The following is a 55572-nucleotide window of genomic DNA, read 5'->3' as shown; positions in this document are numbered from 1 at the left end:
GCTCAAAGAGGTCGGCAGCGGTGTGGACTTCGTCGATCAATGCGCCAAGGAACTGCCGATCCGGACGTTGTCGGACATGGTCGGGATCCCCGAGGCCGAGCGTCAGCGGGTGGCCCATGCTGCCGACGCGCTGGTGTCCTGGGCCGACCCGGTCTACTTGGCCGGGCGCCACCCGCTCGAGGTGCTGATGCAGAACCAGATGTACCTGCATCAGGTGGCGAATGCGCTTGCCGCGGAACGCCGGGAGAACCCGGGCAACGATCTGATCAGCGCACTGGTTCACGCCGAGGTCGACGGGGACCGGCTCACCGATGCCGAGGTCGCGGCGTTCTTCGTGCTACTGGCGGTGGCGGGCAACGACACCACCCGCCAGACCACCAGTCACGCACTCAAAGCGCTGACCGACCATCCCGACCAACGGGCCTGGCTCATGGCCGATTTCGACGACCGGATCGGCGGAGCGGTCGAGGAGTTCGTGCGGTGGGCGACTCCGGTGATGACGTTCCGCCGCACCGCGGCCGTCGACGTCGAACTCGGTGGGCAGCAGATCCTGGCGGGGGAGAAGGTGGTGATGTTCTACGCCTCGGGCAACCAGGATGGCGAGGTGTTCGACCGGCCCGAGGTCTTCGATCTGAGCCGTAAGCCCAACCCGCACCTGGGATTCGGAGGCGGCGGCCGTCACTTCTGCCTGGGTGCACATGTCGCCCGGACCCAGTTGCGGGCGCTCTTCGGTGAGCTGCTGCACCAGCTGCCCGACATCGCCGCGGGCGAGCCGGCCTATCTGGCCGGCAACTTCGTGCACGCTATCCGGGCGATGCCGTGCACGTTCTGAGCTCACCGGCCAACAGGGTCAGCATCTCCGAACAGCCCGCTTCGACCTTGACCGTGGCCAGGTCGTCGCCGCGGGTGGGGCCGCGGTTGATGATCCCCACCGGGATGTCGTGCGCGGCCGCGTGCCGGACGAATCGATAGCCGGAGTACACCGTCAGCGAGGAGCCCGCGACCAACAGTGCTTCGGCGTCCTCCACCATCGAATACGCCTGCTCGACACGGTCTTTCGGGACATTCTCACCGAAGTAGACGATGTCGGGTTTGAGCATGCCCGCACAGGCCGGGCAGTCCACGATGGTGAATGAATCGGTGTCGCTGACCACGGCATCGGCGTCGGGTGCCACCGCGATGCCGCCGACCGCCTCGGCGCGTTCGATGAAGCCGGGATTGGCCGTCTCCAGTGCGCCGGCCAGCTCGTCGCGACCCATCGTCGCGCCGCAGTCCAGGCAGATCACCTGCGCGTAGGTGCCGTGCAGGTTGACCACCGACCGGCTGCCGGCCTTGCTGTGCAGCAGATCGACGTTCTGGGTGATAAGTCCACTCACCACCCCGGCGGATTCCAGTGCGGCCAAGGCGCGATGCCCGGCATTGGGCAGTGTTTCGTCCATGTGGCGCCACCCGACGTGGTTGCGGGCCCAGTACCGCTGGCGGAACTCCGGATCAGAGGTGAACTGCCGGATGGTCATCGGATTGCTGGGCGGAGAATCCGGGCCGCGGTAATCGGGGATACCGGAATCGGTCGACATCCCGGCTCCCGTCAATACCGCGACGCGGCGGCCCTGCAGAAGGGCGACGAGTTCGGGAGCATCCACGCTCGCCAGGATAGGCCGCCCGTCAGTCCAGGCATTTGGCGGCGGGAACGATCTCGGCGCTCATGTTGCGGCGCATCATCTGCAGTGCGGCCTCACCCAGACCGGCGTCGATGTGCGCGACCGCGTCGGACGGGATCACGACGTCGAAATGTCGCACATAGGCGTCCAAAGCGCTGTAGAGGATGCACTGCTCGGTGACCTGGCCCGTGAGTATGAGCCGCCGGGTGCCCAAGCGGCCCAGCAGGTAATCCAGCGCGGTCGCATAGAACACACTGTGGCGCACCTTCGTCAGGAGCAGGCAGTCGTCCGCCGGGAAGATCGGCCGCACCAGATCCGGGTGCTCACCGGCCAGCGCGGCCTCGACGATGTCGCTGAACTGGGCGGTGAAATCGCCGTAGTTGTCGTTGACGTAGATCAGATCGATGTCGTCGCGGTCGCGAGCGCTCTCGATCAGCCCGACCAGCGGATCGATGATCGGCGCCACGTTGGGGGCAAGCAGTTCGGCATCCTCGTGCCGGTAGTGGTTGAGCATGTCCACAACCACCAGGGCGGTATCGCTCATGCGTCATTTGGTACCCAGTGGCCCGATCTTGACACTTTTCGGGTGACAATGGGCTCGATGGACTTCTACAGCGCCTATCACCACGGTTTCGCGCGGGTTGCCGCCTGCACCCACCACACGGCGTTGGCGGATCCGCCGGCGAACGCCGAATCGGTGCTCCGGTTGGCGCAGGCCTGCCACGACGACGGCGTGGCCGTCGCGGTGTTCCCCGAGCTGACGCTCTCGGGTTATTCGATCGACGACATCCTGATGCAGGATGCCTTGCTGGAGTCGGTGGAGCAGGCGCTCATCGAAATCGTCGCGGCATCGGTGGTGCTGACACCGGTGCTGGTGGTCGGCGCACCACTGCGGTACCGGCATCGGGTCTACAACACGGCGGTCGTCATCCACCGCGGCGCGGTGCTCGGTGTGGCACCGAAGTCCTATCTGCCGACGTACCGGGAGTTCTACGAGCGCAGGCAGATGGCGTCCGGCGCCGACGTGCGTGGCACCATCCGGGTGGCCGGCGCCGAGGTGCCGTTCGGTCCGGACCTGCTGTTCGTGGCCTCCGACGTCCCGGGGCTGGTCCTGCACGTCGAGATCTGTGAGGACATGTTCGTTCCGGTTCCTCCCAGTGCCCAGGCGGCATTGGCCGGCGCCACGGTGTTGGCGAATCTCTCGGGCAGTCCGATCACTGTCGGCCGCGCCGAAGATCGTGCGCTGCTGGCGCGTTCGGCCTCATCGCGGTGCCTGGCCGCCTATGTGTATGCCGCGGCCGGCGAGGGGGAGTCGACGACCGACCTGGCGTGGGACGGCCAGACCATGGTCTGGGAGAACGGGCTGCTGCTGGCCGAGAGTGAGCGTTTCCCGCGGGGTGAACGACGCTCGGTGGCCGACGTGGATCTGGAGCTGTTGCGTTCCGAGCGGCTGCGGATGGGCACGTTCGACGACAACGCGAGAAACCATGGCCCCCAGGTAGATACGTTCCGTCGCATCGAGTTTCAGCTCGACCCGCCGACAGGCGACATCGGGCTGTTGCGCGAGATCGAGCGGTTTCCGTTCGTGCCTGCGGATCCGGCACGGCTGCAACAGGATTGCTATGAGGCCTACAACATTCAGGTCTCCGGGCTGGAGCAGCGGCTGCGGGCACTGAAATACCCCAAGGTGGTGATCGGGGTGTCCGGCGGCCTGGATTCCACCCATGCCCTGATCGTGGCGGCCCGGGCGATGGACCGGGAGAACCGCCCGCGCAGTGACATTCTCGCGTTCACCCTGCCCGGCTTCGCCACCGGCGACCGCACCAAGAACAACGCGATCCGGTTGAGTCGGGCGCTGGGGGTGACGTTCGAAGAGATCGACATCAAGCAGACCGCCGAGCTGATGCTCACCGAGATGGACCATCCGTTCGGACGCGGTGAGAAGGTCTACGACGTCACTTTCGAGAACGTCCAGGCCGGCCTTCGCACCGATTACCTGTTCCGGCTGGCCAATCAGCGCGGCGGCATCGTGCTCGGCACCGGGGACCTGTCGGAGCTGGCACTGGGCTGGTCGACTTACGGTGTCGGCGACCAGATGTCGCACTACAACGTCAACGGAGGGGTGCCGAAAACCCTGATCCAGCATCTGATCCGGTGGGTGATCTCGTCCGGTCAGTTCGGCGACGAGGACTCCGAGGTCAATGAAGTCCTCCAATCGGTACTCGACACCGAGATCACCCCGGAGTTGGTGCCCACCGGCGAGGACGAGGAGATCCAGAGCAGCGAGGCCAAGGTGGGCCCCTATGTGCTGCAGGACTTTTCGTTGTTCCAGGTGCTGCGCTACGGCTTCCGTCCGTCGAAGGTGGCGTTCCTGGCCTGGCATGCGTGGCATGACGCGGCCCACGGTGATTGGCCGGCCGGGTTCCCCGAGGACAAGCGCCCGGTGTATTCGCTCGGCGAGATCCGGCACTGGCTTCAGGTCTTCGCCCAGCGGTTCTATTCGTTCTCACAGTTCAAGCGGTCGGCGCTGCCCAACGGGCCCAAGGTGTCGCACGGCGGCTCGCTGTCGCCGCGTGGGGACTGGCGGGCGCCGTCGGACATGTCGGCACGGATCTGGCTCGACGAGATCGAGCGAAACGTCCCTGAACAGTAGTTTTCTTCAGCCCATGCGGCTGCTCCCAATTGACGACGCAAAAAATTGACAAGCTAACCTTCTGGGTCACAGCGACGCGCTAATGTGCGTCGGGTCACAGTTCGGTCATTGCCGAATGTCTGGGTCTAGGAGGTCGCGTTGGGTGCTGCAAGGTACGTCGGTCGGGTAGGCGGATTGGCGGTTGCGCTCGGGGTCGGGTCGGCCGTCGTTCTGGGTGGGCAGGCCCTCGGTACCCCGGTGGCCTCGGCATCGCCCGGTTCCAGCGACACGTCGTCCGATTCTCCGTCTGCCCCCGCGGCCAAGAAGGGTCCGGCCAAGGACCGGCAGAGCACCCGCACGCCGCGACCGGCGACGGTGCGTTCGGCGATCAAGGACCGGCCGACCAAGCTCGGTGAGTCCGGTCGCCACCGCGTGAGCTCGACGACGCCGAAGTCCGATGTCGTGCAATCGATCACCGACCGGCTGTCGGAGGCCCAGGCCAAGATCGAAGCCGGACTGACCCGGCACGGCGGCAGCGACAACGGGCAGGACGCCCCGGCGATCGAAAAACCCAAGGTCGCCGTGCCCGCTGAAACACCGGCGCGGGGCCTGTCGTTCGTCAAGCCGAACCTGCCCCGGCCTCTGCGTGATCACGCCAAGACCCCGGCGCCCGTCGAGTCGACGAACGAGAGCATCGACACCGGTGTGGCCGACGAGCCCACAGCGACCCCGCCCGTCACGGTCAAGGCCGAGCCACCCGCCGCTGAGGTGGCTCCGGTGCGGGGCCTGATCGAGACCGTGGTCAACGACATCGCCAGGACACTGGCCGGGAACTCGCCGACCGCGCCGTCGACTGATTCGCCCGCCGGATGGGTTCTGCTTGCGGCCGCGCGCCGGGAGTTCTCCGCGGCCGCCGTGTCACCGTCGGTGAGCGCCACCGGTGGCATCACGGCCAGTCCATCGGTCGGCATCACCGACGGCATCATCCACGGCTCCACGGGGGCCACGAGTTCCACCGGTCTGCCGCTCACCTACACCGTGATCGGCGACCCGAGTGCGGGCGGCAAGGTCCGGCTCAACTCGGCCAACGGCACCTTCACGTTCCTGCCCTACGCCACTGTCGTCGACAGCGGCGGCACGGAGAAGTTCACCGTCCTGGTCGCCGAGACCACCGCGTTCGATGCTGCGTTGCAACAGATTCCGATCGTGGGATCGTTCGTGCCGCAGGTACTGGTGATCGTGCATCAGGTACCGATCGTCAACGATCTGTTGGCGCCGCTCATCGGCAAGTCGGAGATGGTGGACGTCAACGTGGACGTCGGTGCGCTGGCGCCGGCGGGCACCCCGGTGGCCTACACGGTCAAGGTGACGTCCTTCGACGGCACTCCGATCAGCATGAACTATTTCCCGGCGTCGGGCCTTCAGGCGGGGGAGGAGGCGCCGACCATCTTCAGTGGCGCGGGCCTGTCGAGTGCGGGCGACACGAACCCGTACTCGGGCGGAGCCACCGGCGTCGGCACGTTCCGCGACGCGGGTTACAACGTCGTCACCTGGGATTCGCGCGGCGAGCACGACTCGGGCGGGATCCTGCAGCTGGACAATCCGTTCTTCGAGGGTCGCGACGTGTCAGCCATGATCGACTACGTCGCCAAGCGGCCCGGCACGCAACTCGACGCCGCCAATGATCCGCGGATGGGCATGGTGGGCCCGTCATACGGCGGAGGCATCCAGTGGGTGGCCGCGGGCACCGACAACCGGATCGACGCGATCGTCCCGACGATCTCGTGGAACTCGCTGAACAGTTCGCTCTACCCGAACGAGGCGTTCAAGACGTCGTATGCGGCGCTGCTGCTCCTGTCGTTGGTGACCTCGGGCGCGAACATCAACAGCCAGCTGTACAGCGGCATCCTCACCGGTGGACTGCTGGGCATCCTGACCCCAGAGCAGCAAGCCCTGCTGGCCAGCAGTGGCCCCACCGCGCTGGTCAACAAGGTCACCGCGCCGACGCTGATCATCCAGGGCACCGTCGACGTGTTGTTCCCGCTGCAGCAGGCGATGGACAACGCGCAGATCCTCGACGCCAACGGCGTGCCGGTGAAGATGGTGTGGTTCTGTGGCGGCCACGGCAACTGCGAAACCCCGGCCGGCGACAGCACCGAGATGGTCGAATCCGCGACGATGAGCTGGCTGGACACCTACGTCAAGCACAAGGGCGAGAACGTCGATGGCGGCCTCGCGGACAGTCTTCCTACGTTCCAGTGGATCGACCAGAACGGCGACCACTACACGTCCGACCTCCTGCCGACCGACCCGAATTTCACCGGGGCCCCGGTCACCGCGTCGGGCAGCGGCGGGCTGCTCGGAATCGTCCCGATCCTCGGCGGTTCCGGACCGGGCGCGGCGGGGATCCCGTTCGGCCTCGGGGACGGCACCAAGGCCGCCAACGCGGTGAACGTCAAGGTGACGGCGCCGTCGGAAACCGCCACCCAGATCGTCGGTGCGCCCGAGCTGACGATGACCTACTCCGGAATCGGCACCAGCCGCCACGTCTACGCCCAGGTCGTCGACGATCAGACCGGCCAGGTGATCGGCAACGTGGTCACGCCGATTCCGGTCACGCTCGACGGCAAGGAGCACACCGTCACCATTCCGATGGAGGCCGTGGCCTACACACTGGAGCCCGGACACACCGCGACGGTGCAGATCACCACCTCGGCGACGCCGTTCCTCAACTTCACCCAGTTCGGCGTCATCGACATCTCCGGTGTGGAGGTGTCGCTGCCGACCGCTGGGCCCGGAGCCAATGTGCAGCCCGCGACGGCTGCCAGGGAGGACCTGGTCAGCGTCTAGAGCCGGCCCTCGGCGCGCAGGTCCGGGTGGACCCACTCCGGGGAGCGTCGCGCCTTGAAGGCGCGGAATCCCTCGGCGGCCTCGTCGCCGCTGTAGCTGGCCTTCATGCCGATCCGGTCGTAGAGACCCAGGTAACTGTCCAGACTGGACTTGACCACCCCGCGGGCGCGGGGCGCCGTCCGGCAGCATTGGGCGATCACTTCTGTTGCGGCAGAGAGTAATTCGTCGTGCGGTACCACTCGGGCGACCATGCCCCAGTCGACGGCTTCCTGTGCGGTGAGCGTGCGCCCGGTGAACATGAGGTCACGGGTCCGGACGGGGCCGATCAGCCGGGCCAGCATCTGGCTGTAGTACGTGTCGGCGATACCGCGGTACAGCTCGGGCACCCGGAATGTGGCGCGGTCGCTGACCACGGCCATGTCGCTGCAGATCGCGATCTGCAGCCCGCCGCCCTGACACAAGCCGTTGACGGCGCTCACCACCGGTTTGACCGATTGGCGCAGGGTTTCGAACGGGGTGACGTCCATCGACAGGGCTGCGCCGAAGCTCATCCAGTCGTCGACGCCGTTGCCGCCGCCGAGGTCGCCGCCGGGGGCGAACACGTCCCCGGTTCCGGTGATCAGCAGGCCGGCCAGATCAGGGTCCGCCTCGACGTGGGTGACCGCGTACCGGATGCCGAAGTACATCGCCGGCGTCATCGCGTTGCGGGCCTCGGGCCGGTCTAGGGTCACCACGCCGAACGGTCCCTGCCGCTCGAACCTGAGGTACGGGGTGCCGAGCCAGTCGCCTTCGGGCGGTCGCGGAGTGTTTCCCTGGGTCATGTCGGCGACTATAACGTCAACGGTATCGGCTTCAGTTGGCCGTCTCAGTGGGTCAGGACAGCGTCGATGTCGGATGCCGACGGGGCGCAGTCGCCGGCCCCGCGCACCAGGGTGGCCAACGCTCCGGCCGCGCACGCGCGGCGAAGGGCATGTTCGTGGCCCGCGGTCCAGCTCGCGGCCAGCACCCCGGCGAACACGTCGCCGGCGCCGGCGGTGTCCAGCGCCCGCACTGCGGGCGCCGGTACGTCGAAGCGCTCGTCGGTGCCCACGTAGCTGGCCCCTCGAGCGCCCCGGGTGATCACCAGATGCCGCACCGGCCAGTGCCACTCGGCCGCCTCGGTCTCGTTCACCACCACCACGTCGACCAGTTCCGACAATGCGAGCAATTGATGGGCGGCGGTACCTCCTGGTGAGGCGTTGAGCATCACGGCCGCCCCGGCAGCCTTGGCCAACCGGGCCGCTGCGATCGCCGTCGTCACCGGGATCTCCAACTGGATCAGCACGACCTCGCTCCAGACGATGGCCGTGCGCGCCGCGTCGGAGTCCACCTCGAGGCGGGCATTGGCGCCCGGCGCCACCACGATGCAGTTCTCGCCGACTCCGTCGACCAGGATCGCCGCCGATCCGCTCGGACCGGGCACGCATGTCACGGAGTCGGTCGCCACCCCATTGGCCCGGAGATGCTCGCGCAGGTTCGTGGCGGCGGCGTCGTCGCCGAGCGCGGCCACCAGGGCAACCTCGGCGCCGGCCCGCGCGGCCGCCACCGCCTGGTTGCCGCCCTTGCCGCCGGGCGCAGACGCCAGGGACGACGCGAGCACGGTCTGTCCGGGGCGCGGCAGTGCGCCGACGGTGAACGTGAGGTCGGCGTTGATGCTCCCGACGACGCAAACCCGCGCAGCGACCATGTTCGACAACGCTAGCCGCAGAGCGCGCCTGACACCTGTCGAAGGGCGTCAACAGGTCCGATACGCTGGCTAGATGAGCGTTCAGACACAGTCGCCGACGGTGCCGCAAGCAGACCTGCGCGAGCAGGTGCACGAGGCCGCGCGTCGTGCTCGCATCGCCGCTCGCACCTTGGGCACTCTGAGCGCCGAGACCAAGAACCGCGCGCTGCACGCCGCCGCCGACAGCGTGCTGGCCCATGTCCACGAGATCCTGGCCGCCAATGCGGCCGACGTCGAGGCCGCCCGCGAGTCGGGTACCCCCGAGGCGATGCTGGACCGCCTGGCACTCAACCCGCAGCGGGTCGACGGCATTGCGGCCGGGCTGCGCCAGGTCGCCGGGTTGCCCGATCCGGTCGGGGAGGTATTGCAGGGCCGCACCCTGCCCAACGGCCTGCAGCTGCGTCAGCAGCGGGTGCCGCTCGGGGTGGTCGGCATGGTCTATGAGGGCCGTCCCAACGTCACGGTGGACGCGTTCGGGCTCACCCTGAAGTCGGGCAATGCCGCTCTGCTGCGCGGCAGTTCGTCGGCGGCCCGGTCCAACGAGGCGCTGGTGGCCGCGCTGCGGTCGGCCCTGGCTTCGGTCGGTCTGCCCTTGGACGCCGTGCAACTGCTGCCCAGCCACGACCGCGCCAGCGTCACCCACCTGATCCAGGCCCGCGGCCTGGTCGACGTGGTGATCCCGCGCGGGGGAGCCGGCCTGATCGAGGCCGTGGTGCGCGACGCGCAGGTTCCCACCATCGAGACCGGTGTGGGCAATTGCCATGTCTACGTTCACTCCTCGGCCGACGTCGACCTGGCCGAGAAGATCCTGCTGAACTCCAAGACGCGCCGTCCCAGTGTCTGCAATGCCGCCGAGACCCTGCTGGTGGACAAGGCGCTGCAGGAGACCGCACTGCCGCGGCTCACCGCCGCGCTGCGGGAGGCCGGAGTGACCGTGCACGCCGATCCCACCGAAGAGGAGTTGCACACCGAGTTCCTCTCGATGGACATCGCCGTCGCAGTGGTCGACGGGCTCGACGGGGCGATCACCCACATCAACGAGTACGGCACCGGACACACCGAGGCCATCGTGACAATGGATCTTGCTGCGGCCCAGCGTTTCACCGAACAGGTGGACGCGGCTGCGGTGATGGTCAACGCGTCCACCGCGTTCACCGACGGAGAGCAGTTCGGTTTCGGCGCCGAGATCGGCATCTCCACCCAGAAACTGCATGCCCGCGGACCGATGGGCCTGCCCGAACTGACCTCGACCAAATGGATCGTGTGGGGAGACGGTCAGACCCGCCCGGCGTAGCCGCCGACCCGATAGAGACCAGGAGACCACATGAGCGTGCCCGCTCGCCCCGCTCCGTTGTTCGCCGACATCGACGATGTCGCGCGGCGCCTGGCGGAGACCGGCTACCTGCCCGATACCGCCACCGCGACAGCGGTTTTCCTCGCCGACCGGCTGGGTAAACCGTTGCTTGTCGAGGGGCCCGCAGGCGTCGGAAAGACCGAGCTCGCTCGCGCGGTGGCCCAGTCGACGGGTTCGGAGCTGGTGCGGTTGCAGTGCTACGAGGGCGTCGATGAGGCTCGCGCGCTCTACGAGTGGAACCACGCCAAGCAGATCCTGCGGATCCAAGCCGGGCAGAACGCGAACGGCGGCGACTGGGACCAGACCAAGATGGACGTGTTCAGCGAGGAGTTCCTGCTGACCCGTCCGCTGCTGACCGCGATCAAGCGCACCGATCCGACCGTGCTGCTGGTCGACGAGACCGACAAGGCCGACATCGAGATCGAGGGCCTGCTGCTGGAGGTGCTCTCCGATTTCGCGGTCACCGTCCCGGAACTCGGCACGATCATCGCCGAGCGTCCGCCGTTCGTGGTGCTCACCTCGAATGCCACCCGTGAGCTCTCCGAGGCGCTCAAGCGTCGCTGCCTGTTCCTGCACATCGACTTCCCGGATCCGGATCTGGAGCGGCGCATCCTGCTGTCGCGGGTCCCCGAACTGCCCGAGCACATCGCATCGGAGCTCGTGAAGATCATCGGCGTGATGCGCGGCATGCAACTCAAGAAGGTGCCGTCGGTGGCCGAGACCATCGACTGGGGCCGCACCGTGCTGGCCCTGGGTCTGGACACCATCGACGACGAGATGATCGCTGCCACCCTCGGCGTGGTGCTCAAACACCAGTCCGACCAGGTCAGGGCGGCCGGCGAGCTGAAGCTGAACTGATGGTGCCCCGCCGGGTTCGACCGCCGCAGCCGCTGGCCCCGCACGGCCTGCCGGGGCACCTTGTCGAGTTCGTCGAAGCGCTTCGCGGGCAAGGCATCTCGGTCGGACCATCGGAGACGGTGGATGCCGGCCGGGTGATCACCGTGCTGGGGTTGGGTGATCGTGAGGCGCTGCGTGAGGGCATCGCCTGCGCGGTGCTGCGCCGCCCAGACCACCGCGACACCTATGACGCGATGTTCGACCTGTTCTTCCCGGCCGCTCTGGGTGACCGCACCGCGCTCTCGGAGGACGACGAGGGCGATGCCGGTGACGAGAACCGCCCCCAATTGCCGCCCGAGGACATCGAGGCGATGCGTGAGGCGTTGGTGCAGATGCTGGCCGACAACGAGGAACTGGCCAACCTCGACGACCGGATGGCGGCGATGATCGCGCGGATCGTCGAGGCCTACGGCCGGTACAACTCGAGCCGCGGCCCGTCCTACTCGTCGTATCAGGCACTCAAGGCCATGAGCCTGGACGATCTGGAGGGCCGGCTGCTGGCCGGGCTGCTCGCCCCCTATGGCGACGAACCCACGCCGACCCAGGAGGAGATCGCCAAGGCCCTGGCCGCACAGCGCATCGCCCAGCTCCGCAAGATGGTCGAGTCCGAGACCAAGCGGCGCACCGCCGAGCAACTGGGCCGTGACCACGTGCAGATGTACGGGGTGCCGCAGCTGGCCGAGAACGTCGAGTTCCTGCGGGCGTCCGGTGAGCAGCTGCGTCAGATGCGCAAGACCGTACAGCCGTTGGCCCGCACGTTGGCGACGCGCCTGGCGGCCCGGCGCCGCCGGTCCCGTTCCGGGGAGATCGACCTGCGCAAGACGCTGCGCAAATCGATGTCCACCGGTGGGGTGCCCATCGACGTCGTGCTCAAGAAGCCGCATCCGGCCCGTCCCGAGCTCGTCGTGCTCTGCGATGTCTCCGGGTCGGTCGCCGGATTCAGCCACTTCACCCTGATGCTGGTCTCGGCGCTGCGTCAGCAGTTCTCCCGGGTACGGGTGTTCGCCTTCATCGACACCACCGACGAGGTGACCGAGATGTTCGGGCCGGAGTCCGACCTGGCGGTCGCGGTGCAGCGCATCACCCGAGAGGCCGGCGTCTACACCCGTGACGGGCACTCCGACTACGGGCACGCGTTCGTGTCCTTCCTGGACAAGTACCCCAACGTGCTGTCCCCGCGCAGCTCGCTGCTGGTGCTGGGCGACGGCCGCAACAACTACCGCAACCCGGAGACCGGCCTGCTCGCGCACATGGTGTCGTCCAGCAGGCACGCCCACTGGCTCAACCCGGAGCCCAGGCATCTGTGGGGCAGCGGCGATTCTGCGGCGCCGAAATACGCCGACACCATCCCGATGCACGAGTGCCGCTCGGCCAAACAACTGGCCGCGGTGATCGACGGGTTGCTGCCGGTCTGAGCACGGCCCACCGTGGCGCCGCCGTGCCGCAGCCTGCGCACCGCTGGTGAACGCTGCCGTAAGCTGCCTGTTCGTGGCTAGACGGCGCAGGATGGGTGTGATGGGTGGGACGTTCGATCCCATCCACAACGGGCACCTGGTCGCCGCCAGTGAGGTGGCCGACCTGTTCGATCTCGACGAGGTGGTATTCGTCCCGACGGGTCAGCCCTGGCAGAAACACGACCGGCGGGTCAGCGCGCCGGAGGACCGGTATCTGATGACGGTGATCGCGACCGCGTCCAACCCGAGGTTCTCGGTCAGCCGCGTCGACATCGATCGGGGTGGGGCGACCTACACCAAGGACACCCTGCGTGATCTGCGTGACCTCAACGCCGACGCCGACCTGTACTTCATCACCGGAGCCGACGCCCTGGCCTCCATTCTGTCCTGGCAGAACTGGGAGGACCTGTTCTCCATGGCGAGGTTCGTCGGCGTCAGCCGGCCGGGCTACGAGTTGGACGGTGAACACATCGAGGCGGCGCTGCGTGAGCTGCCGCCGGACACATTGACATTGGTCGAGGTGCCCGCGCTGGCCATCTCGTCCAGCGACTGCCGCAAGCGGGCCGAAGAAGACCGGCCGATCTGGTACCTGGTGCCCGACGGCGTGGTGCAGTACGTGGCCAAACGCGGGTTGTATTCCGCAGACGGAAAGGGTGAACACATCATGGAGCCGGTTCGATGAGCGCCACCGCTGAGGCCGTGGCGATGGCGACGGTGGCCGCCCAGGCTGCTGCGGCCAAGCTGGCCGACGATGTGGTGGTCATCGACGTGTCGGGTCAGTTGGTGATCACCGACTGCTTCGTGATCGCGTCGGCCTCCAACGAGCGCCAGGTCAATGCGATCGTCGACGAGGTCGAGGACAAGATGCGGCTGGCCGGTTACAAACCCGCCCGCCGCGAGGGCACCCGCGAGGGGCGCTGGACGCTGCTCGACTACGTGGACATCGTCGTGCACATCCAGCATCAGGACGAGCGGGAGTTCTATGCCCTGGAACGGTTGTGGCGGGACTGCCCGACCGTTCCGGTCGAGCTTGGTGGTCCCGAGGACCCGGAGTCCACGGAATGAGGGCGCGATGAGGGTCCGTCGGCTGGTGCTGTTGCGCCACGGTCAGACCGAGTACAACGCGGGCAGCCGGATGCAGGGGCAGCTCGACACCGAGTTGTCCGATCTGGGCCGCGACCAGGCCGCTGCGGCGGCCGAGGTGCTGGCCAAGCGTCAACCGCTGCTGATCGTGTCCTCGGATCTCAAGCGTGCCCTGGACACTGCGATGACCCTCGGCGATCGCGCCGGGATCGCGGTGGCCGTGGACAAGCGGTTGCGGGAGACGCATCTCGGGGACTGGCAGGGTCTGACGCACCAGGAGGTGGACACCGCCGCTCCGGGCGCCCGCGCGGCGTGGCGTGAGGACGCGAGGTGGGCACCGCACGGTGGCGAGAGCCGCGTCGACGTGGCCGGCCGCAGTGTTCCGGTTGTTGCTGAACTTGTTGCCGGGCAACCTGATTGGGGTCTGGATCAGGTCGGGGGAGGAGCAGACCGTCCGGTCGTGCTCGTCGCTCACGGCGGGCTGATCGCGGCGCTGACCGCCGGCCTGCTCGGCCTGCCGGTGGACAACTGGCCGGTGCTGGGCGGTATGGGTAATGCCAGCTGGGTTCAGTTGTCGGGGCACTCCGAGGACGACGCGGACGATCGTGACGCGTCCGACGTCGTCAAATGGCGGCTGGATGTCTGGAACGCCTCGGCGCAGGTGGCCAACGATGTCCTCTGATCGCTCGCCCGACCGCAGGCCGGTGCTGCTGGTCTTCGCCGACTCCCTGTCCTATTTCGGCCCGACCGGTGGTCTGCCGTCCGACGATCCACGGATCTGGCCCAACATCGTGGCCGAGCAGCTGGGCTGGGACGTAGAACTCATCGGCCGGATCGGCTGGACCACCCGCGACGTCTGGTGGGCCTCGACCCAGGACCCGCGGGCGTGGGCGGCGTTGCCGCGCGCCGGCGCCGTGGTCTTCGCCACCAGCGGCATGGATTCGCTGCCCTCTCCGCTGCCGACGGCCCTGCGCGAGCTGATCCGGTATGTGCGTCCGGCCTGGCTGCGGCGCTGGGCGCGGGACGGCTACGGCTGGATTCAGCCGCGGTTGTCGCCGATCGCCCGGGCCGCGCTGCCACCGCATGTGACGGTGGAGTACCTGGAGATGACGCGCAACGCCATCGATTTCAACCGGCCGGGAATTCCGGTGGTGGCCTCGCTGCCGTCGGTGCACATCGCCGATACGTACGGCAAGGCCCATCACGGACGTGAGCCCACGGTCAGGGCGATCACGGACTGGGCGGCCGAGCATGACGTGCCGTTGGTGGATCTCAAGGCCGCGGTGGCCGAAGAGGTGCTCAACGGGCGCGGCAATCCCGACGGCATCCACTGGAATTTCGAAGCCCACCGGGCGGTGGCCGAGCTGATGCTCAAGGGTCTTGCCGATGCCGGTGTGCCACAACTGGATTCCACCGACTGACGATGGCGGTCATGGTGGTGACCGACTCGACGGCGCGGCTGCGGCCCGAGTTGTGCGAACAGTGGGGGATCCGGCAGGTGCCGTTGCACATCCTCGACGACGGCAGCGACTGGCGCGATGGTGTTGATCCGATACCTGCGGCCATTCACGACCGGCCGCGGGTCACCACGTCCGGGGCATCGCCGGCCGACCTCGCAGAGACCTATCGGCAGGCACTGGCCGACAGCGGTGGCGACGGTGTTGTCGCAGTGCATATTTCGGCGGCGCTGTCGGGCACCTACAGCACTGCCGCGGCGGTGGCCCGCGAGATCGGGCAGGCCGTACGGGTGGTGAACTCCCGGGCCGCCGCCATGGGGGTGGGGTTCGTCGCCCTGGCGGCCGCCGAATCAGCCCGTGCCGGTGGATCACTCGACACGGTTGAGGCGGCGGCGCGCGCCGCGATCCCGCGCGGGCAGGCGTTCATCGTGGTGCACCGGCTCGACAATCTGCGGCGCAGTGGCCGGATCGGTGCGGCGGCATCGTGGTTGGGCACCGCTCTGTCACTCAAGCCGCTGCTGCACCTCGACGTGGACGGCCGGCTGGTGCTCTCCCAGCGGATCCGGACGATATCGAAAGCACATGCGGCACTTGTCGATCAGATCGCCGAAGCCGCGGGGGACCGGGCCGTGCGCGTGGTCGTGCACCATGTCGACAACCCGGACGGCGCCGAGGAGATCGCAGCGGCACTCACCGACCGGCTACCGAATCTGCAGTCGCTGTCGGTGACGGACATGGGCGCGGTGCTGGCCGTACACGTCGGTGGCGGTGCGGTGGGCGCCTGCATCACCGTGGAGGATGCGTAGCCCGCCCGACGCTTGGCCCCTCCTACGCCGCTTTCTACCTCAGGGCTGTGGATCGACGAAGCGCACAACCGTGCGGTAGAAAGCGGCGCAGCAGAACGGGTGCTAGCCGGCGAACCGTCCGGTGACCGGTGGCAGATCCTTAAGGGTGAGGATGCCGGGTGCGGCGGCCACCACGGCGGGCACCGCGTTGGTGACCGGCAGCGCGGTGTAGATCATGCCGAGTCCGTTGAGGCTGACCTCGCTCCAGTCCTTCGACGGCAGGCAGTACACGACCGTGCGCATGTTGGGCACGCCGAACACTTGGATCACGTGACCGTGCGCCACCGGCTTCGGCGGGGTGACGTGTTCGCCCATGATCCAGTTGAATCCGACGCTGACGACGTTCTTGTCGCCGACCCAGCCGCGGTGATACCCGTAGACACTGGCCACGGTGCCCTTGGGGATCTGCATGAACCCCAGGTCGGAGTCCTCGCTGGCCGGGGTGAACGTCACGTCGAAGGTGATCCGGTCCAACTTGGCGCCGATCGCGTCCGCCATCATCGCCGCCGACTCGGCGAACACTTCGCTTTCCAGGCGCACGCTCTCGGCCAGCCCGGGCGTCTCCGGGTCCTTACCGAAGCCCATCGCTGCCATGGTTCCGGCCGATTCGTAGACCCCACAGTCGACGGACTCGGTGATCCGGATCTCGTCGACGCTCTCGCACGCGCTGGACAGCACCATGCCCATCATGTTGGTCAGGCCCGGATGCGCCCCGCTGCCGAAGATCGTGGAATTGCCGGTCTGGCAAGCCTTCTCGATGCGCTCCCGGTCTTCGGCGGTCTGTTTGCCGCCGGTGATCCAGGCGGCGCTGGAACAGACGTTGACGCCGGCCTCCAACAGGCGGACGAGTTCATCCACGCTGGGCCAGATCGGGTTGTAGCAGCAGGCATCGGGCTTCAGGGCGATCAGCTCGTCGATGGAGTTGGTGGCCTTGATGCCGGTGGGCTCGGGCCAGCCGGCCAGCTCGGCGGCATCGACGCCGACCTTGTCGGCGCCGTAGGCGTACACGCCGACCAGTTCCATGTCGTCGCGGCCGATGATCGCGTGAAGCGAGCGTCGTCCGATGTTGCCGGTGGTCCACTGGATGACCCGGATCGGCTTACCCGCTGCGGTCATGATCGTCTCCTCGCTGAGCCCTGCGCTGGACTCTAGACACTATCGGTGACTTGTTCACTCGCGGTAGGCACACCACCGTCGCACAATCGAACTGTGGGGCGGGCTCGCCCCGCGACGCCATGAATCGAGGTCAGATCATGGACATCCTCTATGCCCTGTCTGCGGCCGGGGCCGGCGCGGTCGCCCTGCTCTGGCTCGGCGCGAACAACATTCGTGTGGTCAGGCAGTACGAGCGCGGCGTGGTCTTCCGGTTCGGCCGGGTCCAGGACAACGTCCGGCAACCAGGGTTGACGATGCTCGTTCCGGTGGCCGACCGGCTGCAGAAGGTCAACATGCAGATCATCACGATGCCGGTTCCCGCGCAGGACGGCATCACCCGCGACAACGTCACCGTGCGGGTCGATGCGGTCATCTACTTCAACGTGATCGACCCGGTTCGCGCGGTGGTCGACGTCCAGGACTACATGTCGGCGATCGGCCAGGTGGCGCAGACCTCCCTGCGGTCGATCATCGGCAAGAGCAACCTGGACGACCTGCTGTCCAACCGGGAACGACTCAATCAGGGGCTGGAACTGCTGATCGACAACCCGGCGGTGGGCTGGGGGATCCACATCGACCGGGTCGAGATCAAAGACGTCGTGCTGCCGGATTCGATGAAGCGCTCGATCGCGCGTCAGGCCGAGGCGGAACGGGAACGACGGGCCCGCGTCATCACCGCCGACGGCGAACTGCAGGCGTCCGAGAAGCTCGCTGCGGCCGCCGATGTGATGGCGGCTGACCCGGCGGCCCTGCAGCTGCGGCTGCTGGAGACCGTCGTCGAAGTGGCTGCGGAGAAGAACTCCACCGTGGTCCTGCCGTTCCCGGTGGAACTACTGCGGTACCTGGAGCGGGCGACGCCCCAGCCGCCTTCCCCCAGAGTGGTGGGGTGACCAGCCGGTAATCCCCAGCGCACGATTCATCCACAGGAGGTGCGCGCCGGCGCCCCGGGCGCCTGGGATCGTCGTCGCCCGCACTTACCGTCGCGGGCATGGGAACCGATTTGTCGGTGGAGCGGCTCCGTCGTCTGGGCGGTGGTCGTCGGGGTAGCGGAGATGAGGCCGACGCCGAGGGCGTCAGCGGCGAACAAGACACCGCCTCCGAGAGCGCGCTGTCGAGATGGCTGCCCGATACGGCGCCGGGGGACGGCCCGGGCTGGTTGACGAGGGTCCGGGCCGACCCCGGCCGCGCCGGGGCCGTGGTGCTGGCCGGCGTCGGGGTCCTCGCGATCCTGGTCACCGTTTTCACCTTGATCCGTCAGCAGGCACCGCCGGTCGCCTCGGCCAATCTGCCACCGGTGCAAATGGTTTCGTCGGCGGGCCCGACACCGGATGCGAACGCCCCGCCAGGACCGGTGGTGGTCAGCGTCGTCGGGCTGGTGCACAAGCCCGGTCTGGTGACCCTGCAACCCGGGGCGAGGATCGCCGATGCGCTGGAAGCCGCCGGTGGCCCACTCGACGGTGCCGACCTGATCGGGCTGAACATGGCCCGCCGGGTCGGCGACGGCGAGCAGATCGTGGTCGGCATCGACCCGCCGCCGGGGCAACCGGCGACCATGGGCAGTTCGGTCGCCGGCGACGCGCCGCCGTCGAGGCAACCCGGTGCGCCGCAGAAAGGGGCTGCGAAAGCCACCGCCGGCGCGCAGTCGGGGCCGGTGGACCTCAACACGGCGACGGTCGAGGACCTCGACGCGTTGCCCGGTGTCGGTCCGGTGACCGCCGAGGCGATCGTGGCCTGGCGGGCGGCCCACGGCCGGTTCGACAGTGTCGATCAACTCGGCGACGTGGACGGGATCGGTCCGGCGCGCTTGGAGAAACTGCGTGAGCTGGTCCGGGCGTGATGCCTCCGACCGGGACGGGCACGCCGACGACGGGTGGGCCGCGGGGCAACCACTGGATCTGCGCCTCGTCCCGGCCGCCCTGACCGCGTGGTCGGTGTCGGCGGCGGCCATCGTCTGGGGTGCGGGCGCCGCGGTGATGGTGGGCCTCGGCGCAGTGGGGTTGACCTGGCTGGCCGCCCGCTGGGGAGACGGCCAGGGCGCGGGTGTTGCTGCTGCCGTTCTGGCGGTGGCGGCCGTCGCGGCCGGATTCGGCGTCGCCGTCGGGCTGCGCGTACATCAGGTCGACCATCACCCGATCGGTCGTCTCTACGGCGCAACCGCGACGGTCGAGGTCGTTCCCGCCGAGACTCCGCGGACGATCAAGGGCGGTCGGGTGATGTTCCGGGCCGCGCTGCGTCGGGTGGATCAGTCCTCGATGTCGGGGCACGTCCTGGTGTTCGCACCACCTGGCTTCGGGGCGGTCGATCCGGGGCGTCCGGCGACATTCCGGGCATCCGTGCGGCGTCCGGGCCGCAGGGATCTGAGTGTGGCCGTGCTGTCGGCGTCGGGTCAGCCGTCGCTGGGTGAGGCATCGGCGGTGCAGCGCGCCGCCCAACGGATCCGGGCCGGCTTCGCCGAGGCGGCCCGGGCGGTGCTGCCCGCCGATCAGGCGGCCATGCTTCCCGCGTTGGTGCTGGGGGACACCTCGACGGTCACCGGCACGACGACCGCACAGTTCCGCACTGCGGGTCTGACCCATCTGACTGCGGTGTCGGGCGCCAACGTGACCATCGTGTGCGGTGCGCTGCTGCTCGGCGCGGCATTGATCGGGCCGCGAGCGGCCGTGCTGCTCGCGGGCGCCGGGCTGGTCGGGTTCGTCATCGTCGTGCAGCCCTCGGCCAGCGTGTTGCGGGCCGCGGTGATGGGGGCGGTGACCCTGCTCGCGGTGTTGACCCACCGGCGTCGGCAGGCGGTACCCGCATTGGCCGCCAGCGTGATCGCGCTGATGATCGCCACCCCCGAACTCGCGGTCGACGTCGGGTTCGCGTTGTCGGTGTGTGCGACGGCGGGCATCGTCGTGCTGGCGCCGGTATGGTCGGGCCGGCTGCAGGCCCGCGGCTGGCCGCGCCCGGTGGCGGCGGCGGTCAGCGTCGCGGTCGTGGCCCAACTGGTGACCGCGCCGCTGGTGGCCGGGATCTCAGGGACGGTCAGCCTGGTGGCGGTCGCCGCCAATCTCGCAGTGGCGTGGGTGATTCCGCCGATCACCATCCTCGGCACCGCGGCGGCGGTGTGCTCGACGGTCTGGCCGGGTGCAGCCCAACTGTTGATCCGGTTCACCGGACCGGAGCTGTGGTGGCTGCTGTCGGTGGCCCGCTGGGCTTCGGCACTGCCGGCAGCCGCCGTGCCGTCGCCCTCGGGGTTGGCCGGCGTGGTGTCGGTGGCACTGGGCGGGTTGGCGTTGACGGTGTTGTGGCGGCTGCGCTGGATGCGTCGCGGGTTGGCCGCGCTGGTGTTCGGGTTGCTGGCCTGGGCGCTGGCGGGCCAGGTGGTCGGGGCTGTCGGGTCGGCGTGACACGATCATCGGTGTGAGCGAACAGATCGACGGTCTGCACCTGGTTCTGGGCGATGAGGAACTGCTGGTCGAGCGTGCGGTGGGGTCGGTGCTGCGGGCGCTGCGCCGGCAGGCCGGGTCCGATGACGTTCCGGTGGACCGGATGCGGGCCGGTGAGGTCAGCACCAGCGAGCTCGCTGAGTTGCTGAGCCCATCGCTGTTCGCCGAGGAACGCCTGGTGGTGCTCGAGGCGGCCGCCGAGGCAGGCAAGGATGCCGTGGCCCTGATCGCCTCGGCCGCAGCCGATCTGCCGCCCGGTACGGTGCTGTGTGTCATCCACTCCGGTGGAGGGCGGGCCAAGGCGCTGGCCGATCAATTGAAAAAGCTTGGCGCACAGGTGCATCCGTGCGCGAAGATCAGCAAGCCGGCCGAGCGTGCAGATTTTGTGCGGGGCGAGTTCCGCACACTGCGGGTCAAGGTGTCCGACGACACGGTCACCGCGGTACTTGACGCGGTCGGCTCGAACATCCGTGAGCTCGCCGCGGTGTGCTCACAGCTGGTGGCCGACACCGCAGGGCAGGTCGACGCGGTCGCGGTGCGCCGCTATCACAGCGGCAAAGCGGAGGTGAAGGGCTTCGACATCGCCGACAAGGCGGTGACCGGAGATGTCGCGGGGGCCGCTGAGGCGTTGCGGTGGGCGATGCTGGCCGGCGAGCCGCAGGTGGTCCTAGCCGATGCGCTGGCCGAGGCGGTGCACACGATCGCGCGGGTGGGTCCGCTCTCGGGAGATCCGTACCGGCTGGCCGGTGAACTGGGGATGCCGCCCTGGCGGGTGCAGAAGGCGCAGAAGCAGGCGCGCCGATGGTCGCGCGACTCGGTGGCCGAGGCCATGCGGGTGGTCGCCGCACTCAACGCAGACGTAAAGGGCGCAGCGGCAGATGCCGACTACGCCCTTGAAACAGCGGTACGCCGGGTGGCGGAACTCGCCACCCGGTGAACCGGGAAAACTATTTCGGGTTGAACCGAAGGATCAGAGCTTGTTCAGCGCCAGGGCCAGGGCCGACTTCTTGTTGGCAGCCTGGTTGGCGTGGATGACGCCCTTGCTGGCGGCCTTGTCGAGCTTGCGGCTGGTCGACACCAGCAACTCGGCGGCCTTGTCCTTCTCGCCCGCGTCGATGGCCTCGCGGAAGCCGCGCACGGCGGTACGCAGCGACGACTTCACCGACTGGTTACGCAGCCGACGACGCTCGTTGGTGAGGATGCGCTTTTCCTGCGACTTGATGTTGGCCACGTAAAAATTCCTTCGTAATTCTCTAGCTGGGGTTACCGAAGTCTGGGTGCGCACACCCGCACTGCGGGCAGCGACTGTTCAGGGTACCAGCGAGGCGTCCGAACTCCCAAAGCGGCGCCGGCCGAACGTGGGCTGCCCGCGCCCCGGTTCCAGACACTTGTACCACGTCAATCGGCCTTTGGCCTGCCGAAACGGGCTGCGCCGTTGACCCGGCGAAACGGCGTCAGGTGCGGCAGCATGGCAAGGGTGAGCCTGAGAACAGTCCGTAGCCAAGGGCCAGGGTCGAACGGGTCCGGCCCAGCCGGACAGCGTGCCGCTTCGGCGCGCCGCGTCAGACATCAGGGCGTCTTCGACGGCTACAACCGGTTGGGCCGCTACTCGGAGGCTTTCGACGAGATGTTCGACGGCTCTGGCAACGTGCGCGGACCGTACAAGGGGATCTTCGCCGAGCTTGCTCCGTCGGACGCCTCCGAGCTGCGGTCGCGGTCGGACGCGCTGGGCCGGGCGTTCATCGATCAGGGCATCACATTCTCGTTGTCGGGCCAGGAGCGGCCGTTCCCGCTCGACCTGGTGCCGCGGGTGATCTCGGCGGCCGAATGGTCTCGGCTGGAACGCGGCATCACCCAGCGGGTGAAAGCGCTGGAGATGTATCTCGACGACGTCTACGGCGAGCAGGAGATTCTGCGGGACGGCGTGATCCCGCGTCGGCTGGTCACGTCATGTGAGCACTTCCACCGGGAAGCCGCGGGCATCGTTCCGCCCAACGGGGTGCGTATCCACGTCGCGGGCATCGATCTGATCCGTGACGACAAGGGCGTCTTCCGGGTGCTCGAGGACAACCTGCGGTCGCCGTCCGGGGTGTCCTATGTGATGGAGAACCGGCGCACGATGGCGCGCGTTTTCCCGAACCTGTTCGCCACCCACCGGGTGCGTGCCGTCGGCGACTACTCGTCGCACCTGCTGCGGGCGCTGCTCAACGCCGCACCCACCAATGTCGCGGACCCGACCGTCGTGGTGCTCACCCCAGGCGTCTACAACTCGGCCTACTTCGAGCACTCGCTGCTGGCCCGGCAGATGGGGGTCGAGTTGGTCGAGGGGCGCGACCTGTTCTGCCGCGACAACGCCGTCTACATGCGCACCACCGAGGGCGAGCGTCAGGTCGACGTCATCTACCGACGCATCGACGACGCGTTCCTGGACCCGATGCAGTTCCGGCCCGACTCGGTGCTGGGGGTGGCCGGCCTGCTCAACGCGGCCCGGGCCGGCAACGTCGTGATCTCCAGTGCGGTGGGCAATGGGGTCGGTGACGACAAGCTCGTCTACACCTACGTCCCGACGATCATCGAGTACTACCTGGGCGAGAAGCCGGTGCTGGCCAATGTCGACACCTACCGCTGCTGGGTGGACGCCGAACGGGAAGAGGTGCTCGACCGGATCGACGAACTCGTCATCAAGCCGGTGGAAGGTTCGGGCGGGTACGGGATCGTGTTCGGTCCGGACGCCTCGGCCAAGGAACTGACCGCGATCGCCAAGAAGATCCGCAACGACCCGCGCGGCTGGATCGCCCAGCCGGTGGTGCAACTGTCCACCGTGCCCACCCAGATCGGCGACAAGCTGGCGCCCCGGCACGTGGATCTGCGCCCGTTCGCGGTCAACGACGGCAACGACGTCTGGGTCCTGCCGGGCGGGCTGACCCGGGTGGCGCTGCCGGAAGGGTCTCTGGTGGTCAACTCCAGCCAGGGCGGTGGGTCGAAGGACACCTGGGTGCTGGCATCGCGGACGTCTGCGGCCGATCGCGAACTCGCCGCGGCCGAGGTGGTGCGGTCACTGCCGGAAACCGCCAACGGGCCCAAAAGTGATGGCGCAGCTGATGGTTCGTCGTCTCAACAACAGCAGTAGCAGGGGGTGGGGGTAGATGCTGGCGCGCAATGCCGAGTCGTTGTACTGGATCGGACGCTATGTGGAACGGGCCGACGACACCGCACGCATCCTCGATGTCACGGTGCACCAGTTGTTGGAGGACTCCAGCGTCGACCCCGACGTGGCCTCACGCACGCTGCTGCGGGTGCTCGGGATCGAGCCGCCCACCCGCCGCCTGGACGTGTGGTCCTTGACCGACATCGTGGCGTTCAGCCGCGACAGCGGGGGTAACTCGATCGTCGACTCGATCTCGGCTGCCCGCGAGAATGCCCGCGGTGCCCGCGAAGTCACCTCGACCGAGATCTGGGAGTGTCTCAACACCACCTACAACGCGCTCGCCGAGCGGGAGCGCGCGGCCAAACGCCTTGGCCCCCACGAGTTCCTGTCCTATGTCGAGGGGCGCGCGGCGATGTTCGCGGGCCTGGCCGATTCGACGTTGAGCCGCGACGACGGCTACCGGTTCATGTTGTTGGGGCGCGCGATCGAGCGCGTCGACATGACCGTCCGGTTGCTGCTGTCGCGGGTCGGGGACAGTGGGTCGTCGCCGGCCTGGGTCACGTTGCTGCGCTCGGCCGGGGCCCATGACACCTACCTGCGTACCTACCGCGGCGTGCTCGACGCCGGTCGGGTGGTCGAGTTCATGCTCCTGGATCGGCTGTTCCCCCGGTCGATCTTCTATTCGCTGCGGTTGGCCGAACACAGTCTCGACGAGTTGCTCAACCGGCCGCACAGCCGGCTGGGGGCCACCGCCGAGGCTCAGCGGCTGCTGGGCCGGGCGCGCAGTGAGCTCGAGTTCCTGCAGCCGGGGGCGCTGCTGGAATCGTTGGATGCCCGACTGGCCGGCTTGCAGAAGACCTGCCGCGACGTCGGAGAAGCGTTGGCACTGCAGTACTTCCACTCCGCACCCTGGGTGGCCTGGACCGACGCCGGTCACGGGGATGTGGTTGTGATCGAGGAGGGCGAGGTTTAGATGTGGCGGCTACGGGTGGTGCACTCGACCGGATATGCGTACAAGTCGGCGGTGACGGCGTCGTTCAACGAGGCCCGATTGACCCCGCGGTCGGATTCGCGTCAGAACGTCATCCTCAACCGCGTCGAGACCATCCCGGCGACCAGGTCCTACCGGTACGTCGACTATTGGGGTACGGCGGTGACAGCTTTCGACCTGCACGCTCCGCACACCGAGTTGGAGGTCTCGGGGTCCTCGGTGGTCGAGACCGACGTCGCGGAGAAACCCGATGAGCTGGCCGGGTGGGATGACCTGGATACCGAGGCCGTGATCGACCGGTTCGACGAGGTGCTCAGTCCGACCCACTACACACCGCACAGCAAGCGGATCGCGCGCGTGGGACAGCGGATTGCCAAGGAGCACGATCCGTTCGAGGCGGTCGGGGCGGTGGCGCAGTGGGTGCGTAGCGAACTCGACTATGTGTCGGGTACCACCGGGGTGCACTCCTCGGGTCTGGATGCCCTGCGGGAGGGCAAGGGCGTGTGTCAGGATTTCGCCCATCTGTCGTTGATCATGTTGCGGTCCATGGGAATTCCGGCCCGGTATGTGTCGGGTTACCTGCATCCGTCGCGGGAGGCGGTGGTGGGCGACACCATCGACGGTCAGAGCCACGCCTGGATCCAGGCGTGGACCGGCGGCTGGTGGCACTACGACCCGACCAACGACTCCGAGATCAACGAGCAGTACGTCAGTGTCGGTGTGGGCCGGGACTATTCGGATGTGGCCCCGCTCAAGGGGATCTATTCGGGTGAGGGCTCGACGGATCTCGATGTGGTCGTGGAGGTCACTCGGCTGGCTTGAGCCGGCCCGCACCGGCGCGGCCCAGGTTGCGAAAGCCGGGGTGCACGTGCGGTGCCAGCTCGTGGTGCACGGCGAGGGTCTGCAGCAGTACGTGGAGGTTGTCCCGTTGGGCGGCGTCGAGGCCGGCGGTCATGCGCTCATCGTGCCGGCGCGCCAGCTCTCCGATGCGGCGCAGCGTCTTCTTTCCCGCGGTGCTGAGGTACAGCGCGTGTAGTCGGCGGTCGTCGGGATTGCGGCGTCGTTCGACGTAACCGCGGTCCTCGAGGTCGTCGACGTAGCTCACCACCCGGCTGGGCAACAGGCTCAGTTGGGTGCTCAGGGCCTGCTGGCTGAGGCCGGGCTGACCGCCGATGGCGCGCAGGATGCCGGCGTGCGGAGGGGTGAGCTCGAGGGTCTCCATCTGCTCGGCGAACAGTGTCGCCGCCCGGTGGCCGAGTTGCGCCAGCAGGAATGCCACGGTGTCCGGCCCAGTTTCCACGTCGAAACCGTATCACTGACAAATGGTTCAAAACTGAAAACATTCACACGGTTGCCGCGGGGGTGACTACGGGCATATCGTTCAACCCATGAACGATTCAACAGCTGATCGAATCCGGCCGCCGCGATCGGGGGGTCCTCAAGGCGGACCACCCTTGGCCCCGCTGGCAGCGGTCTCGCTCGCGTTGGTGCTGGTGGGGCTGGGCGTCGGCGTCGCGCTCGGCGGGGTGATGCCGTTGCCGTACGGCGCGGCCGTAGATGTCCTCCGATATGTCCACGACCATCACGGGGCGGTGCAGGCCAGTGCGGTGGGCACGTTCGCGGCGTCGGTACCGCTGGCGATCTATGCCGCGACGGTGAGCACCCGGTTACGGCAACTCGGCGTGACGGCGCCGGGTGCGACCATCGCCCTGGCGGGCGGGGTTCTCGCCTCCGGTGCACTCGCCTTGGCTGGGCTGATCTGCTGGACGATGTCGCGACCCGAGGTGGTGGTCGACGACGGTCTGATCCACGCGCTGTACTACCTGGTGTTCCTCACGGGCGGGGTTGGGCACATTGTCGCGCTCGGTCTGCTGCTGGCCGGGATCGCGGTGCCCGGCCTCATCCTCGGGCTGTTGCCGCGGGCGCTGGCCTGGACCGGTCTGGGCATCGCCGCGCTGGCCGAGGTGGCCACGCTGGTACTGATCTGGCCAGAAGCCGCGGTGATCCTGCCGATCGCCCGGTTCACGGGCCTGATCTGGCTCATCGTCGCCGGTGCCCTCCTGCCGACGCGCCGGGCCCACGTGCGGCACGGATGAAGCTCAGCGTGAGTGTCACGAACTATTCGTGGCCGGAACCGATTCACGAGCGACTCGCCGATCTGGCGACGTTCCTCGACCGCACCGCCGTCGACACCCTGTGGGTGGCCGATCATCTCGTGCAGGCCGACCCCTCCTGTCGGAGCGACGCCCCGATGCTCGAGGCGTACACCGTGCTCGGTTACCTCAGTGCGGCGACGCGGCACATCCGGTTGGGCACGATGGTGACCGCGGCGACCTTCCGCGCGCCCGCCCTGTTGATCAAGACGGTGACGACGCTCGACGTGCTGTCGAACGGGCGGGCGTGGCTCGGGCTCGGTGCGGGCTACAACGCTGCCGAGGCCACCGCGATGGGACTGTTCCTACCTGACACCGAGGAACGGTTCGAGCGGATGACCGAACTGCTGCAGTTGGCCGGTCAGATGTGGCGCGGCGACCAAACAGCGTTCCTCGGTGAGCATCTGACTGCGCAACAGCCGATCGGCAGTCCGCTACCCGTCACCGCACCGCATCCGCCCGTGCTGATCGGCGGAACGGGTGAGCGTCGCACACTGCGGCTCGTCGCACAGTACGGCGACGCGTGCAACCTGTTCGACATACCCGACGGCGGCGCCACGATCCGCAGGCAGCTCGAGGTTCTCGATCGGCATTGCGCCGACGTCGGACGGCGGGCCGACGCGATCGAGCGAACGGTGACCACGGCGCTTGACGACGATGCGCGGCCTGAGGCGCTCGTCGAGCGCTGCCACGCGTTGGCGGACTCGGGAATCCAGCATGTTGTGGTCATCGCCCGCGGCCGGCCGCTGACCGGTGCCGACCTCAATTGTGTTGCGGGCGCAGCGGATCGGCTCGCCACCTAATCTGACAACCCCAGGTGCCAGCGCAGGAGATGGGCCTCGTGGACGCCGATGGTCGGCTCGGCGGCATCGATGAGCGAACCCAGGCGATCGAGGGTGGACGGGTGCGGCAGCTGGTATGCGGTCGAGGCCTCGCGGTCCAACCATCCGCTGAGATCTGTGCTGGCATGGGCGCGCAGCTTGTCGTCGACGTCGACGACACCCTGCAGGTCGGCCTCGATCCGTGCCCAGGTATCCCTGCTGACCAGCAGGCTGAACGCCGCTTGCCGAACGTGTGGTGGCTGGTCCGCCCGCAGCAATTTCCACAACCGATCCGTCGGCGGACGGTCTGGCTGACCGCGTAGCGCGGCCAGGACCGCACGCACGACAATCGGGGCGGGGTCGGTGAGCATGCCCGAGATCCTGTCGAGGGGGCCACCCAGCCGGCGCACTGTCCGTACCGCCTCGGCTCGCACCCGCGGCCGGTCATGCTCGAGATAGCAGCAGACCAGCTCCACGTCATCGTTGGTGCCGCACTCGCCGAGCCCGGCGACCACACCGCGCAGGTGTGCGTCGTCAACCGAGAAGAGCAACTCCCGGTAACGTGCAGCCGCGTCCCGGCCGGCACGGCGCATGGCCCACTGGGCAGTTGCCCGCACAGTCGCCGACCGATCAGCCAGGACTGGTTCCCCTGCCTCTGGGCGCCCGATCTGGACCAGGCCGGCAAGTGCCTCGGCGCGCACCCGCGTGAAGCGGGCGCCGAGCAGATGCTCCAACGTGTCCGATTGCCCGCGGCGTATGGCGGAACGGACGACAGCCTCGACACACAAACTCTGGCAGACGTTGTCCCGCTCGGTCAGGGCCGCCTCGACGACTGCCGTCGAGTCGGGCTGAGCCTGCTCGAGCCACACGCGGTAAGCCAGCCGGCGGACGTGGACATCGCCGCTCATGCGTGCCGCGTCGAGCGTTCCGTCCGTCCGTGTCCGCAACGCCTCGGTGACCGCTGCGACGGCGTGCTCGCCGCGACGCCAGTCCCGCATTGCCATCGCGACGCCCGTCGCCGCGATCAACGCATCCGCATCTGCGTCGGCGAGCATCGCGGGCAGCGCCGCGGCGGCGTCGACCCGAACCGGTTCCGCCCAATCCGCGGTACGGATCAACAACAGGGGAAGCAGCCGCTGACCATCCCGCATCGACCGGGAATTCACAGCACGCTGCCGCTGCCGACCGTCTCCGGAGCAGGCGGTCAGCAGCAGGGCCACGGAATCGGACCTGTGCCTGGCGGCCTCGATGATCTGTCGCCATCGGTAACTCGGATGCCGCACCTTCCGCAATGCGGTGTCCAGCCGCAGCCAGGTGCGTGGGCGTACGGACGACAACACCGACATCACCTTGTCGAGCTCAACCCCGTCGGCGGCCAGTTGAGCGAGGATGTTCGCCGCCGCGTAGAGGCTGCCTCCGCCGTCCGCCTCAGCCATCGCCGTGGCCAAATCGTCCAGAGGGTCATTTCCGGGTTGCCCCGACCCCTGCATCGCGATCACCCCTTCCCGCTCGGTGCGGTTCAGTGTGAGCGCAGCGCCCGGGTCGATGCCAACGGATTTCGTGGCGCACGCCGCAGATCAGCTGCGCGCCTTGGTACACACTCCGGGATGAACCTGGACACGGTGCAGATCGTCACCCAATTCGATCTGTCGGTCGAATTCCGATGCGGCCAACGCCCGCCAGTCGTCCTCGGTGCCCGCAGCGATCGCCGGAACGTAGTGGGTCAGGATCAGGATGCCCACGCCGGCCCGGGTGGCGGTGGCAGCCGCTTCTTCCACCGACGAGTGGTAGTCGCAGATGTCGCGGATCCGTTGCATCGGAAGCTGATTCACCAGGTCTTTGCGAATCACGGTGTGCACCAGGGCTCCTGCGCCGGCGGCCAAGGCATCGAGACTCTCGCATGGCACGGTGTCGCCGGCCAGCACCACGGACGCGCCGGCATGCTCGACCCGGAACCCGATGGTCGGTGTCACCGGCCGGTGATCGGTGGGGGCGGCCTGGATGCGCACGCCGTCGTGATCCCAGACCACACCCGTGGTGTGTTCATGTACCTCCACGGGTGGCGGAGCCGTCAGGTCCGCGTGATGGGCGATGCGGTAACCGATGTCATGCCCGAAGGCCCGCAGTGTCGCCTCGACCACCTCGGCGGTGCCCGGGGGACCGATGATCGGCAGGGGAGCGGCATCCGCGGTGAACGTGCTCACCCAACGGGTGATGATCACGTCGCCGAGGTCGGCGATGTGATCGCTGTGCAGATGAGTCAGCAGCAGCGCGCTGAGCTGGTTGGCGCCCGATCCGGCGGCAGCCAGGCGCTGCAGCACGCCGCGCCCGCAGTCGATCAGGAACGTCTGGCCGCCGGCGCGGACCAGGGTTGACGGCCCGGCCCGCTCCGGATCGGGAATCGGGCTACCGGTGCCGAGCAGCGTGACCTCGATCATGGGGTCATTCCTACTCGTCCCGAACCAAACAGGCGTGGCTTCTTCCTAACTGACGAACACCGCTTTAGCCTGGTGTGAGGTGGATCACGATGGAGGCTGCCGATGCGAATCGCGGACGTGCTGAAAAACAAGGGCACGGCGGTGGTGACGATCTCGCCCGAGACCACAGTGACCGAGCTGCTGGCGGGGCTGACCGAGTTGAACATCGGTGCCATGGTCGTGATGGGACCCGACGGTTTGGCCGGCATCGTCTCGGAACGCGATGTGGTGCGCAAACTGCACGAACGCGGCAGCAGCCTGTTGGCGCAGCCGGTGTCGGAGATCATGACCACGGTGGTGGCGACGTGCACGCCCCGCGACACCGTCGATCACCTCAGCGCCTTGATGACCGAGAACCGGGTACGCCATATCCCGGTCCTCGACCGCGGCAGGCTCGCCGGCATCGTCAGCATCGGGGACATCGTCAAGACCCGCATGGAAGAACTCGAGGCCGAGCAGGAACAGCTGCAGGCCTACATCACCCAGAGCCGTTGACCTGAGTGCTCATCGCGGCGCCGCGAACTCGGTCGGCCACGCGATGATCGATGCGGCTATGAACCAACGTGCTCCGCACATCAGGCATTCCGCGCACGTCCGCAGGTATGCGATGGTGGGCACATGGCCGCCGTCGACGTCCGTCCCGCCCACAAATCAGACATCAAACAGCTCGCCGCTGTCCTGGGCCGGGCGTTCCACCACGACCCGGTGATGACGTGGATGTTGCCGGACGACACGCACCGGAAGCGGGCGCTGGCCCGGATGTTCGCCACCATGACCCGCCACCATTTCCTCGCCGGAGGAGGTAGTGAGGTGGCGGTGCAGGACGGTGTCATCGGCGCGGCAGCACTGTGGGATCCACCCGGCTGCTGGCGGCACACCCAACTGCAGGAGCTGCTGATGATGCCCGGCTTCGCCGTGGCTTTCGGGCGCCGGGCCGGTCGGGGCCAGCAGATCGCCGGGTTGATGAAAAAGCATCACCCCGAGGACCCGCACTGGTATCTGGCGGTGATCGGCAGCGATCCCACCGTGCGCGGTGGCGGTTTCGGGCACGCTCTCATGCAGTCCCGGCTGGACCGGGTCGACGCCGAACACGCTCCGGCGTATCTGGAATCGAGCAACCCCGACAATGTTCCCTACTACCTGCGTTTCGGGTTCGAGGTCACCGGCGAGATCGTGCTGCCCGACGGCGGACCGGTGATGACTGCGATGTGGCGCCGACCGCGGTAGGACAGATCGGCCGGCGGCCGGCTATCCGAATACGCCGGTCATCTTCATGATCAGCAACACACCGACCGCGACGAACACCGCGATGAGCAGCACCACCCCGATGATCGCTGCCACGGATGTGGGCGTGTACCGATGCCTGGGCCGCGGTGCGGGTTCGCCCAGGCCCGAGGTTTGCGCCGAGTCGGGCGGGGTGGCGCCGGGAGCGACACCGCCGCCGGGTTCCAGATCGGGAATCTCGGCCGGATCGGGATCGGGTGGTAGCGCGGTCATGGCCTAGGAATGCCCGCTGACGCCGATTTAATGCGTCGGAACGCCCGTCGCGGGCAGGCAATCACGCCACATCGTGGCTGTTACAGTGCGAAGACCGACCAACAGGGGAATCCGGTGCGAAACCGGAACTGACGCGCAACGGTATGAGGCACCGCCTCGAGTCCGATCACCTGTGGCCGGGTGTGACTGTCGACGGCTCCGCGACCGAGCCCTGTATCGAAGGAAGTCTTGGCCGTGCGGGTATTCGCGGTGTTGTCCCTGTTGGCTGTGACACTGTCACTCACGGTGGCGTGCGGGCGCCCCGACCCACCTGCGGACAACGCGGGCGCGGCATCTGCCGGGCCAGGCCCCACCAGCTATCCACTCACCATCGAGAACTGTGGTGTGACCGTCACGTTCGACGGGCCTCCGCAGCGGGCGGTATCGCTGTACCAGGCGTCGACGGAAATTCTGCTGGCGCTCGGTCTGGCCGATCGGATGGCCGGCACCTCCACGTGGTTCGACCCGGTCCTGCCCGAACTCGCGGACGACAACGCCGAGGTGCCCAGGCTGGCCGACAACGACCCGGGTCTGGAAGCAGTGCTGAGCGTGGAGCCGGATCTGGTGACGTCGGCCAGCGCTCATACCTTCACCCCCGCGGTGGTCGCCGACCGTGCCAGGTTCGCCCAGCTGGGTATCCCGACGTATCAATCGCCTTCGGTGTGCACCGGAGCGAAGGTCGATGGTGAGACCGTCACCCGTACCGAGCCGCTGGCATTCGACACGCTGTTTCGGGAAATCACCGAGCTGGCGCAGATCTTCGATGTGCAGCAGCGTGGCCGGGACCTGATCACCCGGCTTACCCGGCGGCTGGACGACGCACCGTCGATCACGGCGTCCAATACCACTGTGGCGTTCTGGTTCTCGGGGCTGCGGACGCCGTACCTGGCCGGATGCTGCTCGGCGCCCGGCCTGTACGCGACCGAACTCGGTGTCACCAATGTCTTCGCCGACGCCCGCGAGGACTGGCCGGAGGTCAGCTGGGAGTCGCTGGCCGATCGTGACCCTGACGTGCTGATACTGGCCGACCTCAACCGCAGGCGCATCGACGGTGATTCCCTGGACACGAAAGTGAAGTTCCTGGAATCGAATCCGGTGACCAGGAACATGGCCGCGGTGCGCGAGAAGCGGTATGTCGTGCTGACCGGGTCCGAACTCGACCCCGGAATCCGGGAGATCGACGCGGTGGAGAAGCTGGCGGCCGGTTTCAAGACGTTCGGCCTGGCCCAGTGAACCGGCTGATCGCCTGCGGGATGGGTGCGCTGCTACTGGCCGGGTGTGCCCAGGCCGGCCCGACCGCGGCCTCTCAGATGGCGGCTGGATATCCAGTGACCGTGCAGAATTGCGGTAGGCAGGTGGTGATCGACGCACCGCCGCAGCGGGCAGTCTCGCTCAACCAGAGCTCCACCGAGATCCTGTTGTCACTGGGCTTGGCCGACCGCATGGTCGGCACCGCCACCTGGACCGATCCCGTCCGATCCGACCTGGCGGCCGACAACGCCCGGGTGCCACGCCTCGCGGTGAACAAACCGTCTCTGGAGAGTGTGCTCGACGCCGAACCCGATCTGGTGACGGCCTCCTTCGGCGGAACCCTCGGGCCGGGTGGCGTCGCCGACCGGGATCAGTTCGCGCAACTCGGTGTCCCGACGTATCTCGCGCCCAGCGACTGCGAAGGCAAGACCTCGGTCAACGGTGACGGAGCGCGGAGCGCAGCGTTCACCATGGATGCGATCTACACCGAAATCCGGGATCTGGCAACGATCTTCGATGTCGCCGACCGCGGCGATCAGCTCATCGCACAGTTGCGTCACCGGATGGCCTCGGCCGCCGAGACCGAAAACGACATCGATATGGCGTTCTGGTTCTCCGATATCCGCGCCCCCTACTTCGCCGGCTGCTGTGGATCGCCCGGGGTGATCGCCGGGACGGTCGGGGCGCGCAACGTGTTCGCCGACACCACCGACGAATGGCCGCAGGTGAGTTGGGAGAGTGTGGCCGACCGCGACCCGGATGTGTTGGTGCTGGCGGACCTGAGCCGACGCACGATCGACGGGGACGCGCTGACGACCAAAATCGAGTTCCTGGAATCGAATCCGCTGACCCGGGGACTGACCGCGGTGCGGCAGCTTCGCTACATCGTGGTCAACGGGGCCGATCTCAACCCGTCGATCCGCACGGTGGACGGGGCCGAGAAGGTGGCGAAAGGCCTGCGGGACCTCGGGTTCGGTTCACCGCGGTGAGCGTGCGCACCGGGTGGCTGGGCGGGCTGTGGGTTGGCGGCCTCCTGCTGCTGGTGTTTTCGGCTGCGGTGGCCATCACCATCGGGCCCGCCGCACTGTCGGTCGCAGACGTATACCACATCGTCGGCGACCGGCTCGGCCTCGGCCAGTCAGGGGCCACCCGACTACAGGAGAGCATCGTCTGGCAACTGCGGCTGCCCAGGGTCGTGCTCGCCGCGATCTGTGGCGCCGGGCTGGCGTTGTGCGGGGCGATTCTGCAGTCGCTGCTGCGTAATCCGCTGGCCGACCCGTTCGTGCTGGGGGTGTCCTCGGGCGCGTCGACGGGTGCCGTGCTGGTAGCGGTGCTTGGTGTCGGCGCCGGCACGTTGAGCCTGTCCGGCGGCGCCTTCATCGGCGCGGTGGTGTCGTTCGCCGTGGTGCTGCTGCTCGCCTACGCCGCCGGCGGCGGGACGGACCGGGTGGTACTGGCCGGAGTGGCCGGGACCCAACTGTTCTCGGCGCTGACTTCCTTCATCGTGTTGTCGTCGGCGGACGCCGAGCAGACCAGGGGAGTGTTGTTCTGGCTGCTGGGTTCGCTGGCCGGAGTGTCGTGGTCCGACGTGCTCCTCTGCGCGGGTGTCGTCGGGGTCGGGTTGGTGGTGTGCCTGGCCTTCGCGCGCACTCTCGACGCCTTCGCGTTCGGGCAGGATGCCGCTGCAACCCTGGGCGTTTCGGTGACCCCCGCGCGCATCGTGTTGCTGGTGATCACCGCGCTGATGACCTCGGCCCTGGTCAGTGCGGCCGGCGCGATCGGGTTCGTCGGGCTGGTGCTGCCGCATGCCGCACGATTCGTCGTCGGGCCCGGCCATCGGCGTCTGCTGCCCACCGCGGCGATCTTCGGCGCGGTCTTCATGGTGTGGGTGGACACCTTGGCCCGGACGGTGTTCGCGCCGCAGGAGTTACCCACCGGGGTGGTCACCGCTCTGCTCGGGGTGCCCGCCTTCGCGTTGATCCTGCTGCGGCGCAAGAAGGTTGACCGATGACCCTGCGGGCAGATGAGGTGCGTTGGACCCGGTCCGGCCGGGTCGTGCTCGACGGGGTCACGGTGGATCCGGCTCCCGGAAGCACGGTCGGGTTGTTGGGCCCTAACGGGTCCGGCAAGTCCTCGCTGCTGCGACTGCTGGCCGGCCTCGATCGGCCCGACTCAGGCGCCGTGCAGCTCGACGGTCGTGATCTGCACAGGATGTCGCGGCGCGCGGTGGCGCGACGGGTGGCGATGGTCGGCCAGCACGCGGACACCGACCTGGACATCGCGGTGCGCGATGTGGTCCGGCTGGGGCGGATCCCGCACAGCTCGGTGTTCGGCGGTGGTGGCGACGACACCGTCGCGGTGGTGGCCGCCCTGTCGGCCACCGGTCTCGACGGTATGGCCGACCGCCTGTGGCACACCCTCTCGGGCGGGGAGCGTCAGCGCGTGCAGATCGCTCGGGCTCTCGCACAGGAGCCCAGCGAGTTGCTGCTGGACGAGCCGACCAATCACCTCGACATCGCGCATCAACTGGAGATCCTGGCGCTGATCCGCACGCTCGACGTCACCGCCGTGGTGGCCCTGCACGACCTCAACCTCGCGGCGATGTTCTGCGACCACGTGGTGATGCTGTCGGCGGGAAGGGTGGTGGCTGCCGGCAGCCCGGTCGCGGTGCTGACCGAAGACCTGGTGGCCGACGTGTACGGCGTGCAGTGCCGGATCACGGTCGACGACGCCGGACCGTACGTCCGGTTCGTGGGAGGCCGCGGCTCGGCGGGCTAGCTCCAGGAATACTCGGCGCGCAACCGGATGGCGACCGATTCGAACCGCCCGCGGTCCAGGATCGCGCCCTCCCGGCGGATGCCCTCCTCGGGGACGTCGAGCACCCGGTCCAGCCGGACCCAGCTCGGCCGGCCGTCGTAATCCCAGGTGCCGACGCCGATGCCGATCCAGTCCGGATCGTCTCGGTGGTAGTCCTGGCTGGACAGCATCAGCCCGAGCAGGGTGCGCTGATCGCGGCCCACCACCAGAACCGGGCGGTCCTTTCCTTGGGTCGGATCGTCCTCGTAGACCACCCAGGTCCACACGATCTCGCCCGGATCGGCCTGCCCGTCCAGATCGGGCGCGTAGACGACTTTGCGGGCCCGGTGTGCGGTGGGCACGCTGTTCTTCGACACCGGCCGGCCGGCGGTGATCGCCTGGGGCGCCGGGGCGGCCGCGCCGGCGAGGACGCCCAGCCCCAGCCTGAGGCCCTGCTGAAGCCCCTGTTGGAGGCCTTGCTGCACGGTGCGGGGCACGTTGTCCGTGGTCTGTAGCTGGCGCACGAACTTGGGTGCCTCGTTGAACACCAGGTTCTCGGCACCGTCCATCACGCCCTTGAGAACCTGTTGGAACGCCTTCCACTGCGACGCAATGGTGTCGAGCATATGCGAGGGGACCCCTGGCGATTGTGTCGCGACGGTGGTTGCTCGATACCCTTAGGGGGCACAGCACGTGCTGGACACCCACGCTCACCAGGAGATTCCCATCAGCAGCTTCGCCGACAAGACGTTCACTGCGCCGGCGCAGATCAGGAACTTCTGCATCATCGCCCACATCGACCATGGCAAATCGACGCTGGCGGACCGGATGCTGCAGCTCACCGGCGTCGTCGACGACCGGTCGATGCGGGCGCAGTACCTGGACCGGATGGACATCGAGCGTGAGCGCGGCATCACGATCAAGGCACAGAATGTGCGCCTGCCCTGGAAAGTCGGCGATGAAGAGTTCGTGCTTCACCTGATCGACACCCCCGGCCACGTCGACTTCACCTACGAGGTGTCCCGCGCCCTGGAGGCCTGTGAGGGCGCCGTGCTGCTGGTCGACGCCGCCCAGGGCATCGAGGCGCAGACGCTGGCCAACCTGTACCTGGCGCTCGACCGCGACCTGACGATCATCCCGGTGCTCAACAAGATCGACCTGCCCGCCGCGGATCCCGAGCGCTACGCCGGTGAGCTCGCGCACATCATCGGGTGCGAGCCGTCCGACGTGCTGCGGGTGTCCGGCAAGACGGGCGAGGGCGTGGCCGAACTGCTCGACGAGGTGGTCCGGCAGGTGCCGGCACCGACGGGAGATTCGGACGCGCCGGCCCGGGCGATGATCTTCGACTCCGTCTACGACATCTATCGCGGCGTCGTCACCTACGTGCGCGTCGTCGACGGCAAGATCACCCCGCGCGAGAAGATCGCGATGATGTCCACCGGTGCCACCCACGAACTGCTCGAGGTCGGCATCGTCTCCCCTGAACCGAAGGCCAGCGACGGTCTCGGCGTCGGCGAGGTCGGCTATCTCATCACGGGTGTGAAGGACGTCCGGCAGTCCAAGGTCGGCGACACCGTGACGACGGCGCGGAAGGGTGCCACCGAGGCGCTGACCGGCTACCGGGAGCCCCGGCCGATGGTCTATTCCGGGCTCTATCCGGTGGACGGCTCGGACTATCCGGTGCTGCGCGAGGCGCTCGACAAGCTCCAGCTCAACGACGCGGCGCTCACCTACGAGCCGGAAACCTCGGTGGCGCTGGGCTTCGGGTTCCGCTGCGGATTCCTCGGGCTGCTGCACATGGAGATCACCCGGGAGCGCCTGGAACGCGAGTTCAACCTCGATCTGATCTCCACCGCGCCCAACGTGGTCTATCGCGTTGTCAGAGACGACGGCTCCGAGAGTGTGGTCACCAACCCGTCGGACTGGCCCGAGGGCAAGGTGCGCGAGGTCTACGAGCCGGTGGTCAAGACCACCGTGATCGCGCCCAGCGAGTTCATCGGCACCATCATGGAACTGTGCCAGTCTCGGCGCGGTGAGCTCGGCGGCATGGACTACCTGTCGCCCGAGCGCGTCGAGCTGCGCTACACCATGCCGCTCGGCGAGATCATCTTCGACTTCTTCGATTCGCTGAAGTCCCGCACCCGCGGTTACGCGAGCCTCGACTACGAGGAGGCCGGCGAGCAGATGGCAGATCTGGTCAAGGTCGACATCCTGCTGCAGGGCGAGGCCGTGGACGCGTTCAGCGCCATCGTGCACAAGGATTCGGCGTCGGCGTACGGCAACAAGATGACCACCAAGCTCAAGGAGCTCATCCCGCGCCAGCAGTTCGAGGTGCCGGTACAGGCCGCCGTGGGGTCGAAAATCATTGCCCGCGAGAACATTCGGGCAATCCGCAAGGACGTGCTGTCCAAGTGCTACGGCGGTGACATCACCCGTAAGCGCAAGCTGCTGGAGAAGCAGAAGGAGGGCAAGAAGCGCATGAAGACCATCGGTCGCGTGGAGGTTCCTCAGGAGGCTTTCGTCGCGGCGCTGTCCACCGATGCCGCTTCGGACAAACCCAAGAAGTAGCCGCGCCCGGGATAGCTTCGTGCTGAGCGCAACCCTCGGCTCTTGCTGATGACCGTCGTAGTGTCGCCGGGGTGTCCAGAGAGCTGCATCTGCTGGCCTTCGGCAATACCCGGTCTACCGGGCCGTGGCGGCATCCCGATATCGACAACAGCACTGCCGGGGTACTCCGGCGACTGATCAGCTATGCGCAGACCGCCGAGGCGGGCACCTTTGACGCGCTGTTCTTCGCCGACGGCCTGAACTACGGTCCGCCCGCGACCTGGCCGTACAAGGTCACCGAAGACTTCGAACCGCTCACCGCGACGGCCGCGCTGTCCTCGGTCACCGAGCGGATCGGACTGGTGGTCACCGGATCGGCCACCTTGGCCCATCCGTATCATCTTGCCCGCCAGCTGCTTTCCCTCGACCACCTGAGCGGTGGACGCGCCGGCTGGAATCTGGTGACCAGCTTCGCGCAGGCCGCGGCCGACAACTTCAGTGCCCGCGGTGTGGTGGCCCACGACGAGCGCTATCGCATTGCCGAGGAAGCGCTCGAGGTGGTGCGCAAGCTGTGGGACGGTTGGGGCGAGGACACAATCGTCGCAGACCGTGCGGCGGGGATATTCAACGACGTCAACAGAATCCAACCGACCGATCACCACGGCCGCTACTTCGACGTGGCCGGTCCGCTGGGCGCGGCCCGGTCGGCGCAGGGGCAGCCGGTGCTCTTCCAAGCCGGATCATCGGAAACCGGAAGGGGCTTCGCGGGCCGCCACGCAGAGGTGATCTTCACCAGCCACGGCAACCGGGCGCGGGCGCAGGAGTTCTACACCCAGATCCACGACGAGGCACGGCGGTTGGGCCGGGCCGGGCCGCCCCTGATCACGCCGTCGCTGCGGTATCTCGTCGGTTCCACCGAGGACGAGGCCCGGCGCGCGCAGCAGCAGGAGTACGAGTACTTCAGCCCGCAGTACCAGGCTGGTTGGCTGCTCGAGGTCGATGTCGACGTCACCGGTGCGGACCTCGACGGTCCGGTTCCGGAGTCGGCCTTCCCAGCCCACACCGAGACCCATCAGACCGCATTGGCCGGCTACCGGCTGCTGGCAACCGACGGGAATCCAACGGTGCGAGAGTTCCTGTACCGCACGGTCAACGGTTGGGGTGCGGCCGTGGTGGGCACCCCCGAGCAGATCGCGGACGAGATCGAACAGTGGTTCACCACCGGCGCCGCCGACGGATTCGTGCTGCGGGACTCCGGATTGCCCGGTCAGCACGAGCTTTTCGTCGAACAGGTGGTGCCGGTACTGCGCAAGCGCAGGCTGTTCCGCCACGAATACGCCGGCACGACCCTGCGGTCCCACCTGGGGCTCGACGTCCCGCCGCGGCGCCTGTTATGACCGAACCGTATGTGTTGTCGGCGTTCACCATGTCGACGGTGTCGCATGGCAATTTCGGGTTGTGGCGTCATCCGCAGGATCGCACCGCCGACTACACCGACGTCCGGTACTGGGTGGATCTGGCGAAGCTGCTCGACGACGGCGGATTCGACGTGCTGTTCATCGCCGACGCGGTCGGGCAACTCGACGTGTTCGGCGGAGATGCCAGTGCCGCGCTGGCGCGGGCGGTGCAGACGCCGGTGACCGATCCGCTGTTGGCGGTGTCGGCGATGGCCGCGGCGACCCAGCGTCTGGGGTTCGGTATCACGGTGTCGACCACCTACGAGAGCCCGTACCTGCTGGCCCGCAAGTTCAGCACGCTGGACCATCTCACCGGCGGTCGGATTGGCTGGAACATCGTGACTTCTCTGTTGGACAGCGCGGCGCGCAACATCATCGGCCGTGACCGGCAGATCCCGCACGACGAGCGCTACGCAATGGCCCAGGAATTCGTGGAAGTGACCTACAAGCTCTGGGAAGGTTCGTGGGAGCCCGGCGCGGTGCTGCGCGACGCGGAGCGAGGGGTATACACCGACCCGGCGAAGGTGCACGACATCGGCCACCATGGGCATTACTTCACCGTGCCCGGGGCACACCTGGTCGAGCCATCGCCGCAACGTACGCCGGTGCTCTTCCAAGCCGGCACCTCGCCGGCCGGGCGGGAGTTCGCCTCCCGCAACGCGGAACTGGTGTTCGTCAGCGATCCGCGGCCCGAGGTCCTGCGCAGTCACATCGCCGACATCCGTCGCCGGGCGGCCGGACACGGCCGCGACCCGCAATCGCTGAAGTTCATCACCTCGGTCGAGATCGTTACGGACAGTACCGATTCGGCGGCTCAGGCCAAGGCGCGCGAGCTTGCCGACTTTCACGACCTGGAAGGCGGGCTGGTGCTGTTGTCGGCACTGTCCGGCGTGGACTGGTCGACCTACGGCGTCGATCGCCCGATCCGGCAGTTCGACACCGACGCGAGCCGCTCCATCCTGGCCGCAGTCAGCGACTCTGGTGCCCGTGAGCGCTTGACGCTGCGGGATTACGTTGGGGGACTGGGCGGATTCGGTGGCGAGTTGTTCGTCGGGTCGGCCGTCACCGTGGCCGATGCCCTGGACGCCTATGCCGACCGGACCGGGGTGGACGGGTTCAACATCGCCTATCACGTCACGCCCGGCAGCTTCGCCGACATCGCCACTCACCTCATCCCCGAGCTGCGCCGGCGCGGTCGCGCCCGCGAGCTCGGCGACCCGACCACCTTGCGGCAGAAGCTGTTCGGCGGAGGCGACGGATTACTGGCCGCCGGGCACCCGGCCGCCGCATACCGCAGGAATTCCGTTCATTCGCAATAGAATCCTGTCGATTCCATAGCTGACGACGCGAATCCGATTGCGGCAGTGTGGCAACACATACCGACATCTCAACCACCCGTACCGGTTCACGGACGGGAGGCGTCGCGGTCAGAAAGGGACTTAGCCGTGACTACTACAGACGACCCGAAGGCTCACCCGACGGCGGATGCCGCAGGCCGCACCCTGATCGCGGCCGAATCGACCGGACTGGAATCCGGGGCGCTGGGCCCCTGGGGCGTGTTCGCCCAGGGTCTGGCAGCCGCCGCCCCCAGCGTGGCCCTGGCCGTCGTACCGTTCTCGCTGTTCGTGGCGGCAGGCAAAGGTGCGGCATGGGCCGCCGTGATCGGCCTGTCCATCGTGGTGCTGGTGGCCATCACGATCAGTTTTCAGGCCAAGCGCACGGTGTCTTCGGGCTCGCTGGGAACCTACACGGGTAACGGTCTGGGCCCTGGTTTCGCCTTCGCGGCCGGGTTCAGCCTGCTGTTCGGCTACATCGGTTTCGCCACCACCGGCACCCTCGGCGGGGTGCTCTACCTCGATGCGTTCCTGGAGTCGATCGGCCTTGGCTCGCAAGCGGTCTGGTTCCGGCTGCTACTGGTAATCGTGGTGGTCGGCGTGGCGGTGTACCTTCCGTATCGCGGGGTTTCGCTGGCCGCCAAGTACGAACTGGCCTTCGAACTGCTGGCCATCGCGTCGATCCTGGTGATCATCGTGGCCTCCTACGTCGGCTACGGATTCCACATCGACTGGGAGCAGTGGAATCCTCAGCATCTCGGGTCCAGCGCGACCTTCATCGCGGCGGTCACCGCGGTGGGTTCCTACGCCGGTTTCGAGAGCGTCGCCTCGCTCGGGGCCGAGGCCAAGGACGCGCACCGCAACATTGCCCGGTCTCTGCTCCGCGTGGTGCTCCTGATCGGTGCGCTCTACATCTTCGCGACCTACCCGCAGATCCTGCACTTCGGTGAGATCGACGGTGACAAAGCGGTGCTGCCGCAACTGGCGTCCAGCGTAGGGGTGGAATGGGTGAACCAGATCGTCAGCGGCGCCGTCGCGATCGCGTTCATCGTGTTCGTCACCGCGGTCACCACGGCGGCGTCCCGATCGCTGTTCACGTTCGCGCACGAAGGCGCGCTGCCCAAGGTGTTCACCAAAGTGCACCCGAGCTACAAGACACCGTGGGCGGGTGTGGTGTTCGTCGGGATCCTGGCCCTCGCGTTCTCGACCACGGCCACCTTCAGCTCCGCGGGCCGGCTGGTATTCGACGTCTACGGCGGCTATGTGGCCAACTGGGGCTTCCTGGTGAGCTACCTGCTGGTGGTCATCGCGACGCCGATCTGGCTGCGCAAGATCGGCGCTCTGACCCCGGCACGGCTCGCCGTCGCGGTCGCGGCCACCATCGGTCTGGGATATGTGATCGTCAGCAACTTCTATCCGGTACCCGAGTTCCCGTTCAACATCCTGCCTTTCGTGTTCGGGGCCATCCTGCTGGCCGGACTGTCCTGGTACTGGTACCTCAGGCGGACCAGGCCCGAGGTGGCCAACCGGATCGGCAGCATCCAGACCCTGTCCGAGGACGAGCAACAGCGGCTGGCCGCCGAAGGAATCGGCGAGGTGCTTCAGCAGTCGCACGCGACACTGATCGATGAGGACCGGAAATGACGCTCACCGACCAGGCTTTGGCCACCGGCTGGACCGTGGAACCGGTCACCGCCCACGACTATCCACTGATCGCGGATTTCCTCGCCACCACGCCGGGCCTGCGGGGACGGAAGTTCGCCGCCGATTCGCGCGACGTCGCCGAGCAGCTCGCCGGCGTGTTCCCGGGGTCGGCAGTGGTCCTGCGTAGTGACTCGGCCGACGTGCTCGGGTACGCGGCGCTGTACCAGCCGGACGGGGCTGAACCGGAAGTGTTGGGAGACTTCGTGTTCAGCCCGACGGTGGGCCAAGTGCCGGTCGGTGCGATCGTCGACGACAGCGTCGATCGGTTCCACCGGGTCGCTACCCGTGGCGCATATCTAAGGGTGTATATCGGCGCTGATCAGCCGGCGGCGATCGAGGCGCTGGTGCGACGCGGCGCTCGTCAGGAGCGGCAGTTCGTCGCGACCAGAAAGCCGTTGCTCGGTGAGGATCCCGCCGCGCTGTCCGCCGCGCACATCGACGGCCTGACGATCCTGTCCTGGCCCGAGGTGACCTCGGGCGGATTCACCGAGCAGGTGCGGCAATTGCAGTTCGACACGTTCAGCGAGCATTTCGGGAACATGTCGAAAACCCCGCAGCGCTGGGAACATCACCTGCGCAGCCGGGCGTTCAATCCGGACTTCAGCATCGCCGCGGTCAACGACGACGGCGTGGTGGTCGGCTACGTGCTGGGATCGACCTACACGGTGGGCACCGGAGCCGACGAAGAACGCAGTGCGCACACCGATTACATCGGGGTACGCCGCGACCTGAGAACACGCGGGACCGGGGAACTGTTGTTGCGCAAGATCTGGCTGGCCGCATTGCGGCGCGGGTTCACGGTCGCGTCGCTGGGTACCGACATCGACAACGCCAGCAAGGCCCACGAGCTGTACCGCCGCTTGGGGTACCTGGCGGTCCGGGACCAGTACGCATACCGCATCGATCACGACGGGAGCATCCGATGAGCAGGGCAGGCATCTATCTGAAGCGGCCGTCCGGATACGACGCCGAGTTGCAGTCGGTGTTCCGGCCGATCTTCGACCGGATCGCGGAAGGCAACGTGGCGCGTGAACGCGATCGGACGTTCCCGCATGAGCAGGTGCGGTGGCTCGTCGACGCCGGGTTCGGCACCTTGCGGATCCCCGCGGAGCAAGGCGGTTTCGGTGCCTCGCTGGAGCAGACCTTCCTGTTGCTGGCGGAACTGGGGGAGGCCGATGCCAACGTCGCCCACATCTGGCGCAACCACCTGGCCTTCGTCGAGGACCGGCTCAACGCCCCGGTGACCGAGGACAACAACACCTGGATCAAGCGTTTCCTGGCGGGGGAGTTCGTCGGCGGCGGCTGGACCGAGGCCAACAATGTCACGCTGGCCAACCTGACCACCACGGTCACCACGCAGGGCGACCACTGGCTGGTCTCGGGCGCGAAATACTATGCGACAGGCAGCCTTTACGCCGATTGGCTGGATGTACTCGGCCGCGGCGACAACGGCGAGCTGTGGACCGCGCTGGTGCGTGCCGAGGATCCGGGGGTGACGCTGGTCGACGACTGGCGGGGGTTCGGGCAGCGCACCACCGCCAGCGGTTCGGCGCGGTACGACGGGGCCCGCGCCGAACCGGGCAATGTGTTCCCCGCGGCCGAGCGGTTCAGCTACCAGGCCCACTTCTATCAGATCGCGATGCTCGCCGTGTTGACCGGAATCACCCGGGCGGTGCACCGTGATGGGACGGCTGCGCTACGGCGGCGCACCCGCAACTATCCGCAAGGCCTTGCCGAGGTGCCAGCTGAAGACGCGCAACTGTTGCAGGTGATCGGGGAGATCTCGGCCGAGGCGTTCGGTGCCGAGGCGGCACTGGGGTTGAGTGCGCGCACCCTCGACCGGATCGTTGCGGGCCGGCTGGCCGGCAGCGACGACCATGCCCGCGAGCTGCTGATCGACGCCGAGGTTGCCGTCGCACAGGCACAACTGGTGATCATCGGATCGGCGCTGCGGTCCACCACCAAGGTGTTCGATGCACTCGGGGCCTCCGGCGTGTCCGAAGAGCTTGGCCTGGACCGGCATTGGCGCAACGCCCGCACATTGGCGTCCCACAATCCCGTGGTCTACAAGGCGCGCATCCTGGGGGACTGGTTCGTCAACGGCAAGGACCCGGTCGCCGATCTGGTCAGCCGCGGCCGCGGCGGCCAGGGCAACTGAGGCGTCGTCAGTCGACCTGCAGCACCGCCTTGCCCGCGACCTTGCGGTCGAGCAGGGCCTGTGCGGCGGCGGCGATGTTGCCCCACGTGTCGCGAAGACCGATCTGCGGGTCGAGCTCGCCGTCGGCCACCAACGTCAGCAGATAGTCCAGATCAGCTTGGAACGGTGCCCGAACGGTGAACGGCTCCAACCGTTTCCGGTTGCCGAGGCGACGCTCGGCCTCGAAGTCGATGGTGGTCGGTTCGTTGGATGCCATCCCGATGGACTGCACCGACCCGCCGTCGGACACCAGGCTGAAGGCCTGAGCCAAGAGCTTTCCGCCGACGTTGTCGAGGACGCCGAACACCGGCTCGGTCAAGCCGTCGAGCCCCACCACGACCTCGGCCGCGCCCAGTTCCTCCAGGCCGTCACCGCGTCGCGCACTGCCGACCGCGGCGATCACGTGCGCCCCGGCCCGTGCGGCCAGCTGCACCGCGAATCGGCCGACGCCTCCGGACGCACCGGTGATGAGGACCCGGCGGCCCACCACCGGGCCGAGGGCACGCAGCGCCTGCAGGGCCGTCACGCCGGCCACCGGAAGGGCCGCACCCTCCTCGAATTCCACGAATTCGGGAAGCTCGGCGAGATTCTCGGTGGAGACCGCGCGGCGCTCGGCCCAGCCGGCCGCTCCGCTGAAGCCCACCACACGCGTCCCGACAGCCGGTCCGGTCCCGTCGGCCGCGGCCCTGGCCACGATCCCCGCGCTGTCCCACCCCGGCACTTCGCCGGGACGGCGCATCTGATCGATGAAGTGCACCTCGCCGAAGTTCAGCGCGATCGCATGCACGTCGATCAGCGCCTGAGAGTCGGCGACCGAAGGTTCGGCCACCTCGTCGAACCGGAGGTTTGCAGGAGCTTGCGGGTCGTAGACGAGGGCTCGCATGAAGGGGCTAACCCCGAACGGTTTGGCGCTATTCCCTCCCATAGGGTGGCGCACGTGAGCCAGAAGGACCGCATCCGCTGGGACGCGGCCTATGCCGACCGGGAGCCCGACCGGGCGCCGGCGCTACCCGAAGTGTTCAGCGGCCACGCCGATCAGTTTCCCGCGTCCGGGTCGGCCCTGGACATCGCGTGCGGAACCGGCCGGGCCGCGGTGTGGCTGGCTCAGCGCGGGCTGACCGTTTACGGCATCGACGTCTCTGCCGTGGCGATCACCCAGGCGACGGCGACCGCCGCACATTACGGAGTGGCTGATCGCTGCCGATTCGATGTCGTCGACCTCGACGGCGGCCTACCCTCCGGGCCTCAGGTCGACGTGGTGCTGTGTCACCGCTTCCGCGACCCCGGGCTGTACCCGGCCCTGGCGGCCCGCCTACGGCCGGGCGGCCTTCTCGCGATCTGTGTGCTCAGTGAGGTCGGCGCGGAGGCGGGCCGATTCCGGGCCGCGGCGGGTGAACTCGAGGCGGCCTTTGCCGGTCTCGAGAGGCTCGGCGCGGCCGAGGGAGACGGCCAGGCCTGGCTGGTGGCCCGGGCACCCGTTACTGCGCGTTGACGGGAACCCGCCGGGCCTGGGCCAGCAGCTCACCCCAGGCGTTGAACGCCTCGGCATATTCAGCCGTGGTGCCTGAAGTGCCGCCAGCGAGGTCGACCAATGCCCTTGCGATGCTGCCGATTCCGATACCGGTGCGCTGGACCACCCGCACCAGTTCGGCGAAGGCCTGATCGGGCGCGCAACCGCGCAGGGCGACCAGAACACCGATCGCCACGTCGATCTTGATGCGTGAAGTGTCGTCTGCACGGAGGCGGTTGTAGCTCATGACCTGATGGTGCCGGGCCGCCCACCCCGGATCCAGAGATCCGCGCACGCTGATTGTGTCCGGCGAGATGTGGCCGGTCGGCGACAATAGCCATATGTCCCACCGCACCGTGATGGTAGTTCTGGCCACCGTGGCATTGCTGACGGCGGGATGCGCGCAGATGGTCAACGGTAATGCCGTGCGAGCGCAGGACTCCGTCTCGGTGGTCGACGAGCCGCTCACCGAGTCCGGACTCGAGGATGTCCTGATGTCGCCCGAGGAGGCGGACGAGATCATCGGTGTGACGGGCCTGGAACCGATGAAAACCCGCGACATCAGCGACACGATGAACGTCAACCGCAACAAATTGTCTGAGGAAGATTGCCGCGCAGCGGTTTTCGGGGCCCAGGAGGCGGTATACGCGGATTCAGGATGGACCGCGGTGCGTGATCAGGTGCTGACCACACCGGATTCCAGACAGAGCGTGGAACAGACGGTGGTGCTGTATCCGTCGGGCGATGAGGCTCGCCGATTCTTCGACTCGTCGCGGCAATCGTGGCAGGAATGTGCCGGACGCACGATCTCCATCGGTACCGGAGATGCGGCGACGCACTGGGACATCGACGATGTCGTCGCCGATAGATCCCTGTTCACTCAGTTCTCGACCGAACAGCAACAGACCGAGTGGCCGTGCGATCACGCGCTGGCGGTGGCCGCCAATGTCGTCCTCGAAACCTGGGCGTGTGGGGTGGGGATCGGTGGCAGCCAGGCCGCTGCCCTGGCACTGCACATGGCAGACAAGGCGGCGGCCCAATAGCCGGTGCTAGGCCCTACATCGGCGCGTTGGCGGGCTGGAAGACCCCGGAACTGTCGGACTCCTCCTCGGCGCGGATGACGTGCACCACGGCGTTGATCAGGGCCAGGTGAGTGAATGCCTGCGGGAAGTTGCCCAGGTGGCGGCCGGTCCGCGGCTCGATCTCCTCGGCGTACAGGTGCAACGGGCTGGCGAACGACAGCAACCGCTCGAGCAGATGCTTGGCCCGGCTCACCTCGCCGATCTCGACGAGCGCCGACACCAGCCAGAACGAGCAGATGGTGAACGTGCCCTCTTCGCCGGACAGCCCGTCGTCGGTCTCCTCGACCCGGTAGCGCAGCACCAGGCCGTCCTCGGTGAGTTCGTCGGCGATCGCCAGCACCGTGGCCCGGACCCGCGGATCGTCCGACGGCAGGAACCGCGTCAACACCGCCAGCAGCAGCGAGGCGTCCAGCGCGTCGTCGTTGTAGCGCTGGGTCAGCACACCGCGGGCGTCCACGCCGCGGGCCAGGACGTCGGCCTTGATCTCCTCGGCGATCGCGCGCCACTGCTGCGCGTAGCTCTTCTCGCCCTGCAGCTCGGCCAGCTTCGAACCGCGGTCCAGCGCCACCCAACACATGATCTTGCTGGAGGTGAAGTGCTGCGGCTCGCCGCGCACCTCCCAGATGCCCCGGTCGGGCTCCTTCCAGTGCTTGATGGCTTCCTCGACCTGGTTCTTCAGCACCGGCCACAGCGCCTCGGGAATCTGTTCGCGCGACTTGGCGTGCAGGTACACCGAATCGAGCATGGTGCCCCAGATGTCGTGCTGCATCTGGTTGTAGGCCCCGTTGCCGATCCGCACCGGCCGGGCGTTGTCATAGCCCGAAAGGTGATGGAGTTCTTCTTCGACCAGACTGCGCTCACCGCCGACGCCGTACATCACCTGCAGCGGGTGGCGTTCGCCGTTGTTGGCACCGGACACGTCGGCGATGAACGAGAAGAAATCGTCGGCTTCCCGGTCCAGCCCGAGGGTGTACAGACCCCACAGTGCGAACGTGGAGTCCCGGATCCACGAGTAGCGGTAGTCCCAGTTACGTTCTCCCTGAGGAGTTTCCGGCAGGGATGTGGTGGGGGCGGCCAGCAGGGCGCCGGTCGGCGAGTAGGTCAGGCCCTTCAGCGTCAGCGCGCTGCGCTGCAGGTATGACCGCCACGGGTGGTCGGGGAAGTCGCCGATGTTGATCCACTGCCGCCACGACTCACTGGTCTTCCACATCTTGTCCGAGGCCTCTTCGAAGGTCTGCGGGGCGGGATGTTTGGACCAGCTCAGTGCGACGAACACGTTGTCGCCCTCGGTGAGCCGGGTGCGGGCGCGCGCCTCCCGGCCCTCGATACCGATCCGAAGGTTGGTGGTGAGCCGCATCGTTGGGTGCGAGTCCGGGTTGCGGCTGGCGCGTGCGATGGCTTCGCCGTAGGCCGGGCCGGAGTACTCCCACGAGGCGCTGACACGGTGGTAGTCGAAGGCCGGTTCGCAGTTCATCACCAGTTCGACGGTGCCGCTGACGCAGCGGACCGTGCGTAGCAGGATGTGCTCGGCGTCCCAGTCCATGGGGGTGCGCCGGTGCGTGCGTGACCGGGTGTCGATGTCGTGCCACGGACCCATCACCAGGGCGTCGCGCACGATCAGCCAACCGGTGTGGGTCTGCCAGGTCGTCTCCAGGATCAAGCTGCCCGGCAGGTAGCGCCGCGCTGAGGGAACGGTCACCCCGTAGGGGCCGAGCCGGAAGTGGCCCGCATTGCGATCCAGGATCGCGCCGAACACGCTCGGAGAGTCGGGCCGGGGGACACACAGCCATTCCACGGACCCGGCCGAGGAGATCAGGCAGGTGTTCTCGCAGTCGGACAGGAAGCCGTAGTCGGCGATCGGCGGGAAAGGGTTCCGTAGCGACGCGCCCGACGAGTACGGCACGGGCGCCGTCGCCGTGAGCGGCGCCTCGGGGGTCTTCGAGGTATCAGGGGTCTTGTCGAGTGCCGCGACGACATCCGTGGGCTCGGTGTGTTGCAGAACCATCCGCACATCATCGTGGGTGGATACGGGTGCCGTCTACCCAAGACACGCGTGTCGAACGTTACGGGTGCGACGGGATGAAGACGGGGTGCTGTGGGCGATCGCCTACGCTTGCCCCATGGCGGCAATCCTGAACTGGTGGGACGGCGTCGAACTGTGGCTGACCGGGCTGCCGTTCGTCGTGCAGACCGCGGTGGTGATGCCGGTGGTGCTGGCGTTGGCCTATGGCATCGCGGTGGTGCTCGACGGCGCGCTGGGCTGGGGAAGTATCGGGTTGCGCCGGCTGCGCCACGCCCCGGCGGACGAGGTGGAATCGGAGTGAACGGTATGCCGCGCTCACGTGTCACGTTGATCTTGATTCTGCTGGTTGTCCTGGTCATCGTGATGTGGTTGCTGACCCGCTAGCGGGGACGCCTATCGCTCGACGGGCGCGACGGCGGAATTCTGTTATTCTTCGCGCCATGCATTCAGCGTCCGGCAAGACTGAGAGCCATGTCTTGGCTCTCATTGCCGTGGGTTCGTGCGCTGTTGCAGACGTCGCCTGTTGTCGCTGACTCCAACCCGTCCGCGGTTTGGTGTCGGTGGCGGTTCTGCGCCCGGATGCTGTTCTCTTGCCTCCTCGCCTCCCTCGCCTTTCCGCATGACGGACCTCGCAATGTCCGCTGTCCGCAAGAAAGGTCCTCAGTGCCCGTTAACAAGCCCAATCTCAGTAAGTTCTGGCGTACTGCCACCGTCCTGGCCGCCACCGGCGTGCTGGCGGTCGGCTGCAGTGGCGGCGCCAGTGACGTCGCTGGCGGTGACCAAGGCGCCGCGGGCGCCGACACCACGCTGACGCTCGTCGCCTACGCCGTGCCCGAGCCGGGCTGGAGCAAGATCATCCCGGCCTTCGCCGCCAGTGAGGAAGGCAAGGGCGTTGCGGTGCGGACGTCCTACGGCGCCTCAGGTGACCAGTCCCGCGCCGTGGCCGACGGCAAGCCGGCCGACATCGTGAACTTCTCGGTCGAACCCGACGTGACCCGGTTGGTCAAGGCCGACAAGGTGGCCGACGACTGGAGCGCAGGCAATACGAAGGGCGTCCCGTTCGGTTCTGTGGTGTCATTGGTGGTGCGCAAGGGTAACCCCAAGGGCATCAAGGACTGGGATGACCTGCTGCAGCCCGGGCTCGAGGTCGTCACCCCGAGTCCGCTGAGCTCGGGTTCGGCCAAGTGGAACCTGCTGGCGCCCTATGCGGCGAAGAGCAACGGCGGCAAAGACTCCGCAGCCGGTCTCGACTTCGTGAACAAGCTGGTTACCGAGCACGTCAAGACCCGACCGGGCTCGGGCCGTGAGGCCACCGATGTGTTCCTGCAGGGCACCGGGGACGTGCTGATCAGCTACGAGAACGAGGCGATCAACGTCGAGCGGCAGGGCAAGGACGTCGAGCACGTGAACCCGCCGCAGACCTTCAAGATCGAGAACCCGGTGGCGGTCGTCAAGACCAGTGCCCACGCCGACAAGGCCAAGGCGCTGCAGAACTTCCTGTTCACCGCCGAGGGGCAGAAGCTGTGGGCCGAGGCCGGATTCCGTCCCGTCGACCCGGCGGTGGCGGCGGACTTCACCAAGGACTTCCCGACGCCGGAGAAGCTGTGGACGGTCGCCGATCTCGGCGGATGGAAAGAGGTCGACCCCGCGTTGTTCGACAAGGACAACGGCTCGATCACCAAGATCTACAAGCAGGCGACTGGATGACATCAGTAACGCAGACCGATGCAGCCGAGCCTGGTTCGGCTGTGCCCGCGCCGGGGGATTCCACCCCCGGCGCGCGGCCCGGCCGCTACGGCAGCACCTCGCTGCGCGTGGGGGCGGCCTCGATCTGGTTGAGCGTCATCGTGTTGCTGCCGTTGGCGGCGATCCTGTGGCAGGCGGCCGGCGGTGGGTGGAATGCCTTCTGGGTGGCGGTCACTTCCAACGCAGCCCTGGAATCGTTTCGGGTGACACTGACCATCTCGGCCGGCGTGACGGTGGTCAACATCTTCTTCGGCCTGGTGGTGGCGTGGGTGCTCACCCGCGACGACTTCCCCGGTAAACGGCTGGTCGACTCGGTGATCGACCTGCCCTTCGCCCTGCCGACGATCGTGGCGAGCCTGGTGATGCTGGCGCTGTACGGTCCGGCCAGCCCGGTCGGGTTGCACCTGCAGCACACCAAATGGGGTGTGGGCATCGCCCTGCTGTTCGTCACGCTGCCGTTCGTGGTGCGCTCGGTGCAGCCGGTGTTGCTCGAGCTCGACCAGGAGACCGAGGAGGCGGCCGCCTCGTTGGGCGCCAGCAATCGGGTCATCTTCGTCAAGGTGATCCTGCCGGCGTTGCTCCCCGCCCTGCTGTCCGGGGCCGGTCTGGCGTTCTCGCGGGCCATCGGTGAATTCGGTTCGGTGGTGCTCATCGGTGGCGCCGTCCCCGGTGAGACCGAGGTGTCGTCGCAGTGGATCCGGACCCTGATCGAGAACGACGATCGCACGGGCGCCGCGGCGATCTCCATTGTGCTGCTGGTGATCTCGTTCCTGGTGCTTTTCGTGTTGCGGGCGGTGGGCTCGCGTGCCGCCAAACGTGAGGAGCTTTCGGCATGACGCTCTCACCGTCGGTGCGCTACCTGCTGCGCTTTCTGGCGCTGGCCTACGTGACGGTGCTGGTGGTGGTCCCAGTCGGGTTGATCCTGTGGCGGACCTTCGGTCCGGGCGTCGGTGCGTTCTTCGCGTCGGTGGGTACACCCGCGGCCATCTCGGCGCTGAACCTGTCGCTGTTGGTGGTGGCCATCGTGGTGCCGCTGAACGTGTTGTTCGGTGTTCCCACCGCCCTGGTGTTGGCGCGCAACCGATTCCGCGGCAAGAGCGCCCTGCAGGCGGTCATCGACCTGCCGTTCGCAGTGTCACCGGTGGTCGTCGGTGTCGCGCTGATCCTGCTGTGGGGTTCTGCGGGGCTGCTGGGCTTCGTCGAGAACGACCTCGGTCTCAAGATCATCTTCGGAATCCCCGGCATCGTGCTGGCCAGCATCTTCGTCACGGTGCCGTTCGTGATCCGTGAGGTCGAACCGGTGTTGCACGAGATCGGTACCGACCAGGAGGAAGCCGCCGCGACACTGGGATCGACCTGGTGGCAGACGTTCTGGCGGATCACTCTGCCGTCCATCCGGTGGGGCCTGACCTACGGCATCGTGTTGACCATCGCCCGCACGCTGGGGGAGTTCGGTGCGGTGATCATGGTGTCCTCGAACCTGCCGGGTACCTCCCAGACGCTGACCCTGCTGGTGGCCGACCGCTACAACCGCGGCACCGCCGATTCGGTGTACGGGGCGTACGCCATCTCGACTTTGCTCATGGCGGTGGCCGTGATCGTCCTGGTTGTCCAGGTGATCCTCGACCGGCGCCGAATCAAGGCCGCGCAGTAGGCCTGAGAAGGAGACAAGAACTATGACCGACGCGATCGTGGTTCGGGGTGCCAACAAGCATTACGGCGATTTTGCGGCGCTCGACAACATCGACTTCGAGGTGCCGTCAGGGTCGTTGACCGCGCTGCTGGGCCCCAGTGGCTCGGGAAAGTCCACCCTGTTGCGCGCCATTGCGGGCCTGGATCAGCCCGACAGCGGGACCATCACCATCAACGGCCGCGATGTGACCGGGATTCCGCCGCAGCGCCGCGATATCGGATTCGTGTTTCAGCACTATGCGGCGTTCAAACACCTGACGGTCCGCGACAATGTGGCATTCGGCCTCAAGATCCGTAAGCGCCCCAAGGCCGAGGTGAAGGAGAAGGTCGACAACCTGCTGGAAGTGGTGGGGCTGGCCGGTTTTCAGACCCGCTATCCCAACCAGCTCTCCGGTGGTCAGCGTCAGCGCATGGCACTGGCCAGGGCGTTGGCGGTGGATCCGCAGGTGCTGTTGCTCGACGAACCGTTCGGGGCGCTGGACGCCAAGGTGCGTGACGATCTGCGCACCTGGCTGCGCCGGCTGCACGACGAGGTGCATGTCACCACGGTGCTGGTGACGCACGACCAGGCCGAGGCGCTGGATGTGGCGGACCGGATCGCGGTGCTCAACAAGGGCCGGATCGAACAGGTGGGGTCGCCAACTGAGGTATATGACGAGCCGGCCAACGCGTTCGTGATGTCGTTCCTCGGTGCCGTCTCCGAGCTCAACGGAATCCTGGTGCGTCCGCACGACATTCGGGTGGGACGCAACCCGGAGCTGGCCGTTGCTGCCGGCGACGGTACGGCCGAGGCCACCGGGGTGCTGCGCGCCACCATCGACCGGATCGTGATGCTGGGCTTCGAGGTGCGGGTCGAGCTGACCGGTGCCGCAACCCATGTGCCGTTCACGGCACAGATCACCCGCGGCGACGCCGAGGCGCTCGGGTTGCGGGAGGGTGACACGGTCTATGTGCGGGCCACTCGGGTTCCGCAGATCGCCGGGGGACTGCAGGTTCCGGCGAGTGACGAGGATGAGGCGCTGACCGTCAGCTAGGCGGTCAGCGTCACCCCGTCAGGCCAGGGTCAGGAACAACTTCTCCAACTCGGCGACGTCCATCGGTTCGTCGCTCTCGCCGGTGATGCATTCACGCAGACCGGTTGCCACGATCTTGAATCCGGCCCGGTCGAGTGCCCGGGACACCGCGGCGAGCTGGGTGACGACATCCTTGCAGTCGCGCCCCTGCTCGATCATGGCGATGACGCCGGAGAGCTGTCCCTGTGCGCGGCGCAACCGGTTGAGGATGGCGGCGATCGATTCCTCGTCGCAGATCATGTTGTCCCCTTAACGTTGGGTTTCTTGCTTTCATCATACCCTCGGGGGTATGTGCGTGTGGTCATGTTGTCGCTGCAGGTGGGCCGAAAAGCCACCGCATCGGACACCATCCGAGCCGCGCGCAGCTGAGGTTGCCGAGGCCGGCCAGTGCGGTGAGGCCTGCCGCGGTGAGCCCGATGGCGGGGTGGATCTCCTGGCCCAGGATCAGCGATGCCATGAGCAACACGAACCAGCCGAAGGCCCGGCGTACCGCGTCGGGATCCACGTGCGCGGTGAGTCGGGTGCCCAGCAGACTGCCCAGCACCGCCGCCGCGGTGACCGCGCCGGCGATCGTCCAGTCGATCGGCACTGTGCTCAGATGTCCGGCCAGACCTGCCGCCGAGTTCATGGTGATCACCAGCAGGGAGGTTCCCACCGCCACGGGCATGGGTAGACCGCCCAGCAGTGCCAGGGCGGGCACCACGAGGAATCCGCCACCGGCGCCGACGGCTCCGGTCACCACCCCGACTCCCAGACCCATCGAGAGGACCTTGGCGACCGGCATCGTCCGCGTCGTCGGTTCGCACGTCTTGCGGCCCTTGATCATTGCGATACCCGTAGCGATCATCACCACCGTGAAGGCGGTCAGCAGTACCGTTCCCGGCACGACATAGCTCAGCAGTCCACCCAGGTACGCGCCGACCATGCCGGCCGCGCCGAACATCAGGCCGCTGCGCCACTGCACCCGACCGGCGCGCGCATGAGACAGGGCGCTGACCGCGCTGGTCACCCCGACGACCAGCAGCGAGGTGGCGATCGCCTGCTTGGCCTCCATGCCGGCCACGTATGCCAGCAGCGGAACGGTCAGGATCGAGCCACCTCCGCCGAGGAGTCCCAGGGACACCCCGACGAGGACGGCCAGCGCGACAGCGAGGGCGATCATGCCAATGCGCCCGAATGTGCCTGCTTGGAGCCGATCAACTGCGCGACGACACTGTCGGCATCACAGGACGCGCCCCGGTTGTACGGGAGCTTCGCCAGCATCATGCCCATGGCGCAGGTGTTCGTCAGCGCCGCCGTCGTCAATCCGGCGCCGATCCCCGCGGCGAGCCATTTCAGCTTGGGGGCCGCGATGCTGCCCAGCACGCTGCTCAGCACGATCGACCCCGCAACCAGGCGAACCTGACGTTCCAGATCCCATCGTTGGGTGCCACGACGCACCCCGAATCCCTGT

At 67.6% G+C, this 55572-nt stretch carries 57 protein-coding genes (2 of these 57 running past the window's edge); 40 read left to right on the top strand and 17 right to left on the bottom strand.

Going from position 1 to position 55572, the window contains the following annotated elements; translation table 11 throughout:
- Positions 1-832, top strand: partial view of a cytochrome P450 gene (locus AB0876_RS25915; RefSeq protein WP_526043262.1) — the 3' portion only. 452 nt of this gene lie to the left of the window's left edge; 832 of the gene's 1284 nt are visible here — the last part of the coding sequence; its start codon lies beyond the left edge, outside the window; the stop codon is at positions 830-832.
- On the opposite strand, the gene AB0876_RS25910 is transcribed toward AB0876_RS25915, so the two are convergent.
- Complete coding sequence (locus AB0876_RS25910) at positions 804-1643, bottom strand: NAD-dependent protein deacetylase (RefSeq protein WP_491841261.1); 840 nt, start codon at positions 1641-1643, stop codon at positions 804-806. The two genes, AB0876_RS25915 and AB0876_RS25910, sit on opposite strands and share 29 nt — an antisense overlap.
- A gap of 22 nt (positions 1644-1665) precedes the next feature.
- Positions 1666-2205, bottom strand: coding sequence for a cysteine hydrolase family protein (locus tag AB0876_RS25905; protein WP_526043261.1), 540 nt, complete (start codon positions 2203-2205; stop codon positions 1666-1668).
- A gap of 57 nt (positions 2206-2262) precedes the next feature.
- Between AB0876_RS25905 and AB0876_RS25900 the strand changes: the two genes are divergently transcribed.
- Positions 2263-4314 carry an NAD(+) synthase gene (locus AB0876_RS25900; RefSeq protein WP_526043260.1) on the top strand — a complete coding sequence of 684 codons (2052 nt, stop codon included), beginning with the start codon at positions 2263-2265 and terminating at the stop codon, positions 4312-4314.
- Positions 4315-4452: 138 nt separating this feature from the next.
- On the top strand, positions 4453-7143 hold the full coding sequence (locus tag AB0876_RS25895; protein WP_491841264.1) for a S15 peptidase family protein: 2691 nt from the start codon (positions 4453-4455) through the stop codon (positions 7141-7143).
- On the opposite strand, the gene AB0876_RS25890 is transcribed toward AB0876_RS25895, so the two are convergent.
- Entirely contained in the window at positions 7140-7964 is an 825-nt protein-coding gene (locus AB0876_RS25890; RefSeq protein ID WP_491841265.1) for an enoyl-CoA hydratase/isomerase family protein, read from the bottom strand. The two genes, AB0876_RS25895 and AB0876_RS25890, sit on opposite strands and share 4 nt — an antisense overlap.
- A gap of 44 nt (positions 7965-8008) precedes the next feature.
- Positions 8009-8869, bottom strand: coding sequence for a ribokinase (locus tag AB0876_RS25885; RefSeq protein ID WP_526043259.1), 861 nt, complete (start codon positions 8867-8869; stop codon positions 8009-8011).
- A gap of 73 nt (positions 8870-8942) precedes the next feature.
- On the opposite strand from AB0876_RS25885, the gene AB0876_RS25880 reads away from it, so the two are divergent.
- The 8 genes from AB0876_RS25880 to AB0876_RS25845 all read left to right on the top strand — a co-directional run bounded on the left by AB0876_RS25880 (position 8943) and on the right by AB0876_RS25845 (position 15959).
- The gene (locus AB0876_RS25880; RefSeq protein WP_491841267.1) at positions 8943-10202 is read left to right on the top strand and encodes a glutamate-5-semialdehyde dehydrogenase; all 1260 of its coding nucleotides are present in this window, start codon (positions 8943-8945) and stop codon (positions 10200-10202) included.
- Positions 10203-10232: 30 nt separating this feature from the next.
- Positions 10233-11120, top strand: a complete 888-nt coding sequence (locus AB0876_RS25875) for an AAA family ATPase (protein WP_491841268.1) — start codon at positions 10233-10235, stop codon at positions 11118-11120.
- Positions 11120-12574, top strand: a complete 1455-nt coding sequence (locus tag AB0876_RS25870; protein WP_491841269.1) for a vWA domain-containing protein — start codon at positions 11120-11122, stop codon at positions 12572-12574. The genes AB0876_RS25875 and AB0876_RS25870 overlap by 1 nt, the downstream gene beginning before the upstream one ends.
- 73 nt (positions 12575-12647) lie before the next feature.
- Entirely contained in the window at positions 12648-13295 is a 648-nt protein-coding gene (gene nadD / locus AB0876_RS25865; protein WP_088304484.1) for a nicotinate-nucleotide adenylyltransferase, read from the top strand.
- Positions 13292-13678 carry a ribosome silencing factor gene (rsfS, locus tag AB0876_RS25860; RefSeq protein WP_491841270.1) on the top strand — a complete coding sequence of 129 codons (387 nt, stop codon included), beginning with the start codon at positions 13292-13294 and terminating at the stop codon, positions 13676-13678. Before nadD ends, rsfS begins: the two co-directional genes overlap by 4 nt.
- 7 nt (positions 13679-13685) lie before the next feature.
- The gene (gpgP, locus tag AB0876_RS25855; protein ID WP_491841271.1) at positions 13686-14378 is read left to right on the top strand and encodes a glucosyl-3-phosphoglycerate phosphatase; all 693 of its coding nucleotides are present in this window, start codon (positions 13686-13688) and stop codon (positions 14376-14378) included.
- Positions 14368-15117 (top strand): diglucosylglycerate octanoyltransferase, encoded by a 750-nt coding sequence (gene octT, locus AB0876_RS25850; protein WP_491841272.1) that lies wholly within the window; start codon positions 14368-14370, stop codon positions 15115-15117. The genes gpgP and octT overlap by 11 nt, the downstream gene beginning before the upstream one ends.
- A gap of 2 nt (positions 15118-15119) precedes the next feature.
- Positions 15120-15959, top strand: a complete 840-nt coding sequence (locus AB0876_RS25845) for a DegV family protein (RefSeq protein WP_526043258.1) — start codon at positions 15120-15122, stop codon at positions 15957-15959.
- Positions 15960-16061: 102 nt separating this feature from the next.
- On the opposite strand, the gene AB0876_RS25840 is transcribed toward AB0876_RS25845, so the two are convergent.
- Entirely contained in the window at positions 16062-17114 is a 1053-nt protein-coding gene (locus AB0876_RS25840) for an NAD(P)H-dependent amine dehydrogenase family protein (RefSeq protein WP_491841274.1), read from the bottom strand.
- 137 nt (positions 17115-17251) lie between these two features.
- Between AB0876_RS25840 and AB0876_RS25835 the strand changes: the two genes are divergently transcribed.
- The 4 genes from AB0876_RS25835 (at position 17252) to holA (ending at position 21518) form a co-directional block, all read left to right on the top strand.
- Positions 17252-18043, top strand: a complete 792-nt coding sequence (locus AB0876_RS25835; protein WP_491841275.1) for an SPFH domain-containing protein — start codon at positions 17252-17254, stop codon at positions 18041-18043.
- Positions 18044-18141: 98 nt separating this feature from the next.
- The gene (locus AB0876_RS25830) at positions 18142-18990 is read left to right on the top strand and encodes a ComEA family DNA-binding protein (protein WP_491841276.1); all 849 of its coding nucleotides are present in this window, start codon (positions 18142-18144) and stop codon (positions 18988-18990) included.
- A complete protein-coding gene (locus tag AB0876_RS25825) occupies positions 18971-20542 on the top strand; it encodes a ComEC/Rec2 family competence protein (RefSeq protein WP_491841277.1) in 1572 nt (523 codons plus the stop codon). Before AB0876_RS25830 ends, AB0876_RS25825 begins: the two co-directional genes overlap by 20 nt.
- 25 nt (positions 20543-20567) lie before the next feature.
- On the top strand, positions 20568-21518 hold the full coding sequence (gene holA / locus AB0876_RS25820; RefSeq protein ID WP_498887062.1) for a DNA polymerase III subunit delta: 951 nt from the start codon (positions 20568-20570) through the stop codon (positions 21516-21518).
- Between the two features lie 33 nt (positions 21519-21551).
- On the opposite strand, the gene rpsT is transcribed toward holA, so the two are convergent.
- Positions 21552-21812, bottom strand: a complete 261-nt coding sequence (gene rpsT, locus AB0876_RS25815; RefSeq protein ID WP_055115535.1) for a 30S ribosomal protein S20 — start codon at positions 21810-21812, stop codon at positions 21552-21554.
- Between the two features lie 237 nt (positions 21813-22049).
- Here rpsT and AB0876_RS25810 point away from each other — a divergent pair, with 237 nt between their 5' ends.
- From AB0876_RS25810 to AB0876_RS25800, 3 genes are read left to right on the top strand one after another with little or no spacing between them, the layout of a single operon-like run.
- Positions 22050-23711: a circularly permuted type 2 ATP-grasp protein gene (locus tag AB0876_RS25810; protein ID WP_491841279.1), complete on the top strand. Its 1662-nt coding sequence runs from the start codon at positions 22050-22052 to the stop codon at positions 23709-23711.
- A 16-nt stretch (positions 23712-23727) separates the two neighbouring features.
- Positions 23728-24702 (top strand): alpha-E domain-containing protein, encoded by a 975-nt coding sequence (locus AB0876_RS25805; protein ID WP_055115532.1) that lies wholly within the window; start codon positions 23728-23730, stop codon positions 24700-24702.
- Positions 24703-25542: a transglutaminase-like domain-containing protein gene (locus AB0876_RS25800; RefSeq protein ID WP_526043257.1), complete on the top strand. Its 840-nt coding sequence runs from the start codon at positions 24703-24705 to the stop codon at positions 25540-25542.
- Here AB0876_RS25800 and AB0876_RS25795 read toward each other — a convergent pair.
- Positions 25526-26020, bottom strand: a complete 495-nt coding sequence (locus AB0876_RS25795; RefSeq protein WP_526043256.1) for a MarR family winged helix-turn-helix transcriptional regulator — start codon at positions 26018-26020, stop codon at positions 25526-25528. The two genes, AB0876_RS25800 and AB0876_RS25795, sit on opposite strands and share 17 nt — an antisense overlap.
- An 88-nt stretch (positions 26021-26108) precedes the next feature.
- Here AB0876_RS25795 and AB0876_RS25790 point away from each other — a divergent pair, with 88 nt between their 5' ends.
- Together AB0876_RS25790 and AB0876_RS25785 are read left to right on the top strand one after the other, a co-directional pair.
- The gene (locus AB0876_RS25790) at positions 26109-26816 is read left to right on the top strand and encodes a hypothetical protein (protein ID WP_491841282.1); all 708 of its coding nucleotides are present in this window, start codon (positions 26109-26111) and stop codon (positions 26814-26816) included.
- An 8-nt stretch (positions 26817-26824) separates the two neighbouring features.
- Complete coding sequence (locus AB0876_RS25785) at positions 26825-27676, top strand: TIGR03560 family F420-dependent LLM class oxidoreductase (RefSeq protein WP_526043255.1); 852 nt, start codon at positions 26825-26827, stop codon at positions 27674-27676.
- Here the strand turns inward: AB0876_RS25785 and AB0876_RS25780 are convergent.
- Positions 27673-29130, bottom strand: a complete 1458-nt coding sequence (locus AB0876_RS25780) for a HEAT repeat domain-containing protein (protein ID WP_491841284.1) — start codon at positions 29128-29130, stop codon at positions 27673-27675. The two genes, AB0876_RS25785 and AB0876_RS25780, sit on opposite strands and share 4 nt — an antisense overlap.
- A gap of 141 nt (positions 29131-29271) precedes the next feature.
- A complete protein-coding gene (locus AB0876_RS25775; RefSeq protein WP_491841285.1) occupies positions 29272-30132 on the bottom strand; it encodes a ribonuclease Z in 861 nt (286 codons plus the stop codon).
- A 102-nt stretch (positions 30133-30234) separates the two neighbouring features.
- Here AB0876_RS25775 and AB0876_RS25770 point away from each other — a divergent pair, with 102 nt between their 5' ends.
- Both AB0876_RS25770 and AB0876_RS25765 read left to right on the top strand, forming a co-directional pair.
- Positions 30235-30666 (top strand): CBS domain-containing protein, encoded by a 432-nt coding sequence (locus AB0876_RS25770; protein ID WP_064882456.1) that lies wholly within the window; start codon positions 30235-30237, stop codon positions 30664-30666.
- A 123-nt stretch (positions 30667-30789) separates the two neighbouring features.
- A complete protein-coding gene (locus AB0876_RS25765; protein ID WP_491841286.1) occupies positions 30790-31398 on the top strand; it encodes a GNAT family N-acetyltransferase in 609 nt (202 codons plus the stop codon).
- Positions 31399-31419: 21 nt separating this feature from the next.
- Here AB0876_RS25765 and AB0876_RS25760 read toward each other — a convergent pair whose 3' ends face one another.
- Positions 31420-31668 carry a DUF6480 family protein gene (locus tag AB0876_RS25760; protein ID WP_491841287.1) on the bottom strand — a complete coding sequence of 83 codons (249 nt, stop codon included), beginning with the start codon at positions 31666-31668 and terminating at the stop codon, positions 31420-31422.
- 234 nt (positions 31669-31902) lie between these two features.
- Between AB0876_RS25760 and AB0876_RS25755 the strand changes: the two genes are divergently transcribed.
- From AB0876_RS25755 to AB0876_RS25740, 4 genes are read left to right on the top strand one after another with little or no spacing between them, the layout of a single operon-like run.
- Positions 31903-32940 (top strand): ABC transporter substrate-binding protein, encoded by a 1038-nt coding sequence (locus AB0876_RS25755; RefSeq protein ID WP_491841288.1) that lies wholly within the window; start codon positions 31903-31905, stop codon positions 32938-32940.
- A 20-nt stretch (positions 32941-32960) separates the two neighbouring features.
- Positions 32961-33947: an ABC transporter substrate-binding protein gene (locus AB0876_RS25750; RefSeq protein ID WP_526043288.1), complete on the top strand. Its 987-nt coding sequence runs from the start codon at positions 32961-32963 to the stop codon at positions 33945-33947.
- Positions 33944-34969 carry a FecCD family ABC transporter permease gene (locus tag AB0876_RS25745; protein WP_491841289.1) on the top strand — a complete coding sequence of 342 codons (1026 nt, stop codon included), beginning with the start codon at positions 33944-33946 and terminating at the stop codon, positions 34967-34969. Before AB0876_RS25750 ends, AB0876_RS25745 begins: the two co-directional genes overlap by 4 nt.
- Positions 34966-35736, top strand: coding sequence for an ABC transporter ATP-binding protein (locus AB0876_RS25740; RefSeq protein ID WP_491841290.1), 771 nt, complete (start codon positions 34966-34968; stop codon positions 35734-35736). Before AB0876_RS25745 ends, AB0876_RS25740 begins: the two co-directional genes overlap by 4 nt.
- On the opposite strand, the gene AB0876_RS25735 is transcribed toward AB0876_RS25740, so the two are convergent.
- Positions 35733-36380, bottom strand: coding sequence for a type II toxin-antitoxin system PemK/MazF family toxin (locus tag AB0876_RS25735; RefSeq protein ID WP_526043254.1), 648 nt, complete (start codon positions 36378-36380; stop codon positions 35733-35735). The two genes, AB0876_RS25740 and AB0876_RS25735, sit on opposite strands and share 4 nt — an antisense overlap.
- 67 nt (positions 36381-36447) lie before the next feature.
- On the opposite strand from AB0876_RS25735, the gene lepA reads away from it, so the two are divergent.
- The 6 genes from lepA (at position 36448) to AB0876_RS25705 (ending at position 44954) form a co-directional block, all read left to right on the top strand.
- Positions 36448-38322, top strand: a complete 1875-nt coding sequence (lepA, locus tag AB0876_RS25730) for a translation elongation factor 4 (protein WP_491841292.1) — start codon at positions 36448-36450, stop codon at positions 38320-38322.
- A gap of 71 nt (positions 38323-38393) precedes the next feature.
- Positions 38394-39698 (top strand): NtaA/DmoA family FMN-dependent monooxygenase, encoded by a 1305-nt coding sequence (locus tag AB0876_RS25725; protein ID WP_526043253.1) that lies wholly within the window; start codon positions 38394-38396, stop codon positions 39696-39698.
- A complete protein-coding gene (locus AB0876_RS25720) occupies positions 39695-41077 on the top strand; it encodes an LLM class flavin-dependent oxidoreductase (RefSeq protein WP_491841294.1) in 1383 nt (460 codons plus the stop codon). The genes AB0876_RS25725 and AB0876_RS25720 overlap by 4 nt, the downstream gene beginning before the upstream one ends.
- Positions 41078-41203: 126 nt before the next feature.
- Positions 41204-42736, top strand: a complete 1533-nt coding sequence (locus tag AB0876_RS25715; protein ID WP_491841295.1) for an APC family permease — start codon at positions 41204-41206, stop codon at positions 42734-42736.
- Positions 42733-43722: a GNAT family N-acetyltransferase gene (locus tag AB0876_RS25710; protein ID WP_491841296.1), complete on the top strand. Its 990-nt coding sequence runs from the start codon at positions 42733-42735 to the stop codon at positions 43720-43722. Before AB0876_RS25715 ends, AB0876_RS25710 begins: the two co-directional genes overlap by 4 nt.
- Positions 43719-44954 (top strand): acyl-CoA dehydrogenase family protein, encoded by a 1236-nt coding sequence (locus AB0876_RS25705; RefSeq protein WP_491841297.1) that lies wholly within the window; start codon positions 43719-43721, stop codon positions 44952-44954. The genes AB0876_RS25710 and AB0876_RS25705 overlap by 4 nt, the downstream gene beginning before the upstream one ends.
- Positions 44955-44961: 7 nt before the next feature.
- Here AB0876_RS25705 and AB0876_RS25700 read toward each other — a convergent pair whose 3' ends face one another.
- The gene (locus AB0876_RS25700) at positions 44962-45876 is read right to left on the bottom strand and encodes a zinc-binding dehydrogenase (protein ID WP_491841298.1); all 915 of its coding nucleotides are present in this window, start codon (positions 45874-45876) and stop codon (positions 44962-44964) included.
- A 54-nt stretch (positions 45877-45930) separates the two neighbouring features.
- Here AB0876_RS25700 and AB0876_RS25695 point away from each other — a divergent pair, with 54 nt between their 5' ends.
- Positions 45931-46485, top strand: a complete 555-nt coding sequence (locus AB0876_RS25695) for a class I SAM-dependent methyltransferase (protein WP_491841299.1) — start codon at positions 45931-45933, stop codon at positions 46483-46485.
- On the opposite strand, the gene AB0876_RS25690 is transcribed toward AB0876_RS25695, so the two are convergent.
- Positions 46472-46750, bottom strand: a complete 279-nt coding sequence (locus tag AB0876_RS25690; protein WP_491841300.1) for an ANTAR domain-containing protein — start codon at positions 46748-46750, stop codon at positions 46472-46474. The two genes, AB0876_RS25695 and AB0876_RS25690, sit on opposite strands and share 14 nt — an antisense overlap.
- A gap of 94 nt (positions 46751-46844) precedes the next feature.
- Between AB0876_RS25690 and AB0876_RS25685 the strand changes: the two genes are divergently transcribed.
- Positions 46845-47546, top strand: coding sequence for a sensor domain-containing protein (locus AB0876_RS25685; protein WP_491841301.1), 702 nt, complete (start codon positions 46845-46847; stop codon positions 47544-47546).
- Between the two features lie 13 nt (positions 47547-47559).
- Here AB0876_RS25685 and AB0876_RS25680 read toward each other — a convergent pair whose 3' ends face one another.
- Entirely contained in the window at positions 47560-49590 is a 2031-nt protein-coding gene (locus tag AB0876_RS25680) for a glycoside hydrolase family 15 protein (protein WP_491841302.1), read from the bottom strand.
- Between the two features lie 115 nt (positions 49591-49705).
- On the opposite strand from AB0876_RS25680, the gene AB0876_RS25675 reads away from it, so the two are divergent.
- The 6 genes from AB0876_RS25675 (at position 49706) to AB0876_RS25650 (ending at position 54080) form a co-directional block, all read left to right on the top strand.
- On the top strand, positions 49706-49909 hold the full coding sequence (locus AB0876_RS25675; protein WP_491841303.1) for a hypothetical protein: 204 nt from the start codon (positions 49706-49708) through the stop codon (positions 49907-49909).
- Entirely contained in the window at positions 49812-50141 is a 330-nt protein-coding gene (locus tag AB0876_RS25670) for an Ms4533A family Cys-rich leader peptide (RefSeq protein ID WP_526043252.1), read from the top strand. The genes AB0876_RS25675 and AB0876_RS25670 overlap by 98 nt, the downstream gene beginning before the upstream one ends.
- Positions 50142-50271: 130 nt before the next feature.
- Complete coding sequence (locus AB0876_RS25665; RefSeq protein ID WP_491841304.1) at positions 50272-51315, top strand: sulfate ABC transporter substrate-binding protein; 1044 nt, start codon at positions 50272-50274, stop codon at positions 51313-51315.
- On the top strand, positions 51312-52190 hold the full coding sequence (cysT, locus tag AB0876_RS25660; RefSeq protein ID WP_055115489.1) for a sulfate ABC transporter permease subunit CysT: 879 nt from the start codon (positions 51312-51314) through the stop codon (positions 52188-52190). Before AB0876_RS25665 ends, cysT begins: the two co-directional genes overlap by 4 nt.
- Entirely contained in the window at positions 52187-53008 is an 822-nt protein-coding gene (gene cysW, locus AB0876_RS25655) for a sulfate ABC transporter permease subunit CysW (protein ID WP_055115487.1), read from the top strand. Before cysT ends, cysW begins: the two co-directional genes overlap by 4 nt.
- Before the next feature lie 22 nt (positions 53009-53030).
- The gene (locus tag AB0876_RS25650) at positions 53031-54080 is read left to right on the top strand and encodes a sulfate/molybdate ABC transporter ATP-binding protein (protein WP_491841305.1); all 1050 of its coding nucleotides are present in this window, start codon (positions 53031-53033) and stop codon (positions 54078-54080) included.
- 18 nt (positions 54081-54098) lie between these two features.
- On the opposite strand, the gene AB0876_RS25645 is transcribed toward AB0876_RS25650, so the two are convergent.
- The 3 genes from AB0876_RS25645 to AB0876_RS25635 all read right to left on the bottom strand — a co-directional run.
- Complete coding sequence (locus AB0876_RS25645; RefSeq protein WP_055115484.1) at positions 54099-54359, bottom strand: metal-sensitive transcriptional regulator; 261 nt, start codon at positions 54357-54359, stop codon at positions 54099-54101.
- A 61-nt stretch (positions 54360-54420) separates the two neighbouring features.
- The gene (locus tag AB0876_RS25640; protein ID WP_491841306.1) at positions 54421-55281 is read right to left on the bottom strand and encodes a sulfite exporter TauE/SafE family protein; all 861 of its coding nucleotides are present in this window, start codon (positions 55279-55281) and stop codon (positions 54421-54423) included.
- On the bottom strand, positions 55278-55572 hold the 3' portion of the coding sequence (locus AB0876_RS25635) for a rhodanese-like domain-containing protein (RefSeq protein ID WP_491841307.1). Its footprint extends 302 nt past the window's final position; the window shows 295 of its 597 coding nt (coding positions 303-597); its start codon lies off the right edge, out of view; the stop codon is at positions 55278-55280. Before AB0876_RS25635 ends, AB0876_RS25640 begins: the two co-directional genes overlap by 4 nt.

This window comes from Mycobacterium sp. NPDC049093, assembly GCF_040704635.1.
Classification (GTDB): domain Bacteria; phylum Actinomycetota; class Actinomycetes; order Mycobacteriales; family Mycobacteriaceae; genus Mycobacterium.
The sequence above is the reverse complement of the archived record's forward strand: the minus strand, read 5'-3'. Positions and strand labels throughout refer to the sequence as shown.

Coding starts and splice junctions, on each gene's coding strand:
- AB0876_RS25905 (WP_526043261.1), bottom strand. CDS start 2,205: ATGAGCGATACCGCCCTGGTGGTTGTGGACATGCTCAACCACTACCGG.
- AB0876_RS25900 (WP_526043260.1), top strand. CDS start 2,263: ATGGACTTCTACAGCGCCTATCACCACGGTTTCGCGCGGGTTGCCGCC.
- AB0876_RS25890 (WP_491841265.1), bottom strand. CDS start 7,964: ATGACCCAGGGAAACACTCCGCGACCGCCCGAAGGCGACTGGCTCGGC.
- AB0876_RS25885 (WP_526043259.1), bottom strand. CDS start 8,869: ATGGTCGCTGCGCGGGTTTGCGTCGTCGGGAGCATCAACGCCGACCTC.
- AB0876_RS25880 (WP_491841267.1), top strand. CDS start 8,943: ATGAGCGTTCAGACACAGTCGCCGACGGTGCCGCAAGCAGACCTGCGC.
- AB0876_RS25875 (WP_491841268.1), top strand. CDS start 10,233: ATGAGCGTGCCCGCTCGCCCCGCTCCGTTGTTCGCCGACATCGACGAT.
- AB0876_RS25870 (WP_491841269.1), top strand. CDS start 11,120: ATGGTGCCCCGCCGGGTTCGACCGCCGCAGCCGCTGGCCCCGCACGGC.
- rsfS (WP_491841270.1), top strand. CDS start 13,292: ATGAGCGCCACCGCTGAGGCCGTGGCGATGGCGACGGTGGCCGCCCAG.
- gpgP (WP_491841271.1), top strand. CDS start 13,686: ATGAGGGTCCGTCGGCTGGTGCTGTTGCGCCACGGTCAGACCGAGTAC.
- octT (WP_491841272.1), top strand. CDS start 14,368: ATGTCCTCTGATCGCTCGCCCGACCGCAGGCCGGTGCTGCTGGTCTTC.
- AB0876_RS25845 (WP_526043258.1), top strand. CDS start 15,120: ATGGCGGTCATGGTGGTGACCGACTCGACGGCGCGGCTGCGGCCCGAG.
- AB0876_RS25840 (WP_491841274.1), bottom strand. CDS start 17,114: ATGACCGCAGCGGGTAAGCCGATCCGGGTCATCCAGTGGACCACCGGC.
- AB0876_RS25835 (WP_491841275.1), top strand. CDS start 17,252: ATGGACATCCTCTATGCCCTGTCTGCGGCCGGGGCCGGCGCGGTCGCC.
- AB0876_RS25830 (WP_491841276.1), top strand. CDS start 18,142: ATGGGAACCGATTTGTCGGTGGAGCGGCTCCGTCGTCTGGGCGGTGGT.
- AB0876_RS25810 (WP_491841279.1), top strand. CDS start 22,050: ATGGCAAGGGTGAGCCTGAGAACAGTCCGTAGCCAAGGGCCAGGGTCG.
- AB0876_RS25805 (WP_055115532.1), top strand. CDS start 23,728: ATGCTGGCGCGCAATGCCGAGTCGTTGTACTGGATCGGACGCTATGTG.
- AB0876_RS25800 (WP_526043257.1), top strand. CDS start 24,703: ATGTGGCGGCTACGGGTGGTGCACTCGACCGGATATGCGTACAAGTCG.
- AB0876_RS25790 (WP_491841282.1), top strand. CDS start 26,109: ATGAACGATTCAACAGCTGATCGAATCCGGCCGCCGCGATCGGGGGGT.
- AB0876_RS25780 (WP_491841284.1), bottom strand. CDS start 29,130: ATGGCTGAGGCGGACGGCGGAGGCAGCCTCTACGCGGCGGCGAACATC.
- AB0876_RS25775 (WP_491841285.1), bottom strand. CDS start 30,132: ATGATCGAGGTCACGCTGCTCGGCACCGGTAGCCCGATTCCCGATCCG.
- AB0876_RS25770 (WP_064882456.1), top strand. CDS start 30,235: ATGCGAATCGCGGACGTGCTGAAAAACAAGGGCACGGCGGTGGTGACG.
- AB0876_RS25765 (WP_491841286.1), top strand. CDS start 30,790: ATGGCCGCCGTCGACGTCCGTCCCGCCCACAAATCAGACATCAAACAG.
- AB0876_RS25760 (WP_491841287.1), bottom strand. CDS start 31,668: ATGACCGCGCTACCACCCGATCCCGATCCGGCCGAGATTCCCGATCTG.
- AB0876_RS25750 (WP_526043288.1), top strand. CDS start 32,961: ATGGGTGCGCTGCTACTGGCCGGGTGTGCCCAGGCCGGCCCGACCGCG.
- AB0876_RS25740 (WP_491841290.1), top strand. CDS start 34,966: ATGACCCTGCGGGCAGATGAGGTGCGTTGGACCCGGTCCGGCCGGGTC.
- AB0876_RS25735 (WP_526043254.1), bottom strand. CDS start 36,380: ATGCTCGACACCATTGCGTCGCAGTGGAAGGCGTTCCAACAGGTTCTC.
- AB0876_RS25720 (WP_491841294.1), top strand. CDS start 39,695: ATGACCGAACCGTATGTGTTGTCGGCGTTCACCATGTCGACGGTGTCG.
- AB0876_RS25710 (WP_491841296.1), top strand. CDS start 42,733: ATGACGCTCACCGACCAGGCTTTGGCCACCGGCTGGACCGTGGAACCG.
- AB0876_RS25705 (WP_491841297.1), top strand. CDS start 43,719: ATGAGCAGGGCAGGCATCTATCTGAAGCGGCCGTCCGGATACGACGCC.
- AB0876_RS25700 (WP_491841298.1), bottom strand. CDS start 45,876: ATGCGAGCCCTCGTCTACGACCCGCAAGCTCCTGCAAACCTCCGGTTC.
- AB0876_RS25690 (WP_491841300.1), bottom strand. CDS start 46,750: ATGAGCTACAACCGCCTCCGTGCAGACGACACTTCACGCATCAAGATC.
- AB0876_RS25685 (WP_491841301.1), top strand. CDS start 46,845: ATGTCCCACCGCACCGTGATGGTAGTTCTGGCCACCGTGGCATTGCTG.
- AB0876_RS25680 (WP_491841302.1), bottom strand. CDS start 49,590: ATGGTTCTGCAACACACCGAGCCCACGGATGTCGTCGCGGCACTCGAC.
- AB0876_RS25675 (WP_491841303.1), top strand. CDS start 49,706: ATGGCGGCAATCCTGAACTGGTGGGACGGCGTCGAACTGTGGCTGACC.
- AB0876_RS25670 (WP_526043252.1), top strand. CDS start 49,812: ATGGCATCGCGGTGGTGCTCGACGGCGCGCTGGGCTGGGGAAGTATCG.
- cysT (WP_055115489.1), top strand. CDS start 51,312: ATGACATCAGTAACGCAGACCGATGCAGCCGAGCCTGGTTCGGCTGTG.
- cysW (WP_055115487.1), top strand. CDS start 52,187: ATGACGCTCTCACCGTCGGTGCGCTACCTGCTGCGCTTTCTGGCGCTG.
- AB0876_RS25650 (WP_491841305.1), top strand. CDS start 53,031: ATGACCGACGCGATCGTGGTTCGGGGTGCCAACAAGCATTACGGCGAT.
- AB0876_RS25645 (WP_055115484.1), bottom strand. CDS start 54,359: ATGATCTGCGACGAGGAATCGATCGCCGCCATCCTCAACCGGTTGCGC.
- AB0876_RS25640 (WP_491841306.1), bottom strand. CDS start 55,281: ATGATCGCCCTCGCTGTCGCGCTGGCCGTCCTCGTCGGGGTGTCCCTG.